This is a genomic window from Bacillus sp. FSL R5-0286, from assembly GCF_038593245.1.
Classification (GTDB): Bacteria; Bacillota; Bacilli; order Bacillales; family Bacillaceae; genus Bacillus; species Bacillus altitudinis.
In genome coordinates, this window is sequence record NZ_CP151977.1 from 2468645 (window position 1) to 2526315 (window position 57671).

At 42.4% G+C, this 57671-nt stretch carries 58 protein-coding genes, 1 riboswitch and 2 other annotated features (1 of these 61 cut by a window edge); of the genes, 7 read left to right on the top strand and 51 right to left on the bottom strand.

Annotated elements, in window-relative coordinates; all coding sequences use genetic code 11:
• Positions 1–13 precede the first annotated feature (13 nt).
• The 7 genes from yajC to NST24_RS12735 form a co-directional block, all read right to left on the bottom strand.
• Positions 14–280 carry a preprotein translocase subunit YajC gene (gene yajC, locus NST24_RS12705; RefSeq protein ID WP_003216659.1) on the bottom strand — a complete coding sequence of 89 codons (267 nt, stop codon included), beginning with the start codon at positions 278–280 and terminating at the stop codon, positions 14–16.
• A 47-nt stretch (positions 281–327) separates the two neighbouring features.
• A complete protein-coding gene (gene tgt, locus NST24_RS12710) occupies positions 328–1473 on the bottom strand; it encodes a tRNA guanosine(34) transglycosylase Tgt (RefSeq protein ID WP_008342748.1) in 1146 nt (381 codons plus the stop codon).
• Between the two features lie 31 nt (positions 1474–1504).
• Positions 1505–2533 (bottom strand): tRNA preQ1(34) S-adenosylmethionine ribosyltransferase-isomerase QueA, encoded by a 1029-nt coding sequence (queA, locus tag NST24_RS12715; RefSeq protein ID WP_342461854.1) that lies wholly within the window; start codon positions 2531–2533, stop codon positions 1505–1507.
• A 34-nt stretch (positions 2534–2567) separates the two neighbouring features.
• On the bottom strand, positions 2568–2768 hold the full coding sequence (locus tag NST24_RS12720) for a DUF2905 domain-containing protein (RefSeq protein WP_008342752.1): 201 nt from the start codon (positions 2766–2768) through the stop codon (positions 2568–2570).
• Positions 2761–3765: a Holliday junction branch migration DNA helicase RuvB gene (ruvB, locus tag NST24_RS12725; protein WP_342461855.1), complete on the bottom strand. Its 1005-nt coding sequence runs from the start codon at positions 3763–3765 to the stop codon at positions 2761–2763. Before ruvB ends, NST24_RS12720 begins: the two co-directional genes overlap by 8 nt.
• 11 nt (positions 3766–3776) lie before the next feature.
• Positions 3777–4382: a Holliday junction branch migration protein RuvA gene (gene ruvA, locus NST24_RS12730; RefSeq protein ID WP_017358123.1), complete on the bottom strand. Its 606-nt coding sequence runs from the start codon at positions 4380–4382 to the stop codon at positions 3777–3779.
• A gap of 147 nt (positions 4383–4529) precedes the next feature.
• A complete protein-coding gene (locus tag NST24_RS12735) occupies positions 4530–5042 on the bottom strand; it encodes an intercompartmental signaling factor BofC (RefSeq protein WP_008342756.1) in 513 nt (170 codons plus the stop codon).
• A 226-nt stretch (positions 5043–5268) separates the two neighbouring features.
• Here NST24_RS12735 and NST24_RS12740 point away from each other — a divergent pair, with 226 nt between their 5' ends.
• Positions 5269–5913, top strand: a complete 645-nt coding sequence (locus NST24_RS12740; protein ID WP_017367714.1) for a serine/threonine protein kinase — start codon at positions 5269–5271, stop codon at positions 5911–5913.
• A gap of 232 nt (positions 5914–6145) precedes the next feature.
• On the opposite strand, the gene NST24_RS12745 is transcribed toward NST24_RS12740, so the two are convergent.
• On the bottom strand, positions 6146–6328 hold the full coding sequence (locus NST24_RS12745) for a hypothetical protein (RefSeq protein WP_008342761.1): 183 nt from the start codon (positions 6326–6328) through the stop codon (positions 6146–6148).
• 192 nt (positions 6329–6520) lie between these two features.
• Here NST24_RS12745 and NST24_RS12750 point away from each other — a divergent pair, with 192 nt between their 5' ends.
• Positions 6521–6670, top strand: coding sequence for a hypothetical protein (locus tag NST24_RS12750; protein WP_162835670.1), 150 nt, complete (start codon positions 6521–6523; stop codon positions 6668–6670).
• A 31-nt stretch (positions 6671–6701) separates the two neighbouring features.
• Here the strand turns inward: NST24_RS12750 and thiC are convergent, their stop codons facing one another.
• On the bottom strand, positions 6702–8462 hold the full coding sequence (gene thiC / locus NST24_RS12755) for a phosphomethylpyrimidine synthase ThiC (protein ID WP_342461856.1): 1761 nt from the start codon (positions 8460–8462) through the stop codon (positions 6702–6704).
• A gap of 126 nt (positions 8463–8588) precedes the next feature.
• A riboswitch (TPP riboswitch) is annotated at positions 8589–8698 on the bottom strand.
• 238 nt (positions 8699–8936) lie between these two features.
• Between thiC and NST24_RS12760 the strand changes: the two genes are divergently transcribed.
• Positions 8937–9569 carry a LysE family transporter gene (locus tag NST24_RS12760; protein WP_024718389.1) on the top strand — a complete coding sequence of 211 codons (633 nt, stop codon included), beginning with the start codon at positions 8937–8939 and terminating at the stop codon, positions 9567–9569.
• 46 nt (positions 9570–9615) lie between these two features.
• On the opposite strand, the gene NST24_RS12765 is transcribed toward NST24_RS12760, so the two are convergent.
• The 5 genes from NST24_RS12765 to nadB all read right to left on the bottom strand — a co-directional run bounded on the left by NST24_RS12765 (position 9616) and on the right by nadB (position 15216).
• A complete protein-coding gene (locus NST24_RS12765; RefSeq protein WP_017367717.1) occupies positions 9616–10236 on the bottom strand; it encodes a YhcN/YlaJ family sporulation lipoprotein in 621 nt (206 codons plus the stop codon).
• A 133-nt stretch (positions 10237–10369) separates the two neighbouring features.
• On the bottom strand, positions 10370–11572 hold the full coding sequence (gene safA, locus NST24_RS12770) for a SafA/ExsA family spore coat assembly protein (protein WP_342461857.1): 1203 nt from the start codon (positions 11570–11572) through the stop codon (positions 10370–10372).
• Positions 11573–11703: 131 nt separating this feature from the next.
• Complete coding sequence (gene nadA, locus NST24_RS12775; RefSeq protein WP_047947110.1) at positions 11704–12813, bottom strand: quinolinate synthase NadA; 1110 nt, start codon at positions 12811–12813, stop codon at positions 11704–11706.
• A complete protein-coding gene (nadC, locus tag NST24_RS12780) occupies positions 12800–13663 on the bottom strand; it encodes a carboxylating nicotinate-nucleotide diphosphorylase (protein ID WP_024718392.1) in 864 nt (287 codons plus the stop codon). Before nadC ends, nadA begins: the two co-directional genes overlap by 14 nt.
• On the bottom strand, positions 13645–15216 hold the full coding sequence (gene nadB / locus NST24_RS12785; protein WP_342461858.1) for an L-aspartate oxidase: 1572 nt from the start codon (positions 15214–15216) through the stop codon (positions 13645–13647). Before nadB ends, nadC begins: the two co-directional genes overlap by 19 nt.
• 92 nt (positions 15217–15308) lie before the next feature.
• Between nadB and NST24_RS12790 the strand changes: the two genes are divergently transcribed.
• Positions 15309–16457, top strand: coding sequence for an IscS subfamily cysteine desulfurase (locus tag NST24_RS12790; RefSeq protein ID WP_342461859.1), 1149 nt, complete (start codon positions 15309–15311; stop codon positions 16455–16457).
• 3 nt (positions 16458–16460) lie between these two features.
• Complete coding sequence (locus tag NST24_RS12795; RefSeq protein ID WP_024718395.1) at positions 16461–17000, top strand: transcription repressor NadR; 540 nt, start codon at positions 16461–16463, stop codon at positions 16998–17000.
• A 24-nt stretch (positions 17001–17024) separates the two neighbouring features.
• Here the strand turns inward: NST24_RS12795 and pheA are convergent, their stop codons facing one another.
• The 20 genes from pheA to NST24_RS12895 all read right to left on the bottom strand — a co-directional run bounded on the left by pheA (position 17025) and on the right by NST24_RS12895 (position 35107).
• Positions 17025–17903, bottom strand: coding sequence for a prephenate dehydratase (gene pheA, locus NST24_RS12800; protein WP_039167032.1), 879 nt, complete (start codon positions 17901–17903; stop codon positions 17025–17027).
• Between the two features lie 18 nt (positions 17904–17921).
• Complete coding sequence (locus tag NST24_RS12805) at positions 17922–18365, bottom strand: ACT domain-containing protein (RefSeq protein ID WP_008342790.1); 444 nt, start codon at positions 18363–18365, stop codon at positions 17922–17924.
• A gap of 55 nt (positions 18366–18420) precedes the next feature.
• The gene (obgE, locus tag NST24_RS12810) at positions 18421–19707 is read right to left on the bottom strand and encodes a GTPase ObgE (RefSeq protein ID WP_007501521.1); all 1287 of its coding nucleotides are present in this window, start codon (positions 19705–19707) and stop codon (positions 18421–18423) included.
• 21 nt (positions 19708–19728) lie between these two features.
• Entirely contained in the window at positions 19729–20322 is a 594-nt protein-coding gene (locus tag NST24_RS12815; RefSeq protein ID WP_007501522.1) for a sporulation initiation phosphotransferase B, read from the bottom strand.
• A gap of 277 nt (positions 20323–20599) precedes the next feature.
• Positions 20600–20884: a 50S ribosomal protein L27 gene (gene rpmA / locus NST24_RS12820; RefSeq protein ID WP_003216586.1), complete on the bottom strand. Its 285-nt coding sequence runs from the start codon at positions 20882–20884 to the stop codon at positions 20600–20602.
• A gap of 12 nt (positions 20885–20896) precedes the next feature.
• The gene (locus tag NST24_RS12825; RefSeq protein WP_007501524.1) at positions 20897–21235 is read right to left on the bottom strand and encodes a ribosomal-processing cysteine protease Prp; all 339 of its coding nucleotides are present in this window, start codon (positions 21233–21235) and stop codon (positions 20897–20899) included.
• A 14-nt stretch (positions 21236–21249) separates the two neighbouring features.
• A complete protein-coding gene (gene rplU / locus NST24_RS12830) occupies positions 21250–21558 on the bottom strand; it encodes a 50S ribosomal protein L21 (protein WP_003216781.1) in 309 nt (102 codons plus the stop codon).
• Positions 21559–21570: 12 nt separating this feature from the next.
• Positions 21571–21644, bottom strand: a sequence feature (ribosomal protein L21 leader region).
• 66 nt (positions 21645–21710) lie between these two features.
• Positions 21711–22580 (bottom strand): M50 family metallopeptidase, encoded by an 870-nt coding sequence (locus tag NST24_RS12835; protein WP_024718398.1) that lies wholly within the window; start codon positions 22578–22580, stop codon positions 21711–21713.
• Positions 22573–23364 (bottom strand): M23 family metallopeptidase, encoded by a 792-nt coding sequence (locus NST24_RS12840; protein WP_342461860.1) that lies wholly within the window; start codon positions 23362–23364, stop codon positions 22573–22575. The genes NST24_RS12835 and NST24_RS12840 overlap by 8 nt, the downstream gene beginning before the upstream one ends.
• A 109-nt stretch (positions 23365–23473) precedes the next feature.
• Positions 23474–24277, bottom strand: coding sequence for a septum site-determining protein MinD (gene minD, locus NST24_RS12845; protein WP_017358134.1), 804 nt, complete (start codon positions 24275–24277; stop codon positions 23474–23476).
• Positions 24278–24279: 2 nt separating this feature from the next.
• Positions 24280–24963 carry a septum site-determining protein MinC gene (minC, locus tag NST24_RS12850; protein ID WP_007501533.1) on the bottom strand — a complete coding sequence of 228 codons (684 nt, stop codon included), beginning with the start codon at positions 24961–24963 and terminating at the stop codon, positions 24280–24282.
• 54 nt (positions 24964–25017) lie between these two features.
• Positions 25018–25536: a rod shape-determining protein MreD gene (mreD, locus tag NST24_RS12855; RefSeq protein WP_008342803.1), complete on the bottom strand. Its 519-nt coding sequence runs from the start codon at positions 25534–25536 to the stop codon at positions 25018–25020.
• Positions 25533–26432 (bottom strand): rod shape-determining protein MreC, encoded by a 900-nt coding sequence (gene mreC, locus NST24_RS12860; protein WP_007501536.1) that lies wholly within the window; start codon positions 26430–26432, stop codon positions 25533–25535. The genes mreD and mreC overlap by 4 nt, the downstream gene beginning before the upstream one ends.
• A gap of 27 nt (positions 26433–26459) precedes the next feature.
• Positions 26460–27479 (bottom strand): rod shape-determining protein, encoded by a 1020-nt coding sequence (locus NST24_RS12865; RefSeq protein ID WP_007501538.1) that lies wholly within the window; start codon positions 27477–27479, stop codon positions 26460–26462.
• A gap of 90 nt (positions 27480–27569) precedes the next feature.
• On the bottom strand, positions 27570–28244 hold the full coding sequence (radC, locus tag NST24_RS12870) for a DNA repair protein RadC (RefSeq protein WP_026050121.1): 675 nt from the start codon (positions 28242–28244) through the stop codon (positions 27570–27572).
• 48 nt (positions 28245–28292) lie between these two features.
• Entirely contained in the window at positions 28293–28862 is a 570-nt protein-coding gene (locus tag NST24_RS12875) for a Maf family protein (protein WP_007501543.1), read from the bottom strand.
• Between the two features lie 177 nt (positions 28863–29039).
• Entirely contained in the window at positions 29040–30056 is a 1017-nt protein-coding gene (locus NST24_RS12880) for an SPOR domain-containing protein (RefSeq protein WP_342461861.1), read from the bottom strand.
• A gap of 157 nt (positions 30057–30213) precedes the next feature.
• On the bottom strand, positions 30214–30945 hold the full coding sequence (locus tag NST24_RS12885) for a prepilin peptidase (RefSeq protein ID WP_342461862.1): 732 nt from the start codon (positions 30943–30945) through the stop codon (positions 30214–30216).
• Between the two features lie 149 nt (positions 30946–31094).
• Positions 31095–32399 carry a folylpolyglutamate synthase/dihydrofolate synthase family protein gene (locus NST24_RS12890; protein WP_342461863.1) on the bottom strand — a complete coding sequence of 435 codons (1305 nt, stop codon included), beginning with the start codon at positions 32397–32399 and terminating at the stop codon, positions 31095–31097.
• Between the two features lie 65 nt (positions 32400–32464).
• Positions 32465–35107, bottom strand: a complete 2643-nt coding sequence (locus NST24_RS12895) for a valine--tRNA ligase (protein ID WP_024718405.1) — start codon at positions 35105–35107, stop codon at positions 32465–32467.
• A gap of 59 nt (positions 35108–35166) precedes the next feature.
• Positions 35167–35396: a binding site (T-box leader), on the bottom strand.
• A 166-nt stretch (positions 35397–35562) separates the two neighbouring features.
• Here NST24_RS12895 and NST24_RS12900 point away from each other — a divergent pair.
• A complete protein-coding gene (locus tag NST24_RS12900) occupies positions 35563–35754 on the top strand; it encodes a hypothetical protein (protein WP_024718406.1) in 192 nt (63 codons plus the stop codon).
• Positions 35755–35833: 79 nt separating this feature from the next.
• On the opposite strand, the gene ysxE is transcribed toward NST24_RS12900, so the two are convergent.
• The 8 genes from ysxE to hemA all read right to left on the bottom strand — a co-directional run bounded on the left by ysxE (position 35834) and on the right by hemA (position 44733).
• Positions 35834–36865, bottom strand: a complete 1032-nt coding sequence (ysxE, locus tag NST24_RS12905) for a spore coat protein YsxE (RefSeq protein WP_039167006.1) — start codon at positions 36863–36865, stop codon at positions 35834–35836.
• A 37-nt stretch (positions 36866–36902) separates the two neighbouring features.
• Positions 36903–38147 (bottom strand): LysM peptidoglycan-binding domain-containing protein, encoded by a 1245-nt coding sequence (locus tag NST24_RS12910; RefSeq protein ID WP_342461864.1) that lies wholly within the window; start codon positions 38145–38147, stop codon positions 36903–36905.
• Positions 38148–38478: 331 nt separating this feature from the next.
• Entirely contained in the window at positions 38479–39771 is a 1293-nt protein-coding gene (gene hemL, locus NST24_RS12915) for a glutamate-1-semialdehyde 2,1-aminomutase (RefSeq protein WP_342461865.1), read from the bottom strand.
• 27 nt (positions 39772–39798) lie between these two features.
• Complete coding sequence (gene hemB / locus NST24_RS12920) at positions 39799–40770, bottom strand: porphobilinogen synthase (RefSeq protein WP_007501555.1); 972 nt, start codon at positions 40768–40770, stop codon at positions 39799–39801.
• Complete coding sequence (locus NST24_RS12925) at positions 40767–41558, bottom strand: uroporphyrinogen-III synthase (protein WP_178896993.1); 792 nt, start codon at positions 41556–41558, stop codon at positions 40767–40769. Before NST24_RS12925 ends, hemB begins: the two co-directional genes overlap by 4 nt.
• Positions 41555–42490: a hydroxymethylbilane synthase gene (hemC, locus tag NST24_RS12930; RefSeq protein WP_024718409.1), complete on the bottom strand. Its 936-nt coding sequence runs from the start codon at positions 42488–42490 to the stop codon at positions 41555–41557. Before hemC ends, NST24_RS12925 begins: the two co-directional genes overlap by 4 nt.
• A gap of 37 nt (positions 42491–42527) precedes the next feature.
• Entirely contained in the window at positions 42528–43358 is an 831-nt protein-coding gene (locus NST24_RS12935; RefSeq protein ID WP_008342830.1) for a cytochrome c biogenesis protein, read from the bottom strand.
• A 7-nt stretch (positions 43359–43365) separates the two neighbouring features.
• Positions 43366–44733, bottom strand: a complete 1368-nt coding sequence (gene hemA, locus NST24_RS12940; RefSeq protein ID WP_024718410.1) for a glutamyl-tRNA reductase — start codon at positions 44731–44733, stop codon at positions 43366–43368.
• Between the two features lie 240 nt (positions 44734–44973).
• On the opposite strand from hemA, the gene NST24_RS12945 reads away from it, so the two are divergent.
• On the top strand, positions 44974–45459 hold the full coding sequence (locus NST24_RS12945; RefSeq protein WP_024718411.1) for a hypothetical protein: 486 nt from the start codon (positions 44974–44976) through the stop codon (positions 45457–45459).
• 44 nt (positions 45460–45503) lie between these two features.
• On the opposite strand, the gene yihA is transcribed toward NST24_RS12945, so the two are convergent.
• The 9 genes from yihA to leuB form a co-directional block, all read right to left on the bottom strand.
• A complete protein-coding gene (gene yihA / locus NST24_RS12950) occupies positions 45504–46091 on the bottom strand; it encodes a ribosome biogenesis GTP-binding protein YihA/YsxC (protein ID WP_007501562.1) in 588 nt (195 codons plus the stop codon).
• Positions 46088–48412 carry an endopeptidase La gene (lon, locus tag NST24_RS12955; RefSeq protein ID WP_007501564.1) on the bottom strand — a complete coding sequence of 775 codons (2325 nt, stop codon included), beginning with the start codon at positions 48410–48412 and terminating at the stop codon, positions 46088–46090. Before lon ends, yihA begins: the two co-directional genes overlap by 4 nt.
• A 171-nt stretch (positions 48413–48583) precedes the next feature.
• Positions 48584–50245, bottom strand: a complete 1662-nt coding sequence (lonB, locus tag NST24_RS12960) for an ATP-dependent protease LonB (RefSeq protein ID WP_007501566.1) — start codon at positions 50243–50245, stop codon at positions 48584–48586.
• Positions 50246–50384: 139 nt separating this feature from the next.
• Entirely contained in the window at positions 50385–51650 is a 1266-nt protein-coding gene (gene clpX, locus NST24_RS12965) for an ATP-dependent protease ATP-binding subunit ClpX (protein ID WP_017358145.1), read from the bottom strand.
• A 251-nt stretch (positions 51651–51901) separates the two neighbouring features.
• Positions 51902–53176, bottom strand: a complete 1275-nt coding sequence (tig, locus tag NST24_RS12970; protein WP_017358146.1) for a trigger factor — start codon at positions 53174–53176, stop codon at positions 51902–51904.
• A gap of 240 nt (positions 53177–53416) precedes the next feature.
• Positions 53417–54424: a DNA damage checkpoint antagonist DdcA gene (gene ddcA, locus NST24_RS12975; RefSeq protein WP_008342841.1), complete on the bottom strand. Its 1008-nt coding sequence runs from the start codon at positions 54422–54424 to the stop codon at positions 53417–53419.
• Between the two features lie 123 nt (positions 54425–54547).
• A complete protein-coding gene (gene leuD, locus NST24_RS12980) occupies positions 54548–55147 on the bottom strand; it encodes a 3-isopropylmalate dehydratase small subunit (RefSeq protein ID WP_284725543.1) in 600 nt (199 codons plus the stop codon).
• A gap of 15 nt (positions 55148–55162) precedes the next feature.
• Positions 55163–56578: a 3-isopropylmalate dehydratase large subunit gene (leuC, locus tag NST24_RS12985; protein WP_007501575.1), complete on the bottom strand. Its 1416-nt coding sequence runs from the start codon at positions 56576–56578 to the stop codon at positions 55163–55165.
• A 42-nt stretch (positions 56579–56620) separates the two neighbouring features.
• On the bottom strand, positions 56621–57671 hold the 3' portion of the coding sequence (gene leuB / locus NST24_RS12990; protein WP_342461866.1) for a 3-isopropylmalate dehydrogenase. Its footprint extends 47 nt past the window's final position; 1051 of the gene's 1098 nt are visible here — the last part of the coding sequence; its start codon lies off the right edge, out of view; it ends in the stop codon at positions 56621–56623.

Here is a 57671-nt window from a genome sequence, read left to right on the forward strand (position 1 = left end):
ATGTATTGGAGGATTAACCTTTGTCAGCTAATTCTCTAATAGCACGTCGGTCGAAAGTTAAACGGTTGTTTTCGCTTGTTTTGATGACCACTTTTGATTCATCAATGTAGTCGATTTCACCGTGTAAACCACCGATTGTGACGATTTTATCGCCTTTTGATAAAGATTGCTGCATCTGACGCACAGCTTTTTGTTGCTTTTGCTGTGGACGGATTAACAAGAAGTAAAGCACAGCAAACATGACAACAATCATAATGATTGAACCCATACCACCATCCATTCTATCTCACCCCTTTCTAAAGCATTGTAAAGCTTTTCGTTTATGCGTTAAAAGTTTTTCGCATTCGGTTTGTTAAAGCCATAACGCTCAAAAAACTCTTCTCTAAAATCACCTAAACGATCCTCACGGATAGCTTCTCTCACTTGCTCCATTAATTTTAACAGAAAATGAAGATTATGATAAGTTGTTAATCGAATTCCGAACGTCTCATTTGTACGGATCAAATGTCTAATATAAGCGCGTGTGTAATTTTTACATGTGTAGCAGTCACAGTTTTCATCGATTGGTCTGAAATCACGCTCATATTTAGCATTTTTCACAACAAGGCGTCCTTCACTTGTCATGAGCGTACCATTTCTTGCAATTCGCGTTGGCAGTACACAGTCAAACATATCGACACCGCGGATCGCACCGTCAATTAATGAATCTGGTGAGCCAACACCCATTAAGTACCTTGGCTTGTCATCCGGTAAAAATGGCGTTGTGAACTCCAGCACACGGTTCATCACATCTTTTGGTTCACCAACAGATAAACCTCCAATGGCATAGCCTGGGAAATCAAGTGAAACAAGATCTTTTGCACTTTGTTTACGAAGCTCTTCGTACTCTCCACCCTGCACAATGCCAAACAGCCCTTGATCCTCTGGACGCTGGTGCGCTGTTAAGCAGCGCTCTGCCCATCTGCTTGTCCGCTCTACAGAACGTTTCATATAATCGTACTCTGCTGGGTACGGAGGACATTCGTCAAATGCCATCATAATATCTGAGCCGAGTGCATTTTGAATCTCCATCGCTTTTTCAGGAGAAAGGAACAACTTATCTCCATTTAAGTGATTACGGAAGTGAACGCCTTCCTCTTCAATTTTTCTAAATTCACTTAAAGAAAACACCTGGAATCCGCCTGAATCAGTGAGAATCGCTCGATCCCAGTTCATAAATTTGTGCAGGCCGCCTGCTTCTTTGACAATGTCATGCCCCGGGCGCAGCCATAGATGATACGTATTGCTTAAAATGATGCCTGCTTCCATTGCTTTTAACTCTTCAGGCGCCATTGTTTTCACTGTAGCCAGTGTACCAACTGGCATAAATACAGGTGTTTCAAAGGAGCCGTGCGGTGTATGAACGCGTCCAAGACGTGCACCTGTTTGTTTGCATGATTTAATGAACTCATAACGTATCGGTAATTGCGACAAAAATGAGCCCTCCTGTCTTTGTTGTATGATGTTATTGAATCAGCATGGCATCGCCAAAACTGAAGAATCGATATTCCTCTTTTACAGCCTCATTGTACGCTTTTAGGACGTGTTCTCGTCCAGCTAATGCACTGACAAGCATAATTAAAGACGATTTTGGCAAGTGGAAATTCGTGATCATGCCATCAATTGCCTTAAATGTATAGCCTGGATAAATAAAAATCGACGTCCAGCCGCTTGACTCTTTGAATTCACCATCATAAGCACTTGCAATGGTTTCAAGCGTTCTTGTCGAAGTTGTTCCGACTGAAATAATCCGCCCGCCTTCTTTGCGCACGCGATTAAGCTCTTCTGCCGTTTCTTCATTCATTTCGTAAAACTCTGCGTGCATTTCATGTTCTTCAATGCGTTCAGCACTGACCGGTCGAAATGTGCCAAGTCCTACATGGAGCGTAATAAACGCAATATGCACTCCTTTTGCTTTCAGTGCATCCAGCAGTTCATTTGTAAAGTGAAGACCGGCAGTAGGCGCAGCAGCCGAACCAACCTCTTTGGAATAAACGGTTTGATAACGCTCACGATCATCAAGCTGCTCTTTAATGTACGGAGGCAGCGGCATTTCACCTAAGGATTCAAGTACTTCATAAAAAATGCCTGTATACTGAAACTCAACTTTTCTTCCGCCATGTTCCAGTTCTTCTGTACATACCGCTTTTAATCGTCCATCACCAAATGTAATGACTGTTCCGTTTTTCACACGTTTTGCTGGTTTTACGAGCGTTTCCCATTTGTCTCCTTCTTCTTGTTTCAAAAGAAGCAGCTCCACTTTAGCACCCGTATCCTCTTTCGTTCCAAACAGACGTGCAGGCAATACACGTGTATTGTTTAAAACGAGACAATCATCCTTTTGAAAGTAATCTGTGATTTGCGAGAATGTATCATGTATGATGTCACCTGTTTGTTTATGTAACACCATCAGTCTTGATGCATCTCGTTTTTCAAGCGGCACTTGTGCAATCAATCTTTCTGGTAAATCAAAATCAAATAGTTCTAACTTCATTTCCTTCACCTATTCTGTAGTTAACTAGTTAACGTTATTTCATCCGTCCGAAGACATTGAGTAAAATGGTTAGGACGATGCTAATGACAATGCATGTAATCACAGGAAAAAAGAACGTTACGTTCCCTTTTTTCACGAAAATATCGCCTGGAAGTTTCCCAACCAATTGAAACACTAAACCTGCGGCAAAAAGGACACCACCTAAAATCATCAACATTTTAGGGAATTCAGTCACGAATCGGAACCTCCATATGAAAATGTTCATACGCTTCTCTTGTGACGACCCGCCCTCTTGGTGTTCTTTGCAGAAAACCAATTTGCAGTAAATACGGTTCGTACACATCTTCAATCGTATGTGATTCTTCTCCAATTGTCGCTGAGATCGTATCAAGTCCAACAGGACCGCCTCTAAATTTTTCAATCATACTTAAAAGCAGCTTATGATCGATATGATCAAGTCCGAGTCTGTCAACTTGCAGACGCTCAAGAGCATCTTCTGCAATGTCTTGTGTGATCGCATGATTTCCAAGCACCTGCGCAAAATCTCTTACTCTTCTGAGCAGACGATTGGCGACCCTCGGTGTGCCTCTAGATCTTCTTGCAATCTCTTCAGCTGAACGAATGTCGATCCCAATCTCAAACAGCTCGGCTGTTCTTGCTACAATGTGAGCCAAATCTCTTTGCTCATAGTATTCCAATCTTGCATGAACTCCAAACCTATCACGAAGCGGCGCTGTTAAAAGCCCAACACGGGTTGTAGCACCTACAAGCGTAAATGGCGGTAAATCAAGCCGCACAGAACGTGCTGTATCTCCTTTTCCAATCACGATATCTAGACAAAAGTCCTCCATCGCTGGATATAGCACTTCCTCTATTGAACGCTGCAAGCGATGAATTTCATCAATAAACAGAACATCGCCAGGTTCAAGAGATGTTAAGATCGCCGCCAAATCGCCAGGGCGTTCAATCGCTGGTCCAGACGTTGTACGCAGCTGAACATTCATTTCATTGGCAATGATCGACGCAAGCGTTGTTTTCCCAAGTCCCGGCGGTCCATATAAAAGGACGTGATCCAGTGTTTCCTGCCTCATTCGGGCAGCTTCAATAAATACGCTGAGATTATCCTTTACTTTCTGCTGGCCAATATATTGACTAAGCGTCTGTGGACGCAGACTTTGCTCAATGGCTGATTCATGGTTGTCTGCTTCAGTTGAGACGAGCCGTTCCTCCATGAGACATCACCCTATTTCAACATTTTTTGTAAAGCTTTTTTCACATATTGATCGGTTGTAAGATTCTTCTCTTCTTTTAATAAAGGAAGAACCTTTTTGATTTCACGATCACCATACCCAAGGACACTTAAGGCTTCAACCGCTTCATCTAAAGCGCTTTGCTGCGTTTCAATCTGGATATGATCCTCGTGGTTAAATAAGTTTCCTATCATTTCAGGCACCACATCTGCGAGCTTCCCTTTCAGATCTAGAATGATCTGACGTGCTGTTTTTTTGCCAACACCCGGGAATTTAATGAGGAAAGCTTCATCCTCTCGTTCGATCGCTGAAATGACAGCGCCAGGATCACCGGAAGCAAGAATCGCAAGCGCACCCTTCGGTCCAATGCCTGTGACATTTAACAGTTTTGTGAACAACGCTTTTTCTTCTCGTGTTTGGAATCCATATAACGAAAAAGCGTCTTCCTTTATGTAATGATACGTATAAATCGTTTCTTGTTTTGTTACTCGATAGATAAACGGATTTGGGGTATAGACTTGATATCCCACTCCGCCGTTTTCAATGACAACATATTGCGGGCACACATAATCAATGGTCCCTTTTACAAACTCTATCACCGTTTTCACCTCTTTGACTGTTCTCCATTGTAACATAAATCGAAGAGAAAACCGTAATAAAAGTTAACATACGTTCGCTCAGCCTTTTTTCATAGTCAACCCATGAAAAAGAGCTTGCGGTCTTCACACCAGCAAGCTGTCATACGATTAAAACGATTGTTCATTTCGGTAAGGTTTCATGACTTCAAGCACATGCTCAAATTCATCTTTTGTTCGAAACGGAATGCCTTGTGCAAGCTGCTGCTCTACATGACTTTCCAAGCGGGACGTATCAATTTGAAAAAAGAGATGAATAGGCTCCGCCCACCCGTCAGGCCTTCCATGAAACGTAGAAATCACGCCGTCTTCTGATAATCCGATATATCCATTTGCTTTACTCAAAGGCGATATATCGTCAATTTGCTTTCTAAAAAGGGCAAAATCCTCTCGCTGTTCTACCAATGTCCAGCCCTTATACTGGGCCCAAAATGTGTCTTTGTCTTCTAATGATGCCCGCTGTCTTTCAATACTTACATCGCCGTCTAGATAGACCTTTTCAAGCTGAACGTTGATGGTTTTTGACTCTTTTTGCAAGTGTTCTGCTGCTTCCATATCAACAGCGAAAAAGAGTACACTTGTCATGATAAGTCCTGTAACGAAATACTTTATTTTCACTTTCACTATTTACACCTCTTTAGAACATAAGATCGATGCATGACATATGTAGTTTGACCCATTTTGCTACACATTAACCAAATCGATGTCTTGACACATATTGAGAGTCTTTCGTTGTATCCTTCGTGCGTAAATGTTATGTTTTATACAATCCATTGCTCTACCGAATTACATGGTTTTTTCATCATTCGTTTTTCAGCCGCATAAACTGAAACCAAAGAAGGTGAAGTCAATGTCAGATGTCAAAAGATTAGCCGAATCGATTCAGTATCAAGAAGAAAAGCGTTTTAATAAGCTCGTCTTTAAACCGGCTGAGCTTGAGCTGTGCGGCAAAGGAAGAAGTGCCTATGTATTTTCATACAAAAAAGACGGCAAGAAAATGGCGTTAAAAGTCTTTTTTCCTTCTTATCGAAACATCGCCCGCAAAGAGGCTGCAATTTATGAAAAACTTTCCGGCTCCTCCTATTATCCTGAGATTTACGAGTCTGGGGATCAGTATATTTTAATGGAATATATTAAAGGTTATACTTTCTATGAATGCCTGACAAAAGGAATTCCGATCAAAAAACAAATGATTGAACAAGTAGATGATGCATTGGAAGAAGCACGCGCGAAAGGTTTAAATCCTTCTGATATTCATCTACGAAATTTAATTTTAACAAAGGATGGCCGCGTCAGGGTCATTGACGTCGCCCGCTTCACGCAAACGAAAACATGTCATCAATGGGATGATTTAAAAGCTGCATACGCCTATTATCAAAAACCTTTTTTCCCTAAAAAAGCGCCGCGTCTGTGGCTTGAAGTGATTGCCTATTTGTATAAGAAAAACTGGCTGTCTCGAGGTCAGCTGAACAACCGAAATGATTTTACTGCATAATGAAAGCCGCTCGAAAAGAGCGGCTTTCAGATTGTTGACAAAGGGCTAAAATGAACTTAATTTTAGCCCTTTGTCTTCTTTTCAGCGTGATAGAAAACCTTTGAATTCTAGGAAGGACGAGTACCGGCGCGGAGCGAATTTGACATTCGTGAGCACCGGCACGCAGGACTGACACCGAATGCGAGGGTTTGTCTACACGCTGAAAGCCGCTCTATTTGAGCGGCTTTCTGTTTCATTCTGTTTCTACATGGATACTATTCACATTTAATAGGTTAATGATTTCATTATTCAGCTTAAACCAATGATTGGCTTCCTCAATTTTTTTATACACATCATAGGTAGCTGGACGTTTCAGCTCGAAATCGAGCACTTCCCCATTGTTCATATGAAATGTTACCTTAAATACTTTCATCATAAGATCACCTTCCACTCTGTCTTGTTCACTAACCAAATCGGTCAGCTCTTTTCATTCATTCTCTATTCAATCCGTTTCCCCTGCTTCTTTCCTTCTAAACACAAGAAGTTTAAATTTTGTTTAAATTCGCACAACATATCTATCTATATACTGTTCAAAAGATGTATATTGAATGAAAAGGAGGCTGCCTTTATGAAACAAAAGAAAAAACGAACATCTCCAGAGAGACAAACAGTCCTGTTTCATTTAACAGATGCCCTCATCCCAAGTATTGAAACGATGGCGATTGCAGTAAGAGCATTTTTCCACCTCGTGAGAAAAGCCATTTCAGCCGTTTTATAAAACCCCGCACTAGAGGAGTGCGAGGTTTTTTTTAGGATTGATAGATTTGGCTACCTTGATTGATAAACTCTTTTGCCTTCTTCTCCATCTCTCTTTTCACTTCTTCTGATTGGTTGCGGATGTCATGGGAAATTTTCATACTGCAAAACTTTGGTCCACACATGGAACAGAAATGAGCGGTTTTAGCACCTTCAGCAGGCAATGTTTCATCATGGAATGCCAGCGCTCGTTCTGGGTCAAGTGACAGGTGAAATTGATCCCGCCATCTGAATTCAAATCTCGCTTTCGATAAGGCATCATCACGCTTTTGAGCAGCAGGATGTCCTTTTGCTACATCAGCTGCATGTGCGGCAATTTTATAGGCGATGACGCCTTCTCTTACATCTTCTTTGTTCGGCAGACCTAAATGCTCTTTTGGTGTCACATAGCACAGCATGGCGGTTCCGTACCAGCCGATCATCGCCGCACCGATCGCGGATGTAATATGATCATATCCCGGTGCAATATCTGTTGTTAGAGGACCTAACGTATAAAAAGGTGCCTCTTTGCATATCTCCATCTGCTTATCGACATTCTCTTTGATTTTATCCATTGGAACATGACCAGGTCCTTCAATCATGACCTGTACATCATGTTTCCAAGCGATCTCTGTCAATTCCCCTAACGTTTCCAGCTCTGCAAACTGCGCTTCGTCATTTGCGTCCGCAATGGATCCCGGTCTGAGCCCGTCCCCAAGCGAAAAGGCAATGTCATACGTTTTCATGATTTCACAAATTTCTTCAAAATTGGTATACAGAAAGTTCTCTTGATGATGAGCGAGACACCATCTTGCCATAATGGCTCCGCCTCTTGAAACAATTCCTGTGACCCGGTCGACTGTGAGCGGAATATACCTTAACAGGACGCCCGCATGAATGGTGAAGTAGTCAACCCCTTGCTCTGCCTGTTCAATTAATGTGTCTCGGTATACTTCCCACGTCAAATTTTCTGCGATTCCATTCACTTTTTCAAGTGCCTGATAAATCGGGACAGTTCCTACTGGGACTGGGCAATTGCGGATAATCCATTCTCTCGTTGTATGAATATCCTTTCCTGTAGACAGGTCCATCATCGTATCTGCCCCCCATCTAATTGCCCATGTCATCTTCTCCACCTCTTCTTCAATGGACGACGTCACAGCTGAATTGCCAATATTCGCATTAATTTTCACGTGAAAATTCTTCCCGATGATCATCGGCTCACTTTCAGGATGGTTGATATTCGCTGGAATGACCGCTCTTCCACTAGCCACTTCCTCTCTAACAAACTCAGGACTTAGCTGTTCTCTCAAAGCGATAAACTCCATTTCAGGCGTAATGATCCCCTTTTTTGCATAATGCATTTGCGTCACACAAGCACCTTGTTTCCCGCGGAGCGGCACATGATGAAAATCTGTATGGGCAGCTTGAAAGGATTCTTTCCCATTCAAGCGATATCCATTATCTTCTGGCTTTACTTGACGCCCTTCATAGCTTTCAGTATCTTCTCTTTCTTTAATCCATGCTGATCTCAGGCGCTTTAATCCCTTTGTGACATCAATATGAGCCTCCTCATCTGTATACGGCCCACTTGTATCGTACACACGAATCGGTTCATTTTGGATATCTCCTGTTTGTGTCACTGTATTTGTGAGCACAATTTCTCTTTTTGGCACCAAAATGTCAGGTCTTGAGCCTTGTTCATATACCTTTCGACTGCCTTCAAAATTTGATAATAAAGATTGCGTTGATGGAACATTTGTCTTTTCATTCATTTGCTGTTCTCTCCTTCTTTTCGTGTGACCGGTCAGGATGGAATCAGCACCAGCAAAAAACCAGATTCTATGTAGAGAACCTGGTTTCGTCGTCAGAAAAAAACATGTATGCCATTCATATGGCACATGTATCATCTTCAACTTCCCCACGCTGGTACGAGCCAGATCAGGTCCAAAGGGTTAAGAAGCTTGTCTTCTCTCTCAGCCCTCATTTCCGGGCACCCCTAGTCACTTATATTGATTTCCACAACAGTGTAGCATAGCTGAGAAATGAAAAAAAGAAGTTTCAGGAAAATAGTTCCTTTCCCCTACAATGAATACACGATCTTCACGATATACATCTTTCTATACACGATTTATCTCTCTCATTTCGATTAAATCAGAAATAATCATTGATCCTTTTCTCCTAATATGTATAATTAATCTAAACGGAGAATTTTTATACAAACATGATTCAAAGGAAGTTCTAGTCGATTGCAAACATTTCTTACATTTATCGTCGTTGGATTCTCAATTGCTCTACCTGTTGGAGCGATCACGGTTGAAATGACAAAGCAGGGATTAAAAAACGGATTCTTTCATGGATTAACTGTAGGCGCTGGTGGTATGACCATCGATATATTGCTCATCTTGGCTTTATATGCTGGATTTGCTCAATTTTTATCTTTGCCCTTTATCCAAATTCCGCTCTGGCTGATCGGTGCCATCTTTTTAATGATTCTTGCCTACGATTCGATTAAAAATGCGGATCAAGACATCCATTTAGCAGGAGAAAAAGTGAATAAATCATTCGCTAAAACATACCGAAATGGGCTGCTCGTCGCGGTATCCCCTGGAAACCTTGTGTTCTGGGTATCTGTGTTTGGTGCTGTACTGGCAGATGCTTATAAAAATACAAATTCATCTGAATTTATATTGGCTGCTGCGGGTATTTTGGCAGGGATTCTTCTTCATGACATCGGTCTTCTCACGATTGTTTCCCTAACAAGAAAAGTGATGAACCGAACCATGATTAAGTGGACATCCATTATTGCCGGTATTTTATTACTTGGATTTGGCTGTTATTTCTTTTATGAATTTTATATCGGGATCAAAGTTTATTTTTAAAGAAAGGCTAAAGTTCGTCATGAACTTTAGCCTTTTTTATTCCAGCTTATCGGGTCATGCCTGTCTGACCTGTTTCAAATTGCGTTTTTCTCATATCTCTGAAGCGTGTAAATGCGCCTTCGTCTTTAATGACTTGGACAGCTCTACCATCTGCATAACGAGTCGCTGCTTCTTCTACTTGTGATACACCCTCTGATGTCAAGCGCCCATCTGTTTTAAGAGCAATATACACATTTTCATCCGTCACCATGACTTGTGAGTCTGTCACATGGTTCATTTTGTTCACTCGGTTGGCGATTTTTCTTGAACGCTGGATGTTCTCTTGTTTATCGTAGCCAGAGAACGACATTTGGTTATGATAGTTCATATCTCCATGACTGTAGCGTCCATCTCCACCAGTAAGCGGCATTCTCACTTGATCCTGTGTAGGGCGTGAACGATAATCAACATTCGTTGTATTTCTTCCGTTCATTCCCTCCATAAGCTCAGAAACCGGTCCTTGATGATCTTGGTTGTTGTCTGTTGCCTGTTGATTGGAGTGGTATCCAACTGGCTGACCTGATTGATTATGACGTGTATCTACACCCGCATTGTTATTTGTACCACATGCCGTTAATCCAATAGGTAGAAGCACTAAGGCGATTGTTTTTTGCCATTTTTGTCTCAAACGAAAAACCCCCTGTACAAATTGAATCTCATGAGCGCAAAACAGGCTCTGTTTTAGCATGTACAGTTGAGGACAAAAACAAGCTGTCAGTTATAAACAAAAAAAGGAACGATTGAGATCGTCCCTTGTGTCATTAATCTTCTTCGTCTTCTTCTGGTCTTGCAAAGACAGATGGGTTTTGATAAGGCTGCTGCATATAAGGCTGTGCTGGATAAGCACCCATTTGACCATATGGAACAGGGTTTGGATAATGTCCAGGCCATGGTTGATGATGCTTCATGCCATCATCGCATCCGCAGTCTTCCTTGCCATATGCTTCATTTGGAGCGTTTGGATAAAAGCCTTGATTGGCATTGGCATTTGCATTTGCGCCTGCATTTGGATGCATATGGTGGTGCCAGTGATGCCCATCGTTTGCATGATGCTCATGATGTTCACCGTAATAAGCCGGTGCTTGATACGCAGGATAATAAGGCTGAGCCGCCGGGTAAGGATACGGCATCATGTGATGGTGATAATACGGCTGTACCGGATAACAAAGGCCTGATCCCGGTAAAATAGGAGAAGCGGGTACCATTTGCTGCGGATATGGATACATTGCTGGCATGTAATGACCATGACCATAACCATAATAAGGATCATATGACTCTTGATGATGGTGGTGATGCTCTTTATTTTCAGCCATGCCCCCTACTGCTGCCCCTCCAACATTCGGCATTTGCGGGAAATTAGGAAGGTTTGGGTAATTACTATGTTCCATATCTTTTCCCTCCTCTTTTTGATGTGGGATATGAATGAATGGATCATATCCCTTTGCCACTTCATCTTTGAAATGATCCTTATTTTCATGATGAAAATGGTCCTTGTGATCTTTATGATCCTTTTTCTCATGAACATGATCTTTCTTTTCATGAACGTGATCTTTTTTCTCATGATGTTCTTTTTTGGGAGGAGGCGTGAATGGCTGGTAGAGATTCGTCTGATAATAGTTTACATCAACTTGTGGAAAAACTGGCTGTTCAATCTTTGGTACTGGTGGCACATAAGGTACCGGTTCATTCGGCTTTTCCTTCGGCTTCGTATCTTGAACTTGCACGACATCCTTTGGCTTTTCTTTTACATACGGGTGTTCTTTTGCTTTTGGCATTTCTTTTGCTTTGTGATGATCGGTTTTCACAGGAACACCACTAGATGGAATTTTGATTTTCATTCCTGGCATGATCAAATCTGGATTACTGAGCTGCGAATTTAATTTTTTCAATTCTTGAAAGTCGACTCCGTACTTCTTTGAAATTTTCCAAAGGGAGTCTCCTTTTTGCACAATATGAATTTTCAACGTTTTCCCCTCCTATGCAAAACGTGAACGTAGCGGTTATGTCAGAAGTACAATATGTTTCAACATAAATTTATGCCTATTTACAAGCCGATATGATAAAAACTTGTTTTCTGATAGGAGGGGACACTTCATTATTTAATGGTGAGCATCTTATTTAAAGCGAGCAATGCCTCTTTTGTCGTCTCTTCATTCACTTGAATCAAACCGACCGGCTCCCCTTTTTCAATGCTTTCAAGTGACCATAGTAGATGAGGCAGATCAATACGGTTCATTGTCAAACATGGACACATATCTGGATTAAGGGATTCGATTTGTTTGTCAGGGTGCTGGTCAATGATGCGTTTCACTAAATTCATTTCTGTTCCAATGGCCCACTTGCTTCCTGCTGGTGCCTGCTTGATCGTATCAATAATAAATTTCGTTGAACCAGCTAGATCAGAAGCCTTTACAACTTCATGTGTACACTCTGGATGAACAAGAATCTGTATGTCACGGTCTCGTTTTCTCGTTTGTTCAATATTCTCAATGGTAAATTTCTCATGAACAGAGCAATGACCTTTCCATAAAATCATTTTGATTCGATGAAGCGGTTGGTCGGTGATGAGCTTTTCTTCTATTTGATCCCAGACAGCCATTTCCTCTAGCGGAATCCCTAAATCATAGGCCGTATTACGCCCTAAATGCTGATCAGGAAGAAAAAGAATCCGCTCTTTTTGGGTCAGCGCCCACTCCAATACTTTTTTAGCGTTTGAAGATGTGACAGTCGATCCGCCATGTTTGCCGACAAATGCTTTAATATCAGCCGTTGAGTTTACATACGTCAGTGGAAGGATCGTATCTCCAAACAGCTCAGTGAGCTTATCCCACGCCCTGTCTGTTTGTTTCATATTCGCCATATCTGCCATTGAACAACCTGCTCTCATATCTGGCAAAAAGACGTGCTGATTCTTTTTTGATAGCATATCGGCCGTTTCTGCCATAAAATGAACCCCGCAAAATACAATGTATTCTGCTTCGTGATTGTCAGCAGCAATTTGTGCAAGCTGCAATGAATCACCTGTCACATCAGCAAATTGGATGACTTCATCTTTTTGATAATGATGACCCGGTATAAAAAGCTTTGATCCAAAGGCGCGTTTAATCTCTAATACTCTCTCTTTCATTTCATCATAAGAGCGCTGTTTATATTCATCTGGCATCATGGCTGTATGCTGCGCTGCTAACACATCAAGCATGGACATGAGTCGTTCCCCCTTTATGGCTGAATTCCATATTCATACTAAAATCGAATGATGGAGCAGAATGTGTGAGAAATCCAAGTGAAATAAGGTCTACACCTGTCCCCCGGTAGTTAGCCACATTCTCCAACGTGATACCGCCAGATGCCTCTGTCAATATGGTTTCAGGGGTCATTTGTTTAAAGCGCTTCACTTCGTCTGGAGAGCAGTTGTCAAACATGATGACATCTGCTTTGGCATCAATGGCTTCCATCAGCTGTGCTTCTGATTCAATTTCCACTTCAATTTTCACCATATGACCGGCGTATGCTCTTGCTTTCTCCACAGCTTCCCTGATAGAACCACAAGCCGCAATATGATTATCTTTAATCATCACCCCATCGGATAAGCCGAAACGATGATTCTTTCCGCCTCCGACTTTTACTGCGTACTTCTCCAGCATGCGCAAACCGGGTGTCGTCTTTCTCGTATCACAAATCGTAATAGATGGATCAGCTAATCGCTCTACTGCTTCATGCGTTAGTGTAGCAATCCCTGTCATTCTTTGCAGGATATTCAACACCACCCGCTCCCCTTTCAGCAAGTCGTTGACGGGGCCTGTTATTTGTGCCAGTACAGCCCCTTCCTGAATCCAATCACCTTCCTGGAAAAACAGCTCAGTTTGAACTTGTTCATTCAGCAGTTTGTATCCCATATCAATGACTTGCGTCCCGGCCAATACGCCTGATTGTTTCGCCATGATGTAAGCTGTTCCTTTCTTGTCTCCAAAGATGGCATCAGCGGATACATCTCCAAACCCAATATCTTCTTTTAAAAAATGAGTGAGCATTTGCTTTAACTGTAAACGTTCCATTTGGCACCAATCCTTTCATTTTTTACGATATAAATATGGCCCTGTTCATGTACAATCTGTTTTGCTCGCCACGAAGCATCGTGCCGATTTGGATAATCGGTGCGATAATGACCGCCCCTGCTTTCTGTTCGGAGTAATGCAGATTTGACAAGGCATATGGCTAAAGCCCATTGATTAGTTATTTCGATCTGTTCATTTGTGATATTCTTCACATTGATTTGCTGAAAAGAGACTTGTTCTAAATGATCGAGCAAAGTCTGTAAGCCTTTCTCATCTCTCACAATTGCGGCATATGCCGTCATCCATTTTCTGAGCTGAGCCAGTGACACCGTTGGGACAGACCATACTTCTTGAATGGAAGGAGCAAGGTTTTTATCTTGCCAGGCTTGCAACCGCTCAATATACCGTGCTGCGTTGTTTCCTAAAACGAGACCTTCTAAGAGCGAATTACTTGCCAGTCGATTGGCGCCGTGTAAACCTGTACAAGCTGCTTCACCAATGGCGAAAAGTGATGGAACTGTTGTTTCTCCATGTTCATTCACCTTAATTCCACCCATTAAAAAGTGCATACCGGGTGAAACTGGCAGCCTTCCGCTTGCCATATCAACTCCCGCACGCTGACACATCGAAGCAATCGCAGGAAAACGTGCAGAAAAATGCGGAATATCACGGATGTTCAGATAAATGGAATGACCGAGTTGCTGCTCATGGAAAATGGTCCTTGCCACCACATCTCTAGGCGCTAAATCGCTCTGCGGGTGGATTCCTTTCATGATCCGCCTGCCTGATTCATCTTCTAAATAGGCGCCCTCTCCCCTGACTGCCTCTGATACGAGCCCGATCGCTTTACCTGAAGTGGTCAAAAGGGTCGGATGGAATTGCACAAATTCGAGATCTACTAGCTGTGCCCCTGCGCGATAGGCCATCATCAGACCGTCTCCTGTCACAGACGGATCATTTGTGTTTGTCTCATATAAGGATCCACAGCCGCCAGTGGATAATACAACTGCATCTGCGGTCATTGTATGTACATGACCTTTTTCGTCTTTCCACACAACACCGGTACATATCCCTTCATGAACCAATAGATCCATGACATGATGGTTTTCGTATACATGAATGTGTGAGCCGAGCTTCCCTTTCAAAAACTGCACGAGGGTTTTTCCCGTTTGATCTCCCCCTGCATGCAGAATACGATGGGTCGTATGGGCTCCCTCTTTACCTAACTGCGGGATTCCCGTTTCATCTCGATCAAATGGGCAGCCCTCTTCTACGAGCTTCTTTACAAGATCTTTTCCATGACGGACGATCTCCTGTACAGTTTTGTCATCATTGTGACCACACCCCGCAGCTAAAGTGTCTTGCACATGCTGATCGACAGAATCATGTGCGGAAAAGGCTGCAGCGATTCCCCCTTGTGCAAGCATGGAATTACTAGAGGAAAATTGTTTTTTTGTCATCATGATGACTTGGCAGTTCTCTGAGATCGTATTCACAAAGGAAAGAGCCGCAATGCCCGACCCCACCACAATGACTTTTTTGATAGATGACACAATTGCCCCTCCTGTCATTTACACCTGTCTTGACACATATCATTACACAACACTACAATAAATACAAGAAAAAATTTTCACACAGGAGATGGATGGATTTGATTTATTTAGATTATGCAGCTTCTACACCTGTTTCTGAGGAATCACTGCATGTATTTCAGCAGTTGAGCAAAGAATGTTACGGAAATGCGAGCAGCCTGCATGATGCAGGAGGAAGAGCAAATGAAATCTTGGCTTACAGCAGACAATCACTTGCAGCGATTCTAGGGGGCGAACCTGATGGCATTTACTTTACAAGTGGCGGAACTGAATCCAATATCCTTGCGATTCAATCGATCATAAATGGGCTACCTCCACATAAACAGCATGTCATTACCACATCAGTAGAGCACCCTTCCGTTCATCATGCGGTCAATGCCTTGGAGCGTCTCGGTGTGAAGGTGACGGTCATAGACCCGAATCAAGAAGGAATTATCACAAAGGAGATTCTCAAACAGGCTCTATTGCCTGAAACCGGACTAGTATCCATCCAGCATGCCAACTCAGAAACTGGGATTATTCAGCCATTAGCTGAATTAGCGACGCTCTTAAAAGAAAGAGATATTCTTTTTCATACAGATGCAGTGCAGACATTCGGAAAAATGCATGTGTCGATTAAAGAACTTGGGGTTGATGCCCTCTCCATTTCGAGTCATAAAGTGTATGCACCTAAGGGCGCCGGTGCTGTCTATATGGGAGCACATGTCCCTTGGAAGCCTATATATCAACATACTGTACAGGAAAATGGTCTACGCCCAGGGACAGTGAACGTTCCATGCATTGGTGCTTTTGTGGCCGCGAGCGAGCAAATCATTCTGAAAATAGAGCATCAGCAGCAGCTGGATATTCAGCTTCGTGATTATTTTCTTCAGCAGCTAAAAAAAAGGCAGCTGCCTGTCCGCATGCTGCAAGAAAGTGACCAGCGCCGCACGCTCCCTCATATTATTGGTTGTTTTTTTGAAGGGTTTGAAGGACAATATGTAATGTTAGCTTGTAATCGGCAGGGAATTTGTATATCTACTGGAAGTGCATGCGCTTCTGGTTATCATCACCCTTCCCCTGCTGTGAAGGCATTACATGTATCAGATCGTGATGCCCTTCAATTCATTCGACTATCATTTGGACGAGGATCATCAAAGGATGACATCGATCAGCTTTTGCATACATTTGAGCGCTTGCAAAAGGAGAAGAAAGGAGCATAAAACGTGGAACAAGAGAGAAAACTCATTGGCGAAGAAAGAAGAAACGCCATTTTAAAGTGGCTGAAAGAGACAGATACACCACTCACTGGAAGTTTTTTAGCCAAAAAAGCCGCTGTCTCACGACAAGTCATTGTACAAGATATTTCATTACTCAAAGCAAAAAACGAACCCATTATTGCCACAAGCCAAGGCTATGTGTATATGGCGCAGCATACACCGGAAACTGAAATTGAACAGATTATCGCTTGCAAGCACGATCCTCATCGTACAGAAGAGGAGCTCACACTGATTGTAGACTACGGTGTAACGGTGAAAGACGTGATGATTGAGCACCCTGTCTACGGGGAGCTAACGGCCTCTATTCGAGTGAGTACGCGCAAACAAGTGGCTGACTTCGTTCATCATATTTCTAATACAGGCGCCTCCTACTTATCAGAGCTGACAGACGGCGTACACTTACATACCCTTACTTCCTACAGCCAAAAGCAGCTTGACCAAGCCATTCAAGCGCTTGATGACGCTGGATTTCTCATTAAAGACTAAAAAAATAGTGTCCCCTGCAGGACACTATTTTTCATTCGTTAATTCATATGTTTGATAGCTGCCGAGTAGTTTCACTTCACAGCCAATCGCTTCTAATTCTTGAATGGCGCCAGGGACAAGTACATCATCCATCTCTTTTTCGATATCAATGATAAATAAATAGTGTCCAAGGCCTGTTTTTGTCGGACGCGATTCAATTTTGGACAAATTGAGATTCCGCCATGAAAAAGCTGATAACACGCGGTGCAATGCACCAGACTGATCATCCTTTGGCAGGCTGACAACAATGGTCGTTTTTGGCTTTGAAGAAAAACCAGAATTCATTGGGAACGATGCCTTCGCCTCTTTATGTAAAATAACAAAGCGTGTATGATTGTGCGGATAATCATGAATGTCTTTTTTCGCAATCGTCAATCCGTACGTTTTTGCGGCGATTTCATTCGCAATCGCACCAACAGCTTCATCTGGATGCTCACTGATGTATTTTGCTGCATAGCCTGTTGATTCCACTGGCCGATGCGGAATATCAGGGAACTGCCTCTTCAAAAATTGATGACACTGCGCAATGGCGTGCGGATGTGACTGAATCACATCTAATGTCTCCCAGCTCTCCGCTCTCGATGGATGGACAAGCAGGTGCTGACGAATCGGTGCTGTCATTTCGCCCACAATGGACAAAGCGTCCTCATGAATTAAATAATCAATCGTTAAGTTCACAGATCCTTCGAGTGCATTTTCAAGTGGAACGACCGCCAAATCTACTTCTCCCTTTGACACGGCATCCATACATTGTGGAATGGTTGCATAAGCCCGTTGCTCTGCTTCTTTTGGAAAACAAGAACAGACAGCCAAATGAGTAAATGTGGCCTCTGGTCCAAAGTAACCTACCGTTAATTGCTTCATCTGCTATGATCTCTCCTTTTACGCCCCAGAACCTAGAATTTCAACTTTTTCGACAAATTCAAGTTTTCTTAATTGATTCATGACTGTATTGATATCATCTGCCATGCCGGCCGTACTGATCGACAGGGTAACATTCGCTCTTCCTTGCAGCGGAATCGTTTGGTGAATGGATAACACATTACAGCCAGAGTCAGCCACAATTTGCAGCAGCCTAGACAGAGCCCCAGACCGATCCTCCAGGTGGAAAAACAATGTGATGATCTGCTCTTTGACCATCGTATAAAATGGAAAAACAGCATCTCGATATTTATAAAAAGCACTGCGGCTTAAATCCGCTTTTTGAACAGCATCAGCAACTGAATCCGCTTTTTTGCGATCGAGAAGCTTTTTGACTTCAAGCGTTTTTCGCATCGCATCCGGAAGTACATCCTCTCTTACTAAATAGAACGTTTCTTCTTTCACCTGTTTTCTCCCCTTTTAAAAACGGGAGAGCCCATGAACTGGACCCTCCTTTTGATCAATCGATAAATTCAAATTCAAATTCAAGCAGACGAATGATGTCTCCATCTTTTGCACCACGTTCACGCAGGGCATCATCAACGCCCATTCCGCGCAGCTGTCTAGAGAATCGTTTCACTGACTCGTCTCTTGAGAAATCTGTCATCTTAAACAGTCGCTCAAGTGCTTTACCAGTTAAGACAAACGTACCATCAGGATCTCTTGAGATCTCAAATGCTGCTTCTCCTTCATCAAACTTGTACATCACACGGTTATCAGAGAGCTCTTCTTCATTGTAGAGCGGGAATTCCGGTGTTGTTTCAAGCTGATTGGCGATTTCAAATAAGAGCTCACGAAGCCCTTCTCTTGTGATCGCACTAATTGGGAATACTTTATAGTCATCTGTTAATTTTTCTTTAAATGCCGCTAGATTGTCAGCTGCATCCGGCATGTCCATTTTGTTCGCTACAATGATTTGCGGACGCTCTGTCAATCTCATATTGTATTGCTCAAGCTCTTCATTGATCGTCACGTAATCTTCGTATGGGTCACGCCCTTCAAGTCCAGACATATCAATGACATGGACAATGACACGTGTACGTTCAATGTGGCGTAAAAATTGATGACCTAAGCCAACACCTTCGTGCGCTCCTTCGATCAGTCCTGGCAGATCCGCCATGACAAAGCTTCGGTTATCGTCTGTTTCAACAACTCCGAGGTTTGGCACAAGCGTTGTAAAATGATAATCCGCAATTTTTGGTTTCGCAGAAGAGACAATCGAAAGCAGCGTTGACTTCCCGACACTTGGGAAACCAACAAGTCCAACATCTGCAAGTACTTTTAATTCTAAGATGACGTCACGTTCTTTACCTGGCTCACCGTTTTCAGACAGCTGTGGTGCAGGGTTTGCTGGTGTTGCGAAGCGTGAATTTCCACGTCCGCCACGTCCACCTTTGGCAATCACAGCCCGCTGTCCATGCTCTGTCAAGTCAGCTAGTACTTGTTCCGTCTCAGCATCTGTCACTACTGTACCCGGCGGAACTTTAACAATCATTTCTTCCGCATTTCGGCCATGCTGGTTTTTACTCATTCCATGCTCACCGCGGTCCGCCTTGAAATGACGCTTATAACGAAAGTCCATTAACGTTCTAAGTCCTTCGTCTACTTCAAATACTACATCTGCACCATTTCCGCCGTCGCCGCCTGCTGGCCCGCCTTTTGGCACATATTTTTCACGACGGAACGCCACCATACCGTTTCCGCCGTCACCGCCTTTAACATACACTTTAACCTGATCTACAAACATAACTTCCTCCGTTTCTCTGCATCACATATCTCGTTCTTGCCTCAAACAAAGCTCAATCATGGACTCGTGATTCGTCACATGAAATTGCGTTATACTCATACATGGATAGTTTGCGTCATGAAACGCATTTAACGCATCCAAACTTGTTAATTTTCCTTTGAAATCAAAATATAAGATCACATCATTCTCTTCATGATCCGTTTGGAAAGTGACCGTTAAATGATTTTCAGTTTTTTGGCAAACTGATTGATCGAATATCGAAAACAACTCCCGTGATACCGTTAGCAGCTGCGATTCATATGCTGATAAGTCTCGGGTTTCACCAAGCACTTCATATTCTAGGGTGATAAAATGCGACTCCCAATTAAAGGTTAGAAAGTAATAGGCCAATTGGGGAATTTTTAAATTTGAGAGTTTGGATTCATGCTGTGCTTCAATGACCATTTCTTCTATTATTTCGAACACTCGGTCATATTTTTCTAATGTCAAGTTGCCTTTGATTAACTGCAATTTATTCATCCAGTCGTGTCTTGAACGACTAAGCAGATGGATCAATTCATTCGTTAATGCAACGTGAGTTAATTTTTCGTTTTGTTTACTTGGTATCTCTTCCATTATCGCACTCCCAATCGTTTGGTCTCTCTTTTAGGAGTCTTATCATCAATATGTCTCCCTGAATTATAACAGAGAAGACAGCTTAGAAAAACACTAGTTATGTGAGGAAAGGTTGTTTTTTCTGATCGTATAGGAGAAAATGAGGCAAAGTCAGCAAACATTCTTTGATATTTATGGAGTGCATCTTCTTTTATCATCTTCGGTACTACTTGTAAAAAGCGTAAAAGCTCCCTGAATAGTGAAAAAAACTCCAGTCAATGACCGGAGTTTTTAGCAATTATTGTGCCGCAGGATATACGCTCACTTTTTTACGGTCACGACCGAAACGTTCGAATTTAACAGTTCCGTCGATTTTAGCGAAAAGAGTGTCGTCGCCTCCGCGTCCAACGTTTTCACCTGGATAGATTTTCGTTCCACGTTGACGATAAAGGATAGAACCACCAGTTACGAATTGACCATCAGCACGTTTAGCGCCTAAACGTTTAGACTCAGAGTCACGTCCGTTCTTTGTAGAACCTACCCCTTTTTTAGATGCGAAAAATTGAAGATCTAATCTAAGCATGAAGTTCACCTCCTATTTTTTTGTAGATATTCTCACATAATCGTGATAATCTCGTTCAATTGTTTCTAAGGAAACGACCATGCCTTCTAAAAGCAACTGGGCTTTTTCAAAGGTGACTGGATCTGTATCAGCTGGCAGTTCAAAAGAGAAATACCCGCCTTCATCTCCAATATCAAGCAGTGGATCCATTCCTGTCAGTGCAATAATTGAATTGACTGATCCGAAAACAACAGCAGATACACCTGCACAAACGAGATCCTGACCTTTTTCAGCAAACTCGGCATGTCCAGTCATCTGAAAAGACGTAATGCTTTCATCTGCTGGCGACCGAGTAATGGTTGCTTTGATCATATCACTCACACGCCTTAAGCGTTGATTTTTTCGATAACAACTTTAGTGTAAGGTTGACGATGACCTTGTTTTTTGTGGTTGTTTTTCTTCGGTTTGTACTTGAACACAGTAATTTTCTTACCACGACCTTGTTTTTCAACTTTAGCCGTTACTGTTGCTCCAGCAACTGAAGGGTTACCCACTTTGACAGTGTCTCCGCCGACAAACAATACGTTTTCGAAAGTAACTGTTTCACCTGCTTCAGCAGCTAGTTTTTCAACATAAACAGTTTGACCTTCTTCAACTTTTACTTGTTTACCACCAGTTTCGATAATTGCGTACATCTCTGCACCTCCTAATAAACTCAGACTCGCCGAATACAGGGGGCCAATAGGCTCTTTACACCTGCTCCGCGCGGTTGTAGCACGGGTGCTACATATCCATAACATTAAAAAATATATCAAATTAGACGCTGAATGTCAATGTATTTTCACCATTAGTACGGCAAAAGAAGATCTTCCATGGAAGAGGTGGTTCTTCGATCTGAAAAATAAGCATGGAGCAATTCATTTTCATCGAGCTGGCTCATTTTCACACCATTCCGTTCGATAATAATGGGATGCTTACAGCCCCTTTGGAATCGCGCCATCACTTCATATATTTTCTCCTCAGCACTGGCTCTGAGCGGAATGAGTTTCTCTACCTTTTGCTCTTTTTTACCGTAATAACGTTCTAGTAAAAAACGCACCCTGATATAATGCCGCTGCCGGTGCTCCATCACAAGCGAGTAGGCTAAAAAAGTGAGCAGGATCCAGCCGTTGAATTGCAGCGGAGCAAAACAGAGCAACCCTGCTGTCAAAAGACCGAAAAAAATGAGAGAGCCTTTTATTGCAAGGGCATGTGCCTGTTGGAAAGGGTAAAAAACAGATAAGAGCAAAAAGAATAATTTCCCGCCATCAAGTGGCCAAATGGGCAAAAGGTTCACTAAAAAAATCGCTACATTATAAAAAGTAAACATCGTAAAGACGTCATATGAGATAAGTGAGGCTTCCATGAGAAGCCAGGCGACGAGCTGGAGCGGGACATGCTGAAGCGGTCCGCATAAAATGACCGCCAACTCTTCTTTTAGCGGACGGTTCCCATGCTCTTCTACTTCTACCGCCCCGCCAAATGGCAGTAAAAAAATCCGCCGAATCCGCCAGTGATAATAACAAGCAGCCGCTGCATGTCCAAGCTCATGGACACAGACGATGATGAGCAGACAAAGCAGCGGCTTAATTTGACCTGATAGCATGGCAAATGCCATGACTATCCAAAGGAGCGGGTGAACATGGACCTTTGTCAGCATGAGCAGCCATCTATTCAAAGGTCATCACCTGAATGGGATCAATAAACTGTTCATTTTGCTTAATGGCGAAGTAATATGTCCCCTTGCCTTGTTTATCAAGCGCAATTTGACCAATTTTTTCCCCTTTATCGACAAAATCGTATAAAGCCACATCAGCTTCTTTTAGTTGGCCGTACCAGCTGTAGCTATTATCTGCATGCTGCACCACGACTGTGAGCCCCGTATCACTTTTCTTTTTCACTTCTACGACATAGCCTTCTTTCATACTATCGATGGCTTCAGCAGATGTTTCAACTTTCACTCCGGCACCATTTTGCGTAAAGGATTCCTGCACTTTTCCAGAGGCAGGGACAGCCAGCTCTTGATTGGCTTGTACGTCCTTTTGTCCTTCTTTTTTATCGGTTAAAAAGGCAAGTGGGTTTCCGACAGTTTTCTCAAACCACCGGTTGGCGGCGGCAAATTGAAAATCTTGTTCAAAGGTTTGACTGATCATCGGCTTTAGCTGCTGAAAAGGCCCCGCCTGCCCTTTAAATGAAATAGCGGCAATCAGTACAAGAGAGGCAGAAAGTAAACATTTAAGCACAAATGTATTTGAATGAAATAACGGATGGCGAAATTTTTTCGGCTGATGAGACGTTGACTCGTAGGAAGCCGAGCCAGAATGCTTTTCTTCTTCTGTTAACATGACCCATTGCGGAATATCATCTTTCTTCTTGAAAGCTGCCTTCTTAGGGGCAGCAGCTGGCTGCTTCATTTTGCGGCGCTGCGCTATTTTCTTTCGATACTCGTCCACTCTTTTCATAAGATCACCCTTTACATACAAACAGTTTGTACATTTTATGTGGCGACCTCATATGATATGCAACAAAAAGACCGATTCTCATCGAATCGGTCTCATCTCACGTGAATCATTATGCTCTTACACCGAAAAATGCTTTCAGCTTTGCAAACATCCCTTTGTTTTCTTCTTCAAAGGATTGAAGAGGAACAGATTCACCTAGTACGCGGCGAGCAATATTGCGATACGCAATGGAAACTTTATTTTTAGCATCCATGACAATCGGTTCACCATTGTTTGAAGCCTTAATGACATCATCATCATCGGCTACAATGCCGAGAAGATCAATGGATAAATGATGGACAACTTCATCCACATCCATCGAATCGCCATTTTTCGCCATGTGTGTACGAATGCGGTTCACAATCAAACGAGGCGGTTCAATATCCTCTTGTTCCAGCAAGCCGATAATTCGGTCTGCATCTCTCACAGCTGAGATTTCAGGTGTCGTGACCACAATCGCTTTGTCAGCACCTGATACAGCATTTTTAAAGCCTTGCTCAATTCCAGCAGGGCAATCAATGACAACATAATCAAAGTCTTGTTTCAATGATTGAATTAATTCTTTGATCTGCTCCGGCTCTACCGCCGTTTTATCGCTTGTTTGAGCAGCAGGTAAAAGATACAACAGATCCTCGAACCGCTTATCCTTCACAAGCGCTTGGTGAATCTTGCATCTTCCTTCTACTACATCGACTAGATCATAAATAATGCGGTTTTCAAGCCCCATCACGACATCTAAATTCCGAAGGCCGATGTCGGTATCAACTAGACACACTTTTTTTCCTTGAATTGCTAGTGCTGTGCCTAAGTTTGCAGATGTTGTTGTTTTGCCAACGCCGCCTTTTCCTGAGGTAATCACAATAGCCTCGCCCAATTTCACATTCCTCCCTCAAGCCTTGTCAGATTAGGTCTTATATGAGCCAATTGCTGCAGGCGTTCAATGATCATATTGCCATCTATATCTAAATAAGCACATTCCATTTCATTTCCATCTTCTTTTTGATCCGGTGCACGGTTAAACACCTGTGCGATGCGAAGCTGGGTTGGAATCATATGAGATGCCGCAATCACAGCTTGTTTGTTTCCATTACATCCAGCATGCGCTACACCTTTTAATGCACCGAGCACAAAAATATTCCCCCCTGCACGAATGGTTCCGCCAGGGTTGACATCTCCTATTAATAAAAGATCCCCTTCGACATAAAGCACCTGTCCAGAGCGTACAATTTTTGCTACAGAAGTAATCTCAGCCTCTGCTTTTAAACGTCTCGCCTCTTCAGTTGACATGACGTCACTTTCAATAGAGTGAATGACGAGATGTTCATTTTCAGACACCGCTTCAGTTAAACGCGCCTCTTGATCCTCTGTTAAATATCGAAAACCAAGTTTAATATGCACATTGACTTTATGTCCTTCTCTTCCATCTGTATATTGCTCAAGTAAAAGAACCTCTCGCAAGCCAGAAAGAAGGTCTTCAAACGAACAGTCATCATTTAACTGTAATGTTAATCCGTTTTTTGTACCTTTTATTGTCACATACTGCTGTTTTTGAGTTTTCAAGATGCTCACCTCAACAACATACTCATTTCGCCGTAATTGGACAAACTCCTGCTTTTATTCGTCGATCAGTCCTTGTTTCACATTGATGAAAAAGAGCCTAAGCGGCACAACAAGTATGAGAGACGCAGCAGTATTTAAAAGAATCGTTGGAATAAAGCGTTCGATGACATACGTATTAAAAGGCATAATACCTGGTTGAATCGTCGCTTGAACGCCGTACACATAAAACTCCATCACTGCAACAGCAATCATCGATAGAAAGACAACGACTAACATATTCGTTTGGAGGACTTTGAAGGCTTTTGCTAACAAATAGCAGAGCGCACCAAAGCCAAACATATGAACACCAAGAATACCTGTATACGAAATATCATATAAAAGTCCAAAGATAAATCCATAAATCACACCATATTTTTGATTCACAAAAGCTGTCATAAATACAAGTGCGAGTAAGATGAAATGAGGTGCTAAAATTTGATTATCTGAAACAAATGGGAGCTTCACTAAATCGACAAAAATACTGTCAAATACGAAAATAAACAACATGACGAAAGCAAGAAGGACACGTTTCACGAGCCTTCCTCCTTCGTTAATTGAGATGCATCTGCCGTACTTGTGCTGCGATTCACAACAATCACGCGGTCTAAATTATTGAGTTCAGCAGCTGGTTCTACATAAATAATTTTTGTCAGTCCGTAATGGTCCGGCTCAATTTCGCTTACCTTTCCAATCGTCAAGCCCTGCGGGAATACGCCCCCTGCTCCAGATGTTTCAACAAGATCTCCTTTTTTGACATCCCCATCAGCATCGGATTTTAAAATGTTCATTGTCAGCATTTTTTTCTTGCTGTCATAACCGTTAATAATTCCATTGAGTTCTTCTTTGCCCTTTTTCGCAAAAATTTTCGTTGAAATTCTATTATTTTGATCTGTAGAGCTTAGCAACCTTACAGTCGACGTAAAATTGTTGAGCTTATCACTTTCAATTTTCCCAATTAACGCACCACTCTCATTGGTGACCGCCATATCTTTTTCAACGCCTTGTTTTTTCCCTTTATCAATCATGACAAAACTATCCCAAAGGGACGGGTTTCTCGCAATGACTGTTGAAAGAATGGGCGTGTAGTCACGAATAGAGTTCACATATCCGAGCTGCTTGCGAAGCTTTTTGTTCTCATCTTCTAGTTCTTGAAGTTTCGCCTCATATTGGGTTTGTCCATCAAGTTTTTTTCGAAGACGCTCGTTTTCATCATATGTGTTCTTTAAATCTTGTACGTTCCCATAAATACCGGCAATAAATTGTGATGGTTTATGAAAGACACCTTGAAAAAAGCCTGTCGTATCCCCCACTAATTTTTCCGGCCATGAAGCACCTCTGCCGCTTTTCACTGAAAAACCAATCATGGCCACCAGTACGATGACACAGACAAGGAGCAACATTAATCTTTTATTCATAAAAAACTGCGGCATGTCTTACACCTCTTTATTTACGCCCAATTATCGATTATCTTTAGATTTTCCTTTGAACAAGTGAATATGTTCTAGTGCTTTCCCTGTTCCGATCGCCACACAGTCAAGCGGATCTTCAGCAATAATGACCGGCATTTTTGTTTCATCACTAATGACTTTGTCAAGATTACGTAGCAATGCACCACCGCCTGTTAAAACGATTCCACGGTCCATAATATCTGCTGCCAGCTCAGGTGGCGTTTTTTCAAGTGTCATTTTGACCGCATCGACAATTGTTTCCACCGTATCGCGAAGCGCTTTTGCAATTTCTTCTGCCGTAATAGAGATCGTTTTTGGCAGACCTGTTAAAAGGTCACGGCCGCGAATGTCCATCTCATCATGTACGTCAGGCTGCGCAGAACCGATTTCCATTTTAATCGCTTCTGAGGTGCGATCACCAATCATAAGATTATACGTTTTACGAATGTAGCTGCTGATCGCATCATCCATTTCGTCTCCTGCAACACGGATCGATTGAGATGTCACAATACCGCCAAGTGAAATAATGGCTACTTCTGTTGTACCGCCGCCAATATCTACAACCATGCTTCCAGTTGGCTCCCATACAGGAAGGTTAGCACCGATTGCCGCAGCAAATGGCTCTTCAATAGGGTATGCGTCACGAGCACCAGCTTGTCTTGTTGCATCAATGACTGCACGCTCTTCTACTGCTGTAATACCAGATGGTACACACACCATCACGTACGGTTTACGAGCAAAAAGCCCTTTACCTTTTAATGCTTGATTAATGTAATATTTCATCATTGTTGCTGTCGTCTCGTAGTCTGCAATGACTCCGTCTTTCATTGGGCGCAGTGCCACAACATTACCAGGTGTACGACCTATCATGTTTCTAGCGTCATTTCCAACCGCCACTATAGACTTCGTATCAGTTTCCAAAGCTACGACCGAAGGTTCTCTCACAACAATGCCTTTTCCTTTAATAAAAACAAGCGTATTCGCTGTTCCAAGATCTATTCCAAGGTCTTTTGTACCAATTCCAAACATATGTATGTATCTTCCTTTCTTAAACCAAAATTCCCTTTAGGGAAAAACTCATAAACTCTATTATATCGTAAAACATTGAAAAAAAAAGTGTTACAAATACCCTTTTTCCTTCAAACTCACAAATTTTTGATCACCGATCACTAGATGATCAAGCAGCTGTATTCCAATCAGCTTCCCACATTCAAAAAGTCGCTGTGTGACTTCAATATCTTCCCTGCTGGGCGTCGGATCTCCAGATGGATGGTTGTGCACACATATAAATGAAGCGGCCGAACGTTTAAAGGCCTCTTTAAAAATTTCGCGCGGGTGAACAATCGACGAATTTAGACTTCCGATAAACACAGTATGTTTATGAAGAACTTGATTTTTGGTATTGAGATAAAGACAAACGAAATTCTCCTGCGTCAAAAATCTCATATCTTCCATCACAAAATTCGCACCATCCTCCGGCGTGCGGATCACATAACGATTGTCCGTCGTTTGATGGTGTAATCTAGTGCCGAGTTCTAAAGCAGCTAAAAGAGAGATCGCCTTCGCTTTTCCAACTCCTCGAATCTTTGACAATTCTTCAATAGAAGCTTCCTTCACAGAACGAAGACCACCAAATGTTTGCAAAAGTCTTGCGGACACTTGAAGAACTGATTCCTTTTTTGTGCCTGTTCTCAAAAGAATCGCGACAAGTTCATGGTTTGATAAGCTGCTTGGGCCATATTTGACAAATCGTTCGCGCGGCTTTTCATCATGAGGAAAATGCTTCAGCAGCATAGGGAAATGATTCAAGATCTACACTCCTTTTTTGATTCCTTCCCGTCATCAAAAAGGGGTGATACCAAATGTTTCAAGCACTCTGACTGTTTTAGCAATAGGGAGTCCTACAACGGAAAAATAATCACCGTCTATTTTTTGTACAAACAGGGCACCTTTTCCTTGAATGCCGTAGCTTCCAGCTTTATCAAGAGGCTCACCGGTTTCAATATAGCGGTCTATTTCATCTTGTGTAAGCGGCCAAAATGTCACGTCTGTCTGTTCATAAAATGTTTCTTTTCTATTCTCTGATTGAATCGTGACACCAGTCAAGACTTGATGTGTCTTACCTGACAATAATTGAAGCATTGAGGCTGCATCTTCCTTGTCTTTTGGCTTTCCAAGACATTTGCCATCAATTGCAACAATTGTATCTGCACCAATGATCACAGCTTTGGGATGTATTTTTTGAATATCATTTGCTTTTTGTTCTGCCAACCATTGGACGTTCTCAGCAGGAGAAAGGTTTCGATTTATTTCTTCTTTTAAATCACTTGCTTGAATGTCATAAGAAAACCCTGCTAAATCAAGCAATTCTTTTCTTCTAGGTGATTGAGATGCGAGTATTAACTGGTTCATGTTTGTTCATCCTTTCAGGGGTTAGCCTAAGAAGTAAGATACCCATTCATCCTATCAAATGAACATCTTACCGACAATTAACGAAAATGCCATTTTCATGTTCCTACATCATTATGTTGGAAGCAAAAGAAAAAAACTAGTCATTTTTTGACTAGTTTGGCTGTTAAAAACATGATTTTACGTATTTAGTTGATCTAATAGCGCTTGCTGAGATTTCCAGCCATTTTCAGCAGATGGGTCATTTAAAAGCTGTACAGCTTTCAGCAAACTGCTTTTGGCTGGTGCGTCGGTTGTTTTGGCATTTTCAAGCTCAGAAATCAACTGAGTGACTTCTTTTTGATCCACATCTTCTCCTGCAATCACCTTAGAGGATAAGACAGATGCCTTCTCTATTAAACCTGTCAGCTCATCCGGCACTTGAAATGAGAGTTCTTTTCCTCCCCATGCTTCAAAATGCTGATCGATCAATTTTTTCCCAACGGCACTTGTCATGCCTTGTTCTGTGGCAAGTCCGGCAATAACATAATAGCCATCATCCATTGATACCTTTTTACCTGCATATCCTGCCTCTTTTAAACTGTCAACTAAGTCATCTGCTCCTTTTTCAGAAGAAAACTTTCCAGCCTGCACCACAAAGGTTGAAAAATGACCTGATGCACTTTTTTCACCTTCATTGTCCTTTGACGTATCTGCAAGATCAGCCGGTGGTGCATCTCCCCCAGCTTTCGCCGAAGGCTCGCTTCCAGATGCTGAGACGCTGATATGATCGCCTCCTGATGGATTGGCAGATTCATCTTTACTTAAACTTAGTGCAAATACACCGAGGCCTGTCCCTAGAACGACTGCAAACACAATCGTTGTCATCACTCGTTTGAAGGGACCGCGGTTTTTACTGAACTTCTGTTCAAAAGAACCTTTTTTCTTTTGATAAGGTGTGACGACCTTTGGATCCGAATGGTAAATGTGATCAGCCGCATCGTCCCATTGAAAATCTTCTTCTTTCGGTTTAGACGGTTCTTCCCCGGAAGCGGCTGTCTCCTGTTCCGACTGCCTCTTTTCCTCCCAGTTCGAAAACGTCACTTGATCCTCTTGCTGTTTTTGAGGCTGATGCTCTTCTCCATGCAGCATTTCTTCCTTGCCATTAATATTGACCTTTAACCCTTGTTTTTTTGCCTGCCTTTTTTTCACTGTCATTCCCCGCTTTCTGACATTGTTTGTAAGAAAGACCTTTCTGTCCAATGAAATAGCGCGAATGTAACCCGTCCTTCTTTCTGTTTCACACTTTAACATAGCCAATAAAAAAAAGAACAAGACTTTTGTCGGCAGGTTCAAAAAGTGTTCGCCAATTTTCTCATCCGAAAAAATCGCGAATTGGGTTTAACAGATCACCACAAAAAAGATAAAACCAGAAAGAACAAGCGATGGCAGGAACAAAAGGAAAGGGTTCATTTGCCTTGTAAGAAAACACCTTTGCGTAAACCATTCCCGTGACAGACGAAAGAAAAAGAATGATCAGAAACGGCTTAAATCCGAAGCAAAATGCAAACACACCAAATAGTTTGACATCCGCTCCCCCCATACTATTTGGCTTGAAATGTTCTAAACTATAAAACAAAAGAAGACAAATAAGAAGAGATGCCGCTCCTTCCCACCAAATAAAAAGCGGTTCTAGCGTGCGGTATATGACGAAAAGAGGAAAAAAGAAGAGAAAGAGCTCGTTTGGCACCCTCATATAAAGAAGGTCGCTCACGACAGCAATCACGAATAAACTACAAAGAATCACAAGAAAAAGACCTTCAAAAGAGAAACCAGCATGTCTATAAACGAGGAAAAAAAGGCCGCCTGTCAACAGCTCAACCATTGGATAAAGCAAAGAGAGCCGGGTTCCGCAATGCTTACATGACCCTTTCAATACAATATAAGAAATAAGCGGGAGCATGTCGCGAAAAGAAAGCGGCTCTTTACAAGCTCCGCAGTGTGAACGAGGAAAAAGAATAGACCGCTTCATTGGAAGCCTCTCACCAACTAGATGAAAAAATGACCCCATGACCATGCCTGTGAAAAACATAAAAAAATCAATCAAATTAGGTGACTCCTTCCGGAAATAGAATAGACCGGATTGTACCATAGCGATTCACCTTTGATCACCTTGCGAAAAAGTGATTTTCCCCCTCTCCTACATATCAAAAGAAAAAAGACGCACATTGCATAGAAGCAATTTGCGTCTTTTCCTTACTGTAAAATACGACTTCGTACATCTGAGATAAAATAAAGGGAACCTGTCACCAGAATCATTGCTGAAGGGTCATCTCTTTTCTTCTGAATGAAGTCAAGCACTGCACGAGGGTCTTCATCAAACGATTTTGCTTCTAAATGACTGCAATCATAAAGCTTTTCCGCTGATTCAGCTCTTGGAAAGTCAAAGGAAACAAAATGAATCGATGAACTAATCCTTTCAAGCTTTTCGATCATTTGTTTGTAAGGTTTATCTTTTAACGCACTAAAACATACATGAACCTGTTTACTAGAAAAATGAGCTTGTACAGTTTCGATTAAACGGTCCATTCCTTCTTCGTTATGAGCACCATCTAAATAAACAAGAGGCTGATCTTGGATCTTTTCAAATCTTCCAGCCCACACCGCCTGCCGAATTCCTTCATACACTTGCTCATTTAGCACATGGATATATCCTTCTTGCTCCAGCCATTCGATCAGTAGAATGGCAAGGGAAGCGTTCTGCATTTGATGCGTTCCGATTAACCCTGTCTCTAGCTGCGAGTACTCCCTTTTTGGGGTAGTGAATGTGAAGCGTTCACCTGTTTCCGTCGGCTGCTGGTCCTTAAAGGTACAAGTATCATGTAACGAGATAAACGGCGCATTCTTTTCTTCGGCTTTGTGTTGAATCACAGTAAGAGCTTCCGCTTGATGAACGGCCGTGATCATCGGAATCCCAGCTTTAATAATGCCAGCTTTTTCTGCTGCAATCTGATCAAGTGTGTCGCCTAAAATGGCCATATGATCGTGACCAATCGACGTAATTGCTGTTAAGATGGGTGCTGCCACATTTGTAGAATCAAGTCTTCCGCCAAGTCCTGTTTCCAAGAGGACAAAGTCTACTTGGTGCACATAGGCAAAATAAGCAAACGCACATGCTGTAATAATCTCAAACTCTGTTGCTGCACCAAGCTCAGTGTCATCTAATTCATCAACTAAAGGCTTGATTTCGTTCACCAAACTCAGCCACTCTTCGTCCAAAATCGGCTCCCCATTAACACTAATTCGTTCATTGAACGTTAAAATAAATGGCGAAGTGAAGGTTCCAACTGAATAGCCCGCTGACTGTAAAATGGATCGAGTAAATGCAATCGTTGATCCTTTTCCATTTGTTCCAGCCACATGCACCGCTTTTATTTTTTGTTCAGGATGGTCTAGTCTGTCCATCAGCCATTTCATTCGTTCAAGTCCCGGTTTGACACCGAAAGCGAGTCTGCTATGAATCCATTCAATGGCTTCATGATAGGTTGTAAACAATGTCATCTCTCATTTCATACGAAATTTTCAAAAAAGACGACTCCAATTCATTAGGAGCCGTCTTTTCACTCTTATGCTTTCAGCTCTTCAATACGCTTTTGAACAGCTTCGCGTTTTGCGACATAATCACGTTCTTTCGCACGCTCTTCTTCTACGACACTTTCAGGCGCTTTTTTCATAAAGCCTTCATTGCCAAGCTTTTTCTGAACTCGTTCCACTTCTTTTGTCAGTTTATCAAGCTCTTTTTGCAGACGGGCAATTTCTTCATCTAAGTTGATTAAGCCTTCAAGCGGCAGAATGAGTTCTGCTCCAGAAATAACAGCCGTCATCGCTTTATCACTAGCTGGGACATCTGTGCCAATTTCAAGAACACTTGGGTTCGTGAAGCGCTCAATATATGAACGATTTTTCTCTAAACGTTCCTGAACATCAGACGTAGATGCTTTAATGTAAAGCTCAACTTGTTTGCTCATTGGCGTGTTGACTTCACTGCGAATGTTACGAACAGAACGAATCAGTTCAACAAGCAGTTTCATATCAGCAGAAGCTTGTTCGTTGGAAAGCTCCGGCTTCACTTCAGGCCATGCCGCTACAGTAATGGACTCACCTTCATGAGGTAGATGCTGCCAGATTTCTTCTGTTAAGAACGGCATAAACGGATGTAGAAGTCTCATCGTTTGATCTAATACATACGCAAGGATCGAACGAGTCGTTTTCTTCGCTGCTTCATCTTCTCCATAAAGCGGAAGTTTCGCCATTTCAATGTACCAATCACAGAAATCATCCCAAATGAAGTTGTATAAATGTCTACCCACTTCACCGAATTCATACTTGTCAGCAAGCTGTGTGACACTTTCAATTGTTTCATTTAAGCGTGTTAAAATCCATTGATCAGCAACTGATTTTTCTCCTGTCAAATCAAGCTCATCGTACGTTAAACCATCCATATTCATGAGAGCAAAACGGGATGCGTTCCAAATTTTGTTCGCAAAGTTCCAAGTGGATTCAACCTTTTCAAAGCTAAAACGTAAATCTTGACCTGGAGAGCTTCCAGTCGCTAAGAAATATCTCAATGAATCCGCACCGTACTTGTCGATGACCTCCATTGGATCAATTCCGTTGCCAAGTGACTTACTCATTTTACGCCCTTGTTCATCGCGAATAAGACCGTGAATGAGGACATCTTTAAATGGTTTTTCTCCTGTGAATTCAAGACCTTGGAAGATCATACGAGATACCCAGAAGAAGATGATGTCATAGCCTGTTACAAGCAGATTGGTTGGGTAGTAGCGCTTGAAGTCTTCACTGTCTGCATCCGGCCAGCCCATTGTAGAGAAAGGCCAAAGCGCTGAACTAAACCATGTATCAAGTACATCGTTATCTTGCTCCCAGTTTTCAATATCTTCTGGCGCATCAAGTCCCACGTATACTTCCTTCGTTTCTTTATGATACCAAGCCGGGATGCGGTGTCCCCACCATAGTTGACGAGAAATACACCAGTCACGAATGTTTTCCATCCAGTGTAAATACGTCTTTTCGAATCGGTCTGGAACAAATTGAACTTGCTCATCACCTTTTTGCAGATTGATGGCTTCATCTGCGAGCGGCTGCATTTTCACAAACCATTGTGTTGATAAATATGGCTCCACTACAGCGCCACTGCGCTCACTGTGACCAACTGAATGCATGTGGTCCTCAATTTTGAACAAAATGCCTTCTTCTTGAAGATCTTTCACAAGCTGTTTACGACATTCGAAGCGGTCCATTCCTTTGTATTGAAGTGCGTTTCCATTCATTGTGCCATCTTCATTCATCACAAGAATGCGCTCTAGGTTATGACGGTTTCCAAGCTCGAAGTCATTCGGGTCATGAGCCGGCGTTATTTTTACAGCTCCTGATCCAAATTCCATATCGACATAGTCATCCCCAACGATTGGAATCTCTCGGCCTGTAATTGGTAAAACAACTGTTTTCCCAATCAAATGCTGATAGCGTTCATCTTCAGGATGTACAGCGACTGCCGTATCTCCCAGCATCGTTTCAGGTCTTGTTGTCGCAATTTCAATCGAACCTGATCCATCTGCAAGCGGATATCTCAAGTGATAAAACGCACCTTGCACATCCTTGTAGATGACTTCAATATCAGAAAGGGCCGTTTTTGTTGCTGGGTCCCAGTTAATGATGTATTCTCCGCGATAGATCAATCCTTTTTCATACAATTGAACAAACACTTGGCGGACTGCTTTATTCAAGCCTTCATCTAATGTAAAACGCTCACGCGAATAGTCTAGACCTAGACCCATTTTCGCCCACTGGCTACGAATAAAATCGGCATACTCTTCTTTCCACTTCCACGTTTCTTCTACAAATTTTTCACGTCCGAGATCATAGCGGCTCACACCTTCTTCGCGAAGCTTCGCCTCGACCTTTGCTTGTGTTGCAATACCCGCATGGTCCATTCCTGGCAGCCATAAAACATCATAGCCCTGCATCCGTTTCATACGAGTCACGATGTCTTGAAGAGTTGAATCCCAAGCATGCCCTAAGTGTAATTTTCCTGTCACGTTTGGTGGAGGAATGACGACTGTATATGGATCTTTCGTTTTGTCATTTTGTGCTTCGAAGAATTTCCCTTCAAGCCAGTACGTATAGCGGTCTTTCTCAATCGCATTTGGATCGTACTTTGTTGGCATTTCTTGATTATTTGTTCCCATTTGTGTTACCTCCACATTTTTTCGGCTGATGAAACATAAAAAAAGCCTTTTCATCCTTATAAAAGGACGAAAAAGCTTTTTCGCGGTACCACCTTTTTTCACGAAACACTTAGACGTGTCCCGTACTCTCTAAAGGATAACGGGGATCTCCCGAATTTCTCTACTACATGTTTCAAGAAATTAAGCTCACAGGCGACCTTCCAAACAAGTGCATCCTAGAAAACCTTTCAGCTATTGGTTTCCCTCTCTTTAGGGTCTTGCTCGTACTCTTCCTGATCCACGCTTACGATATATCACGTTCATCAGCTTATACTCATCTTTTATTAATATTACTAAATGCCTTTTGTTTTCGTCAATCATCTTTTCCGCTTTTCTTCTTCTTTATACAAATTGGGCAGGCACCCTTTGCCTCTTTGCCCATATGATAATAACAAAATAAAGAAGGAGGGCGTTTTATTTTGAAAAAGATCAATCCTTACACACTCCCCCCATGGCTTAGACAAATTCGGGCAGTTGCCTCCCAAGTCGTTCTCCCGATTGCCATATTTCAAGGCTTTCGCACGATCATTTTTCCCACAACATTTGACGTCCTCATCTTAGGAATTCTTATATTTCTCGCCTGTGCCTTTCACCTTGATTGGTTTTAAGAGAGCTGAAAGCTGCAGGCTCACTCTTATGTATAGGTCCCTCGTTAGACATTTCATAGCGCAACAGCAAACAACCTCGTCACTCTTCTGATGACGAGGCATTTTGTTCTTCTTCAAGGCGTCTAGCCTGCTCAATTTCGTGTATTTTCATGACGGTCGGCTCAGAATTTTTCATTTGCCAATACGCCCTTAACAGCTCTTGACAACTTTCCATCTCATCCTGTCCGCCTGCTTCATAGGCTTTCACCGTATCAAACAAACCTTGCGGATAAGCGAGGTAGCTCAAGAACAAATGAATCTCTTCCTCACGAAGTTTATTTCCCTTTTGATACGTATAAAACAAAGATGTGCATTCAGGACAAGGAGTAGGGTAGGTTTTGAATGTGCGATAGTAAAAAGTCAAAAGGTCATAAATGGGGGCAGCCTTTTTGGACCGCTCAAAATTGGTGAAATGTCCTGTACCTACATCATTGTACAAAAAGTGATGGATTGACAATTGCCCATGGTTTAACACAATACGTGTCGTCTCTTGGTCTTTCATTTCCTCATGCCAATCCTCTAAACGTTCAAGTGCAAATTCACTTGCAGACATCGCTTCTGAAAAATACATAGCAGCAGCCAGCTCAAATGGCGACATATACCATGTTTGTTCTGCCCGCTCGATAAATCGTTCATACATGTCTTTCTCTGTTTCCCATTTGCTTTTCATTTGGGTGTAGTGAGCCTCTATTTCCTGCTCATTAATGTCCATCATAACTTCTGTTCGTTTATGAAGTCTTGCAATCTCTTGAAATAAATATTCATGTTTATCGTCCTGCTCTTCTCTCTTTTCATTGGTCAGCCATGGCATGAGATAATACGTGTACTGGCTTTCTCGATGATTAGAGAAAAAGGAACCGCTCTTCGTGCGATAAATCGGCACAAACGAGCGATAGCCTTTTGATTCTAGTTCAAGCATTTGCTCTGTAAACTGCATGTGTCGATGGGGCTTTACCCGCTTTAGTGCAAATACGCCCTGCTTTGTATACACTCTAACGACAGCTGGACTGACAGGTTCGATATATTCAGCCTCAAGCCCGTATTCGTATAGGACAGATTGGATTTCATCCACGTTCTCTCACCACATTTTCTCGGTCCATCATCTCATACTATGCATTGCTTTTTTGATATTCAGGAATATAAAGAATCTGCCCTTCTTCAAGCTCTGCATCCACCGACAATGAATTCGTTCGAAGGAGCTGCTGCACATTCAACTGATATCGCTCACAAATACGATCGACCGTATCTTCTTGCTGAACTATACATATTTTCATGCGAGAAAAATCTTCCTCCTCCTGCTTAGCGAACAGCTTCGTTAAATAAAGAGAATTCTCACTGCCAGACGCTTCTCTCTGGTCATGTTCAAACTCCTCAGCTTCTTGAGCTGATTCATACACCTTTGGTGCTTCACGTTCATATAATCGTTCGAACTGATAGCTGTCATCCCGCTCTTCCTGCGTCTGTTCCATCTGATAAGCAGGTGATTCAAAGGCTGGATAAGCTGGCTCTTCTTCTTCTTCCTTGCTCTCTGCTTCAGGGTCTTTCCTCACTTCCACCTCAAAGAACGTATCATCCCGCTCCTCTTCTTCTAGCAGCTTAGGCGGGTCAAAGAATGGCGGCTCTTGTACTTGAGCTTCTGGGAAGGAACGATACCCAAGCGCCACGGCTTCTTCTTCCTCGTATTCCTCCTCTTCTTCTGCTTCTTCCACCATCACCGTCTCGATGTCTATTTCATCCTCTTCTTGTTCAGTTCGCGCTTCATGTTGCAAAGCGGCCTGCTGTTCCGCATTTTCTTCATGCTCTTCACGTGGTAGCATTTCTTGCTCTTCATATTCAGGCTGCGCCTGATATTCATAGGTGACATCGCCATATTCCTCTTCAGCACGATGGACAAATTCATATGGCCCTTCTACAAGCGGTTCAGGCGTTCCTTCATCTAACAGACCTTCAATGGCCAAATCAGCCTGAATCGTGAGCAAACGGCTTTCTGTCAGCTGGTAATCAAATGCATCAATAAACACAAATACATCATTTAAATGACTAATTTTGTTCTTGGGGATCGTGATATCCACCGGAAATTGATGCAGCAGCTCCGCCGTTCCGTCCTCCCTTACCTTCACCTCATCAGCCTGCCTGTATGATGCATAGGAACTGGATTCACCCATTAGCTCCTCTTGATTTATGTTGTATTCTCCTGTTAGCTCGAGTGAACCTCTAATGGAAACATAATCATTCACTTCTTGAACGAGAATGTCAGGATCGAGAGAAATTGACAGTAGCTCACTGACTTCCTGTCCGTTTTTGAAATAAATGGACTCTTCTACCGAAAACTGTAATCGATTGTTTTGAGACAAGTCGGTGTCCTCCTTTCATCTAATCCTTCAAAATAAAATTAGATGTCAATACAGGTGTATGAAGGAGGCGGTGAAAATATGATTGGTTTTATGCAAAGCAAAAAGCCGATATGTCTCCATATCGGCTCAGCGTGTAGACAAACCCTCGCATTCGGTGTCAGTCCTGTGCGCTGGTGCTCACGAATGTCAAATTCGCTCCGCTCCAGTACTCGTCCTTCCTAGATTGCAAAGGTTTTCTTTCACGCTGAAAAGAAGACAAAGGGCTAAAATAAAGTTCATTTTAACCCTTTGTCAACGATCTAAGCCGATATGTCTCCATATCGGCTTTTGGTTACTGAGCTAATTTTTGAAATACCTTTTCAATTGTCTCAATTGTATACTCGATGTCTTCATCCGTATGAGCAGTTGAGAGGAACAGCCCTTCGAATTGTGAAGGTGGAAGGAAGATGCCGTGATCAGCCATTTCCTTGTAGAATTCAGCGAATAAAGCGAGGTCAGCTGTTTTCGCTGTATCGTAATTGACGACTTGTTCGTTTGTAAAGAAGAATCCGATCATGGAACCGGCACGGTTAAATGTTAATGGAATCCCATGTGCTTTCGCCGCTTTTGAAATGCCTTCTTCCAAACGATCTCCTTTGCGTCTAAACTCTTCATAAGACTCAGGTGTCAGCTGTTTTAATGTTTCAAGACCTGCTGTCATCGCAAGCGGGTTACCGGATAACGTTCCTGCTTGATAAATCGGGCCGCTTGGCGCAATTTGTCTCATAATGTCCGCTCTACCGCCATAAGCGCCCACTGGCAGGCCGCCTCCGATGACTTTACCAAGACATGTCAGATCAGGCGTAATGCCAAAATAGCCTTGTGCACAATGATAATCCACACGGAAGCCTGTCATGACCTCATCAAAAATGAGTAAAGAGCCATATTCCTCTGTGATGTCTCTCAATCCTTGCAAGAAGCCTTCTTGCGGAGGGACAACCCCCATATTTCCTGCAACTGGTTCTACAATGACACCTGCAATGTCGTCTCCAAATTCTTTAAAAGCGACTTTGATGCTTTCTAAATCATTGTATGGAACGGTGATCGTATTGCTTGCTGTACCTTCAGGGACACCAGGGCTATCCGGAAGTCCAAGCGTTGCCACACCCGAACCAGCTTTAATGAGCAAAGAATCACCGTGGCCATGATAACAGCCTTCAAATTTCACAATTTTGTTTCTGCCTGTAAAACCACGTGCTAGACGAAGCGCACTCATCGTCGCCTCTGTTCCAGAGCTGACCATACGAATGACCTCAATAGAAGGAACTCGTTCTGATACAAGCTTAGCTAATTCATTTTCAACTAAAGTAGAAGCACCGAAGCTTGTACCATGTTCAGCTACTCGCTGAATACTTTCAACCACACGGTCATTCGTATGACCTAAAATAAGCGGTCCCCACGATAAGACGTAATCAATATATTCATTTCCGTCAATATCGTATATTTTTGCGCCTTTTCCTCGTTCCATAAAAATCGGGTCTGTATTGACTGATTTAAATGCGCGCACAGGGCTGTTCACACCACCCGGCATTAACTGCTGCGCTTCTTTAAATGCTTGCTTTGACTTTTCATAGCTACGTCCCATTTCAATGTCCTCCTGTCTATCCGTTCTTTATTCTGAGAGCCATTTCGCTGCATCTTTTGCATGATACGTAATGATTAATTCTGCGCCTGCACGTTTCATGCTAGTCAGCATTTCAAGAACAAGCTCTTTTTCAGAAATCCAGCCATTTTGAGCTGCTGCTTTCACCATTGCATACTCTCCGCTCACATTGTACGCAACAACAGGAAGTGTAAATTCATTTTTCACATCACGCATGATATCTAAGTATGAAAGTGACGGCTTCACGATCAGGAAGTCAGCGCCTTCTTCTACATCAGACTGCGCTTCTCTCAGTGCTTCTAAGCGGTTTGCAGGGTCCATTTGATACGTTTTACGATCTCCAAACTGCGGTGTGCTATGCGCCGCATCACGAAACGGACCGTAAAAAGCACTTGCATATTTCACAGCATATGACATGACAGGCACATGAACAAAGCCGGCCTCATCAAGCGCCTCACGAATTGCGATAACAAAGCCATCCATCATGTTTGATGGAGCAATGATATCTGCACCTGCACGAGCCTGACTGACAGCGGTTTTCGCTAAGAGCTGAAGAGATTCATCATTTAAAATTTCTCCATCTTCAACGATTCCGCAATGTCCGTGATCTGTATATTGGCATAAGCAAGTATCTGCAATGACCACTAGCTCAGGGAAATGCTTTTTGATTTCAAGCGTTGCTCTTTGAACAATCCCATGATCGTGATAAGCTTCACTGCCTACATGGTCTTTATGGTCTGGTACCCCAAAAACAATGATAGATTTAATCCCAAGGTCAACAAGCTCTTGGACTTCTTCTTTCACAAGATCAACTGAAATGTGATAGACACCCGGCATTGAAGGGACTTCTTTCCGGACATTCTCTCCCTCTACAAAAAAGATGGGATAAATGAAATCAGAGGGTCTTAAAAATGTTTCTCTCACCAATTCTCTCATTCCTGCGCTTGTACGCAATCTGCGGTGTCTGTTAAATTTCATCATTGGTTCAACTTCCTTTCAGATAAACGGCACATCAAATCAAGCATCCCGTCTATCGTATAAGTATCTGGGGTTTCAGAAGAAATCCCGTATTGAAGCAGTGCCTCTTGTGTAAGAGGACCGATGCTCACAAAACATGTGTCTGATGCAGCTAATCTATCGATATCAGCCTCCATAGCGTGCATAAAAGAATGAACAGTGGAGGAGCTTGTAAATGTAATAAAATCAAATGATTGCTCCATCATTGCCGACTTGAGTGCGATAATTCCGTCCTCATCCTTCACTGTTTCATATATAATCCACTCTTTTACGTCAATGCCAAGCGGAACGAGGGTATTCTTCACCACATCTCGTGACAGGTGACCTTTTGCTACAAAGACACATTCTTCTGGGTGTACATGTTCAATTAAAGCATCTGCCAGTTCTTCTGCTATAAAACGTTCTGGAACCACATCCACTTTTAAGCCGCGCTGCATCAGATAGGCAGATGTTTTTTCACCTACGGCCGCCACTTTCAAGTGGGATAAGCTTTGATGTAATTGATGCTTCTCTATATAACTGAGAAAAAAAGACGCACCATTTACACTCGTAAACACAAGCCAATGGCTTGCTTCTAAATCTTCTAAAAATGCCTTCGCTTTTTCTTTTGTCAGCGTTGGCTCAAACCTGATAAGAGAGGTTAAAACAGCATGGCCGTTCAGCGCTTCAATTTTCTGCTGAAACGCACCCGCTTGACGTTCATTTCGAGTGACAAGCACCGTCTGTCCGTAAAGCGATTTGGCTATCGTCATTGGGAAGACAGATCCTTTTTCACCTTGTCAATCAAATCCTTTGCTCCCTTATCAGCCATCTGCTTCGCACATGCTGTTCCAATTGCCTCAGGGTCAGTACCTGTTACGGTTTCTCGAATAATCGTATGCCCATCCGCAGATGCCACAAGACCTGTCAATTCAATTTCATCACGCTCATTCATCGTTGCGTAACCAGCGATCGGCACTTGACAGCTTCCATCCATTTGTTGAAGGAAAGCTCTTTCAGCAAGGACCGTTTTCTTTGTATACTCATTTGTGAATTGAGCTAACAGCTGCAATAGCTCTTCGTCATCTCCCCGGCATTCTATCGACAATGCGCCCTGCCCTACAGCAGGAAGGCAAGTATCAGGAGATAAAAATTCCGACACGACTTCTTGACTCCAGCCCATTCTAGACAATCCGGCAGCCGCTAGAATAATCGCATCATATTCTTCATTTTTCAGTTTTTCAAGTCTCGTATCAATGTTTCCACGGATCCATTTAATCTCAAGATCTGGTCTCTCCTGAAGAAGCTGGGCACTGCGCCGTAAGCTGCTCGTTCCCACAACCGCTCCCTTTGGCAGTTCATGAAGACGGAGATGATCCTTTGAAATCAATGCATCCCGCACATCTTCACGCTCAGGAATACAGCCGATGACTAAACCTTCCGGAAGAGAGGCCGGCATATCTTTCATGCTGTGTACCGCCATGTCAATGTCATGGTTCAGCATTGCCTGTTCAATCTCTTTAACAAACAGACCTTTTCCGCCAACCTTTGATAAGGTCACATCTAAAATTTGATCACCCTTTGTCACAATCTCTTTAATTTCAAAAGAATAAGAAGGGTTTAGTTCAGACAACTTTTGAATGACCCATTTTGTTTGTGTAATCGCAAGTTTGCTTCGTCTAGAACCTACTTTAATTGTACGCATTACGTCTTCCTCCCGACAATGCCCTTAAGACTCATCATTATTGAAACCAATGAAAGGTTGATAAGCTACCAAGCAGAAAATAATTGATCATCAGCACAAGAAATGAAGCGACATTCCATCGCGCCACGATTTTGCCCTGCATATTTCTCACCAGTCTAATGTATAAGTAAAAGCCGTATAAAAACAGCATAATAAACGAACCGAGCACCTTTGCATCTGTCCAGTACAACGTATCATACGAAATATATGCCCATATAATGCCAAGAATTAAACTAAGCAAGAGCATCGGCACGCCAATAATATTTAAGACATACGCCATGTGATCAAGCTTTGATAAGTCTTCAATTCTCAAAAGCCATTTTCCCCATTTTTTCTTTTTCAGCAAACGATATTGAAATAGGTAGAGTAGTGAAAAAGCAAATGAAAGTGAAAAAGCGCCGTATGATAAAATGGCCATCGTAATATGAATGACGAGCAGCTCACTCGTCAGCTTTCCCGTCAGTTCGGCAGAATGAAGATCAGATGGTGTAAAGGTGTGAATCGCCATCATGGAAAAACCAATCACATTTGTAAAAAAGACAATAAATTCAACACGTAATACTTTTGTCAAAACAAGTGACAATGTCACAAGCACCCACGTATAAAAATATAACCCCTCTGCTACATTCAACACAGGGAATCGGTCTGTTTCCATCATAATATAAAACATGTAGACTGTTTGCAGCAGCCAGACAATAGAAAGCAACCAGAAAGCCATTTTTCCAGCCTTCCGGTTGTGTTGAAGAAAATCTATGAAATAGAACAAGACGCTGAGTGCATAGATCAAGATCGTCGCTTCACCTAGTCTCGCTACAATGGATTCCATCATCGCCTAATCACTCACTGGCAACTGTAGCAAGGCCTTGTGCCATATTTGTTTTAAACAGCTGAAATGCCCCTTGCTCCACCTGCATCGGCTCTGCCTTTTGCTCTTCATCTTCAACCTGTAAATCAAAGATTTCTTTAAAGAGTAAAAGTTTTTCCTCTGCATTCGGCTCCCCGGCAATTTCTTTGGCCTTTAAGATAGGATCTTTCAGCATTTGATTGATGATGCTTTTCGTATGTTTATTTAACAGCTTCATTTCACGATTTGTGAGGTTTGGAAGCTTTCGTTCGATGCTTTGCATCGTATCCGCTTGAATCGAGAGTGCTTTTTCTCTTAAAGCAGAAATCACAGGAACCACTCCGAGCGTATTAAGCCATTGCTTAAATTCCACAATTTCAGCTTCGATGAGAAGCTCCACCTCTTCAGCTACTGCACGGCGCTCTTTCAGGTTAGCTGCCACAATGCCCTCAAGGTCATCAATGTCATACAAAAAAGCACCTTCTACTTCAGAAATAGCTGGATCTAAATCACGTGGTACTGCAATATCCACCATGAATAGAGGTCTGCCTTTTCTCTGTTTGTTCGCTTTTTCGACCATTTCTTTTGTAATCACAAATTGTTTAGCCCCAGTAGAGCTAATTAAAATATCCGCTTCAGATAAAGTTTTTTCTAATTGATTCAAGCTCTTAGGCTCTCCTGAAAAGCGGCCGGCCAGTTCTTTGGCCTTTTCAAACGTTCGATTGATGACTGTTACCTGGCCAATCCCTTGACCTTGAAGGTTTTGAGCCGCCAGCTCGCCCATTTTACCCGCACCAAGAATAAGGACATGTTTATCAGAAAGACGTCCAAAGATTTTTTTGGCAAGTTCCACTGCCGCATAGCTGACAGATACAGCATTAGACGCAATATCTGTTTCCGCATGAGAGCGCTTCGCAACTGTTACCGCCTGCTTAAACAAATAATTGAAAACGGTACCAATGGTCTTCTCCTCTTGAGCGACTTTAAAGCTTGAGCGCACTTGACCGAGTATTTGTGTTTCACCAATGACCATAGAATCAAGTCCACAGGCAACCCGGAATAAATGCTCAACCGCTCCATCATTTTCATAAAACTTCAAATATGGAGAGACATCTTCTTTTTCTAAACCGAACCAATCTGCTAAAAATCTTTTTATATAAAACCGACCAGTATGAAGCTGATCTACAACTGCGTAGATCTCTGTTCGATTACATGTTGAGATGACGATATTCTCTAGAATGCTTTTTTCTTCTTTAAGCTTGGACATCGCTGTTCCGAGCTCGCTCGGTTCAAAGCTCAGCTGTTCCCGTATCTCAACAGGGGCTGTTTTATAATCTAAACCCACAACAAGAATATGCATAACTTCAGCTTGCACCCCCAACGCCCTGTCTAATTTATAATAATTACAATATAGAATTTATTATTTATAATGATTATAACATATATTCATTTTTAACTGGATAAAAATTGTGAACAGATTTCAAAAATGTTGTGATATAGTAGAAAAATGTTCGACATCGAATGCCATATCATCACTTCAAGCAATTTACCAGATTTGGCGCGTGCGGACAAATGATCTGCTTATAAGAAGGTGACATCTTTGAAGAAGAAATCTATTTTGCTGCCGCTCACTTTGCTGGCTGTAGCACTATATGCCATTCTCTCAGGAGATCAATTTGACATTTGGAAAGATCAGGAGAAATGGTATACACTTGTACTGCTTTTTGGCCTTGCTTTCTTATATCAAGGAAAGAAGGAACAGGAAACCTCTCATGTGTTTATCGGTATGCTCATGACAGGCCTTGCGCTACACTTTATCCTTCAGCCGAAATTAGAACACTGGCCAGATACATTTACGATGATTGTGTTCATCGTCGGCCTCGCGCTTTTGATGAAATCATCACAGAAAAAGGAATATCGAATAGAAAGTGTTGTTCTCATTGCACTCGGTCTATTCCTTTATTTCTTTCAACAAATTACAAAGCAACTTAGCACACTTTCGATCCCTACTTCCGGTTTTGAATTGTACTGGCCATATGTATTGATTGCCGTCAGTCTCCTCTTATTATTTTTAAAAAGGAAATAACTTATACAATAAAAAGGCATCTGCTATGTGCAGATGCCTTTCTTTTAACTGTTAATCTTCGCAAGAATCGCATTCCATGCTTCATCTTTTCCCTTTTTTGTTTCAGAAGAGAAAAGGATTAATTCATCTGATGGGTCGATGTCGAGTGTCTGTTTGACGACTTTCGCATGCTTTTCCCATTTGCCTTTTGGAATTTTATCGGCCTTTGTCGCAATAATGATCACAGGAACTCCATAGTATTTAAGGAATTCATACATGTTCACATCATCTGCGGATGGCTTATGACGCAGATCCACAATTTGGACGACTGCTTTTAACTCTTCACGCATTGTAATATACGTTTCGATCATTCTCCCCCATGCTTCGCGCTCTGTTTTTGATACTTTCGCAAAGCCATAACCTGGGACGTCCACAAAATGGAGCATATCATTAATAATGTAAAAATTAAGCGTCTGGGTCTTTCCTGGTTTAGAAGACGTACGCGCTAAATTTTTCCGATTAATCAATGAGTTAATGAACGAGGACTTTCCAACATTTGATCGTCCAGCAAGTGCGATCTCAGGCAGTCCCCCGCTCGGGTACTGCTCTGGTTTCACCGCACTAATGACGATATCTGATTTTGTTACTTTCATCTTCCCTCTCCTACTAACGCTTTCTCAAGCACCTCATCTAAATGTGAAACCGGAATAAAAGTTAATCCTTCTCTCACACTTTCAGGAATATCATCAATATCCTTCTCATTGTCCTTTGGAAGAATAATCGTTTTCAGTCCTGCACGATGTGCGCCTAATGCTTTTTCTTTTAATCCGCCAATCGGAAGCACTCTTCCTCTTAACGTAATTTCTCCTGTCATGCCAACCTCTTTTGAAACAGGACGTCCTGTGAGTGCTGATACAAGAGCCGTCGCAATGGTAATACCAGCTGATGGCCCGTCCTTTGGAACCGCCCCCTCTGGAACATGGATATGAATATCGTGCTTTTCATTAAATTGAGGATCAATGTTCAGTTCATCTGCTTTTGAACGAATATAACTGAATGCCGCCTGCGCAGATTCTCTCATGACATCACCGAGCTTACCTGTTAGCAAAAGCTTGCCTTTACCCGGTGAGAGTGAGACCTCGATGGACAAGGTGTCTCCGCCAACTGTGGTATATGCAAGGCCTGTGACAACGCCGACCTGATCTGTCGTTTCCGCCTGACCATAACGGTAAAGTCTTTTTCCGAGGAATTCAGATAAGTTCTTTTCCGTCACTGTGATGCGTTTGCGGTCTTCAGCCACAATTGCTCTTGCCGCTTTTCGGCAAATCGCAGCAAGCTGACGCTCTAACCCGCGGACTCCTGCTTCTCTCGTGTAATAGCGAATCATATCGTAAATCGCTGCTTCACGAAGCTGCAAGTTCCCTTTCTTTAATCCGTGCTCCTTTAGCTGCTTCGGCAGAAGGTGATCTTTCACAATTTCTGCTTTTTCAACTTCCGTATACCCTGCAATCGTGATAATCTCCATTCTATCACGAAGTGGACCTGGAATGGTTGCTAAATTGTTGGCAGTTGCGATAAATAAGACTTGAGACAAATCAAATGTCTCTTCAATATAATGATCGCTAAAATTATGATTTTGCTCTGGATCTAACACTTCAAGCATCGCAGAAGACGGATCTCCCCTAAAGTCAGAAGACATTTTATCAATTTCATCTAAAAGAAAGACCGGATTCATTGTGCCCGCCTTGCTCATCCCGCGAATGATACGGCCAGGCATCGCACCTACATAAGTTCTTCGATGACCACGGATCTCAGATTCATCACGTACACCGCCAAGAGAGATACGGATAAACTTTCGATCGAGTGATTTGGCAATGGATTTAGCAAGTGACGTCTTCCCTACCCCAGGAGGTCCTGCCAAGCAAAGAATCGGTCCCTTTAATGAATTTGTCAGTTTCTGAACAGCAAGATATTCGAGTACCCGCTCTTTTACTTTTTCAAGCCCGTGGTGCTCGTCATCTAAAATTTCGCTTGCAAGCTTTAAATCTAGACGATCTTCTGTATAAGTGCCCCACGGCAGATTGATCAGCCAATCAATATAATTGCGAATGACAGAACTCTCAGCAGAGCTTGAAGGGATTTTTTCATAACGGTTCAGTTCTTTTAAAGCCGTTTCACGAACAGAATCTGGCATACCGGACTCTTCAATTTTAGCCATAAGCGTACTTACTTCGCCTGTTTTCCCCTCTTTGTCTCCAAGCTCTTTTTGAATAGCTTTCATTTGTTCGCGTAAATAATATTCTTTTTGCGTTCGCTCCATTGAACGTTTGACACGCTGGCCAATTTTCTTTTCAATCTCTAGCACTTCTTTTTCATTGTGAATGAGACTGATGACCCGATTCAACCGTTTTTTGACATCGACTGTTTCCAGCACTTCTTGCTTGTCTTTTAATTTCAAAGGAAGGTGGGAAGCGACGATATCCGCCATTCTTCCAGGTTCTTCAATATCCGTCACCGTTGCATATGTTTCAGCTGAGATTTTTTTTGAAATTTTTATGTACTGATCAAAATGATCTAACAAAGTGCGCATGAGTGCTTCTGCTTCTGCGTCCTTTAATTCTTCTTCTGTCAACTCTTTAATATCGACTGACGTATAGTCTTCTAGCTCCATGTAGGATTCGATCTGCGCTCGATTTAAGCCTTCGACGAGCACACGAATCGTTCCATTTGGCAGCTTCAGCATTTGTTTAATTTTTGTGTAGGTGCCGACTTTGAAAATTTCCTCTTCACCTGGTTCATCTATTGAAATTTCCCGCTGTGTTGCTAGAAAAATCATATGATCGTTCATCATGGCCTGTTCTAATGCTTGAACAGACTTTTCGCGCCCAACGTCCAAATGCAAGACCATTGTTGGATAAACAAGCAAGCCTCGCAGCGGAAGGAGCGGAACATTCTTTTTGATTTCATCTGCCATGTTGATAGACACCTCCGTCACTAGTATGAATCATTATAATATACCTGTTTCAGTCTTGTACAATGTAAAAGACTTGAGAAATGATGATCTTACCGTAGTATACCCTTTCTTTTTATCTTGAAAAAGAAAAAAAGATCTATTTCACTAAAAAATCCCCATATGAGATGGGGATTAAACAGATTTCCTTTTCATTTCTTCTTCTAGTCCATCTTTCTTCTCATCTGGCGGATTGACCAAACACTGATCCAGCACTTCTTGGAAATGCTTCACAGGCACAATCGTAACCCCTTCAATCTCTTTTAAGATCGACTGCTGATTGTCATAAGGGATGATCACTGTTTTGACACCCGCTTGTTTGGCTGCCTTGATTTTTGGTATGACACCGCCGATCGGCTTCACCTGACCTTGTAATCCAATCTCACCGGTCATCGCCGTTAAATGATCAATCGGGATTTGATGAATGGCTGAGAAAATGGCTGTGGCCATCGCAATTCCAGCAGACGGCCCATCAATCGGGGCACCAGCCGGAAAATTAATGTGGATATCATATTCATTTGTTCGTATGCCTAAGTTTCGAAGCACGGTTAAGACATTTTCAACTGAGCCCTTCGCCATACTTTTCCGTCTGATTGATTTCGACTGATTGCCGATGCTTTCTTCTTCCGCAATACCAGTAATATTGATACTGCCTTTTTCAAGCGCTTTACAAATGTTCACTTCAATTTCAAGCAGAGCCCCGCTATTCGGTCCATACACGGCAAGACCATTTACTACTCCTACCTTTGGCTTTTCCGGTACTTTTTGTTCATATCTTGGTGTCAGCTGGCTTGAATGAATGACCCATTCTACATCGGCGATCGTAATATCTTTTCGGTTTTCAGTAACAGCCATACCTGCGGCGATCTGTACCATGTTGACCGCTTCACGTCCATTTTTCACATAGGATGTTAACAGGTTCAGTCCTTCGTCACTTAATTCCTTCTGTATTTTCTCGACTGCTTTAGCTGCAACAATTTTCAGCTCATGCTGATCCAAATCCTTGAAGAAAATCTCCAAACATCTTGATCGAATAGCTGGCGGAATTTCGTCCGGTGTTCTTGTCGTGGCGCCAATCAGTCGAAAATCAGCGGGCAACCCATTTTGAAAAATATCATGGATGTGATTCGGGATCTGCGTATTTTCTTCACTGTAATAAGCACTATCTAAAAACACTTTTCGATCTTCTAGCACTTTGAGCATTTTGTTCATTTGAATCGGATGCAGTTCTCCAATTTCATCGATAAAGAGAACGCCCCCATGAGCATGTGTGACGGCTCCTTGTTTCGGCTGCGGAATGCCTGCCTGTCCCATGGCCCCTGCTCCTTGATAAATGGGATCATGTACGGAACCAATCAAGGGGTCTGCGATGCCTCGTTCATCAAATCTTGCCGTTGTGGCATCAAGCTCAACAAATACTGCATCTTTTTTAAATGGTGAATCAGCGTGACGCTTCGCCTCTTCCATCACTAGACGGGCAGCAGCTGTTTTTCCAACACCAGGCGGCCCGTAGACGATGACATGTTGCGGGTTCGGTCCACACAGGGCAGCTTTAAGTGCACGTATACCGTCTTCCTGCCCTACAATATCTTGAAACCCCTTTGGCCGGACTCTCTCTGATAAAGGTTCACTCAGTTTAATGGATCGCATCTTTCTGAGTGCTTCCATTTCTTTCTTCGATTCTTTATCGATCGTCACCTTTTGTGTGCGCTGATTTTTCAGTAAGTTCCAAAAGTACAACCCGATGACGATACCAAAGAACAGTTGTATGAATAATACGATTCCTGTCCAGCTCAATCGGTGCTCCCTCCTTCATCTATCGTTATGTATTGGTTTCTGTCTGCTAGTATTTCCTAGAGCTGGACGGAATAAACACAACTTCCACGATAAATAAAAAACTCCTGAATCAAAAGATTCAGGAGTCATTCAAATGGGCTTATGCTGATGTTTTTGTATCTTTATTCACGACTGTACCGTCTTTTAAGACAAGACGTGGCGGCTCACCATCAGCAACCGTTTCACCAGTAATGACACATTTCTCAATATCATCACGAGATGGAAGATCAAACATCACATCAAGCATGATGCCTTCAATGATGGAGCGAAGACCACGAGCTCCTGTTTTACGCTCAATTGCTTTTTTCGCAATTTCGCTAAGAGCATCTTCTTCAAACTCAAGCTCAACATCATCAAGCTCAAGCATTTTTGTATATTGCTTCACGAGCGCATTTTTAGGCTTCGTCAAGATTTCTACAAGTGCTTTTTCATCTAACGGCTCTAGGCTTGCAATAACCGGAAGACGACCGATGAATTCTGGGATTAAACCGAAGCGAAGTAAGTCTTCTGGCAGAACTTTTGATAGAAGGACTTCTTTTTCAAGATCTTCAATTTTATTTTCCGCACCGAATCCAATCACTTTTTGACCTAGGCGGCGTTTGATGATTTGCTCAATGCCGTCAAAGGCTCCACCACAAATGAAGAGGATATTTGTTGTATCAATTTGAATGAATTCTTGATGAGGATGCTTACGTCCACCTTGAGGCGGTACACTAGCGACTGTTCCTTCAAGAATTTTCAAAAGGGCTTGCTGTACACCTTCCCCAGATACATCACGAGTGATAGAAGGGTTTTCTGATTTTCTTGCTACTTTATCGATCTCATCGATGTAGATAATGCCTTTTTCAGCTTTTTCTACATCATAATCTGCTGCTTGGATCAGCTTTAGTAAAATATTCTCTACGTCTTCCCCAACGTAACCTGCTTCTGTTAAAGACGTCGCATCTGCAATCGCAAATGGAACATTTAAGATACGTGCAAGCGTTTGAGCAAGTAATGTTTTACCGCTTCCTGTAGGTCCAATCATAGAAATGTTACTTTTCGAAAGCTCAACATCATCAATCTTACTGTTGGAATTAATCCGCTTGTAATGGTTATAAACCGCTACAGCTAAGGATTTCTTCGCATTCTCTTGTCCGATGACATATTCATCAAGAATCTCCCGGATTTCATGAGGTTTCGGAACATCCTTGAATTCAACTTCTTCCTCAGTACCGAGCTCTTCTTCAACTATTTCCGTGCAAAGCTCGATACATTCATCACATATATATACGCCAGGTCCTGCGACCAGTTTACGCACTTGATCTTGCGTTTTTCCGCAAAACGAGCATTTTAATTGACCTTTTTCCTCGTTGAATTTAAACATTCTTTCACCCCTTATTCTTCTTCACTTGCCTGTAGCTAACAGTCAGCTACCCTTCTGGGTCCAGTATGTATGCATTTTACCATACTTTCCTAAAAGACGGTAATGATGTGTTTGTAACACTGCACATTGAGATATGTATGACAGAAAGATGCGACTTACACTATCGTTTCCAAAAGAAGCGATGATAAGTCAAAAATTGTACAAAACAAGGCACGAGTCACTCGCGCCCTGTTTTATTATTATGCACCATATTAACGGTTTTCTACAAGAAAATCAATTGCTTTACGAACTTTTAAATCTTCTTTCATTGCTTCAGTAGAACCGATCGCTTGTTTGATATTTTCAACTGGCATGTTGTATGCTTCAGCCATTTTTGAAAGTTCTTCTTCCACTTCTTCATCAGACACTTGTAGGTCTTCTGCAGCAGCAATTGCTTCAAGAGTAAGATTAGATTTTACGCGTTTAGCAGCATCTTCTTTCATTTGCTCTTTTAGCGCATCTTCATCTTGTCCAGAGAACTGGAAGTAAAGCTCAAGGTTCATCCCTTGCATTTGAAGACGTTGTTCGAATTCTTTCATCATGCGGTCTAGTTCAGTGTCAACCATCGCTTGAGGAACGTCAACTTCCGCATTTTCAGAAGCTTTTGCTACTAGCTCTTCACGAAGTTTGCCTTCTGCTTCGTTTTCTTTTGCTTCTTCAAGACGTTTCTTCGTTTTTTCAGTTAATTCAGCAATCGTTTCAACTTCTTCATCAACATCTTTAGCGAACTCATCGTCAAGTGCTGGAAGTTCTTTTGCTTTAATTTCATGAATTTTTACTTTGAATACAGCTGGTTTACCTGCAAGGTCTTCAGCATGATATTCTTCTGGGAATGTCACTTCAACGTCTTTTTCTGCACCTGCTTCAAGACCAACCAATTGCTCTTCGAAACCAGGGATGAATGAACCAGAACCTACTTCAAGAGAGTAGTTCTCAGCTTTTCCGCCTTCGAATGCTTCTCCATCAACGAATCCTTCGAAATCTAGAACAACTGTATCGCCGTTTTCGATTGCGCCTTCTTCTTTGACAACAAGCTCAGCTTGACGGTTTTGCATAGCTTTTAACTCTTCTTGGACATCTTCATCAGATACAGATGTGTCGTCTTTTTCTACGTTAAGACCTTTGTAGTCACCAAGTTTTACTTCTGGCTTCACTGTTACTTTTGCAGTGAAGATTAAGCTTTCGCCTTTTTCGATTTTCTCAACATCGATTTCAGGGCGGTCAACCGGCTCGATACCAGCTTCGTCGATTGCTTTCGGATATTCAACTGGAAGAAGAATATCTAGTGCATCTTGATAAAGAGATTCTACTCCAAAACGCTGCTCGAAAAGACCACGTGGTACTTTCCCTTTACGGAATCCAGGGATTGATACTTGCTTAACTACTTTCTTAAATGCATCATCAAGTGCTTTGTTAAATGTTTCAGCGTCAACTTCTACTGTTAAGACACCTTCGTTACCTTCTTGTTTTTCCCATTTTACTGACATGTGTGTTTCCCTCCAAAAATCTATTCAGATTGTGCGTTGTTACATTCTAAAGCATCATAAAGACTTCGTCCAATCAAAAACCACGCACTCCGCTAAAGAAGCGGTCTTATGTATACAACATTTGACTTGATTATACATAACGTCTTTCAACCGTTGGAATCTTACAACCGCACGATATATGCACAAATACAACCATTATATTATAACATAACAAGTCCGTCTTTCAACTAAATCGACAAATTACAAATAAGAAATTTCTTCAATATCTTTCAGCATTGTACAAGCTTCTCTCAGCTCTCGTTCGTTAAAATCATACAATAAATGCAATTCTTCGAGGTCAATCTCGATTCCATGCATTTCATAGCCGACTTTATGAAGTGCCGCAGCCCAAAGATTCGGATCCGTATATTTAGGAAGAAATGGATATAGCACAAATAAGTGCCGGCGCCATAACTCTTCAACTCCTTGGTAAAGGGTTGGGTTCTCATTGCCGAGTGTGTCATCGAGCTTTCGAAGGACTTGCTGAAGCAGTGGCATTTGCTCTGGCTTGACAGCCTCAGAAGGAACAAGCGTTAAAGAATCACCGAACTTCGTCACATGAACCGGCTTTGCCACATCATGATCTGACAGAAGTTGCAAGATCAATGATTTGACCAAAGGGTTGCCATCAGGCTTTTGTAGGATCGTATTTAATAGACCCATATGCGGCGTGATGTTTCGGTCTTTCAGCGAATGGATGAACTGCACCTGCTCTTCTGGCCGCTCAAGCATTTCATCTATATTGATTTCTCCGCTGCCTTCCTCGTCTTCGTCTAAAATCTCTTCTGGTGATTCAATCATCTTTCTGCTAAATTCAAGCAGCTTATAAAAATGCTCCGCGCTTTCTGCTGGAAGGTGATTTTCTTCAAGGACTGCCTCAATTGTTTGTTTGACTTCCTCGTACTCTTTCAGCTGAATTAAGATGGTCATATATACTTGAAGCACAGTGAAATAGTGGCCATATCCTTCATGTAGCATTTTTTCACAGACTCGCTTTGCATCCTGCAGCTCACCAAGCTCTAGAAAACAAATCGCCATACCGAGATGAATATCGGATTCTTCATCGTCATCATACGATTTCGCTTCTGAAAATAAGTGAAGCGCCTCTTGATACTGTTTATCTTTTAATGCTGCCATTCCTTTTTCAATCAGTCTTTCTTTCAGACCAGGAAACAAAATGACATTATCTTTCTTCTTGTCATGTTTCATGCTTACGTTCCTTTCGGGCGCATATTTTTTATCAGTTTACCAACGAAGGTTAGTAAACACAAGTAACGAGAGGTTTTCATGCAAAAAAGAAGCCGTCACACCACGGGGACGGCTTCTCGTTGTTTATGCACGTAGCCAGCTGCTACGTTTTTCTTCAAATGCTTGAATCTCATCTTCTAGTAACAATGTTAATGAAATCTCATCATAGCCATTCAGGAGCATTTCTCTCCAGTGTGGATCTACATCGAAAGGAGTAACATTCCCTTCATGGTCTTGAATCTGTTGTTTTTCCAGATCAACTGTCATTTCATATCCTTTGTTTTCATATGATGCAGCAAACATTTTCCACACATCATAATCAAGGCGGATTGGAAGCATCCCGTTTTTAAAACAGTTTTGATGGAAAATATCGGCGAAAGATGGGGCAATGACAATTTTGAAACCATAATCATCAAGCGCCCAAGGCGCATGTTCCCTTGATGACCCGCAGCCAAAGTTTTCGCCTGCGATCAAAATAGAGGCTCCTTCATAAATCGGCTGATTGAGCTCAAAATCTGGATTCGGACTGCCATCTGCTAAATATCGCCAGTCAAAAAAGGCAAATCGGCCATATCCTGTTCGTTCGATTCTTTTCAAAAACTGTTTCGGAATGATTTGATCTGTATCTACATTTATACGGTTAAGCACAGCGGCTTTTCCTTTATGAGTGACTAAAGGCTCCATCTATGACACAACTCCTTACACGACTGTTTTCTCTTGATTAAACTTCCTGACATCGACAAATCGGCCATGTATGGCAGCCATTGCAGCCATTGCCGGGCTGACAAGATGCGTTCTTGCACCCTTCCCTTGACGTCCCTCAAAGTTACGGTTTGATGTAGATGCACAGCGTTCACCTTCTGGCACCACATCGTTATTCATGCTGAGGCACATACTACAGCCAGATTCTCTCCATTCAAATCCTGCTTCTAGGAAAATTTCATGAAGACCTTCTTCTTCTGCTTGCAGTTTGACACTTTGTGAGCCAGGAACCACAATCGCTCTGACATGATCAGCTACTTTTTGTCCTTCAATCATAGAAGCGGCTTGGCGTAAATCAGTCATTCTTGAGTTCGTACATGAGCCAATAAACACATGCTCAATCGTAATATCTTCAATACGCTGATGCGGGTGAACCCCCATGTATTCATAAGCACGTTTTGCTTCTTTTTGGTCATCTTCTTGTGCAAAATCTTCAGGTCCTGGAATTGCTGCATCCACAGGGAGCACCATTCCTGGGTTAATTCCCCACGTGACCATTGGTGAAATATGATTTCCATCTAAAACAATGGTTTTATCATAGGTCGCACCCGGATCTGTTCTTAATTCTTTCCATTCTTTGATCGCTGCTTCGAAATCTTCACCCTGCGGTGCGTATTTGCGTCCGCGGCAATATTCAAAGGTCACTTCATCAGGTGCGATCAATCCTGCTCTTGCGCCTGCTTCAATTGACATATTACAAACGGTCATCCGCTCATCCATTGACATGTTTCTGAATACTTCCCCAGTGTATTCAATGACATAACCTGAACCGAACTTCACGCCATGTGCGCCAATGACTGCTAAAATGACATCTTTGGCTGTTACCCCTTTTTGAAGCGTTCCGTCTACTCTAATTTCTAGTGTCTTCGGACGCTGCTGCCAAAGTGTTTGTGTGGAAAGCACATGCTCAACCTCACTTGTGCCAATCCCAAATGCAAGTGCACCAAATGCGCCATGAGTAGATGTATGACTATCTCCACACACGATTGTTTTCCCCGGAAGTGTTAAACCAAGCTCTGGTCCAACGACATGAACGATTCCTTGGTCTACACTGTGAAGGTCAGCTAGACGGACCCCGAATTCAGCACAGTTGCGCTCTAGAGCACTGACTTGCTTCTTCGCAATCTCATCTTTGATCACAAATCGATTCACAGTCGGAATGTTATGATCCATCGTCGCAAATGTGTTTTGTGGTCTTCGCACCTTGCGCCCTTTTTGTCTTAATCCTTCAAATGCTTGAGGTGACGTCACCTCATGCACCAAGTGCAGATCAATATATAAAAGGTCTGGTTTTCCCTCGCCATTTTTGACAACATGCTGATCCCATATTTTTTCGATGATTGTTCGAGGCATAACCCTTTTTCCTCCCTCTACCTAATTCAACAAGATTTCTATTTATACAATGGTTTTCGCCCGTTGTTTGAGTGCATCTACAACGGCTTTCGTGATATCATCAGTCGTTTCATACGTTCCCTCTTTTGATGCTAGGTCCTTTGTTCGTTTGCCAGAGGCAAGAACGGCTTCCACAGCTGCTTCAATTGCAGCCGCTTCTTCTTCTAGAGCAAAGGATGTTCTAAGCAAGCTGGCTGCTGACAATATAGTAGCCAGAGGGTTTGCGACATTTTGCCCCGCAATATCGGGTGCTGAACCATGAATAGGCTCATATAAATGAAGGCCGGTGCTTGATAAACTAGCAGATGGCAGCATGCCGAGTGAGCCAGTAATCATAGATGCTTCGTCACTTAAAATGTCACCAAACATATTCTCTGTCACGATGACATCAAATTGAGCGGGCTTATAAATCAGCTGCATCGCGGCATTATCGACGAGCATGTGCTCATATGCGACATCTGGATACTGGGATGCAACTTCTTCTACCGCATCCCGCCATAGTTTACTCGAAGCGAGAACATTCGCTTTATCCACAGACGTTACTTTTTTCCGTCTCGTTAACGCCATGTCGAACGCTTCTTTTAATACACGAACAATCTCTTCCTTTGTATAAAGAAGTGTATCAACCGCAGCTTCTTTTCCTTCATCATCCGTGTAGCGCTCACTTGGTTCGCCAAAGTAGAGGCCTCCAGTTAATTCACGAACGATGACGAAATCTACTCCGTTAATGTGATCTTGTTTTAACGGTGAAGCCTCACTCAAGCTATCAAATACTTTGACAGGGCGGATGTTCGCAAATAAGTCCAGCTGCTTGCGAATGGAGAGCAAGCCTTTTTCTGGGCGAAGTTCTGGCGGGTTTTGATCCCACTTTGGTCCGCCAACGGCTCCTAATAAAATCGCATCTGCGCTTTTGCACACTTCTACTGTTTCTTTAGGGAGCGGATTGTTTTTTTCATCTATCGCTATACCGCCAATGAGAGCTGTTTCAAATTCAAATTCGTGTTGAAATTGAGCCGCTGTCTCTTTCAGGACAGCGACGGCTGATGTGACGACT

Excerpts from the sequence above, each read along its gene's own strand:
- NST24_RS12935 (WP_008342830.1), bottom strand. The coding sequence starts at position 43,358 with ATGATGGAATCCATTGTAGCGAGACTAGGTGAAGCGACGATCTTGATC.
- radC (WP_026050121.1), bottom strand. The coding sequence starts at position 28,244 with ATGCTGCTGAAGCATTTTCCTCATGATGAAAAGCCGCGCGAACGATTT.
- NST24_RS12880 (WP_342461861.1), bottom strand. The coding sequence starts at position 30,056 with ATGACAGTGAAAAAAAGGCAGGCAAAAAAACAAGGGTTAAAGGTCAAT.
- leuD (WP_284725543.1), bottom strand. The coding sequence starts at position 55,147 with ATGGAGCCTTTAGTCACTCATAAAGGAAAAGCCGCTGTGCTTAACCGT.
- NST24_RS12875 (WP_007501543.1), bottom strand. The coding sequence starts at position 28,862 with ATGAACCAGTTAATACTCGCATCTCAATCACCTAGAAGAAAAGAATTG.
- yihA (WP_007501562.1), bottom strand. The coding sequence starts at position 46,091 with ATGAAAGTAACAAAATCAGATATCGTCATTAGTGCGGTGAAACCAGAG.
- NST24_RS12750 (WP_162835670.1), top strand. The coding sequence starts at position 6,521 with ATGAAACAAAAGAAAAAACGAACATCTCCAGAGAGACAAACAGTCCTG.
- yajC (WP_003216659.1), bottom strand. The coding sequence starts at position 280 with ATGGATGGTGGTATGGGTTCAATCATTATGATTGTTGTCATGTTTGCT.
- nadA (WP_047947110.1), bottom strand. The coding sequence starts at position 12,813 with ATGTCCATGCTTGATGTGTTAGCAGCGCAGCATACAGCCATGATGCCA.
- hemL (WP_342461865.1), bottom strand. The coding sequence starts at position 39,771 with ATGGGACGTAGCTATGAAAAGTCAAAGCAAGCATTTAAAGAAGCGCAG.
- lon (WP_007501564.1), bottom strand. The coding sequence starts at position 48,412 with ATGGCAGATGAAATCAAAAAGAATGTTCCGCTCCTTCCGCTGCGAGGC.
- NST24_RS12740 (WP_017367714.1), top strand. The coding sequence starts at position 5,269 with ATGTCAGATGTCAAAAGATTAGCCGAATCGATTCAGTATCAAGAAGAA.
- pheA (WP_039167032.1), bottom strand. The coding sequence starts at position 17,903 with ATGAAGCAATTAACGGTAGGTTACTTTGGACCAGAGGCCACATTTACT.
- NST24_RS12890 (WP_342461863.1), bottom strand. The coding sequence starts at position 32,399 with ATGACATTGTTTACAACCTATCATGAAGCCATTGAATGGATTCATAGC.
- NST24_RS12840 (WP_342461860.1), bottom strand. The coding sequence starts at position 23,364 with ATGAAAAGAGTGGACGAGTATCGAAAGAAAATAGCGCAGCGCCGCAAA.
- queA (WP_342461854.1), bottom strand. The coding sequence starts at position 2,533 with ATGAAGTTAGAACTATTTGATTTTGATTTACCAGAAAGATTGATTGCA.
- hemC (WP_024718409.1), bottom strand. The coding sequence starts at position 42,490 with ATGCGTACAATTAAAGTAGGTTCTAGACGAAGCAAACTTGCGATTACA.
- mreC (WP_007501536.1), bottom strand. The coding sequence starts at position 26,432 with ATGCCGCAGTTTTTTATGAATAAAAGATTAATGTTGCTCCTTGTCTGT.
- ruvB (WP_342461855.1), bottom strand. The coding sequence starts at position 3,765 with ATGGAGGAACGGCTCGTCTCAACTGAAGCAGACAACCATGAATCAGCC.
- leuC (WP_007501575.1), bottom strand. The coding sequence starts at position 56,578 with ATGCCTCGAACAATCATCGAAAAAATATGGGATCAGCATGTTGTCAAA.
- ddcA (WP_008342841.1), bottom strand. The coding sequence starts at position 54,424 with ATGAAACATGACAAGAAGAAAGATAATGTCATTTTGTTTCCTGGTCTG.
- obgE (WP_007501521.1), bottom strand. The coding sequence starts at position 19,707 with ATGTTTGTAGATCAGGTTAAAGTGTATGTTAAAGGCGGTGACGGCGGA.
- rpmA (WP_003216586.1), bottom strand. The coding sequence starts at position 20,884 with ATGCTTAGATTAGATCTTCAATTTTTCGCATCTAAAAAAGGGGTAGGT.
- tig (WP_017358146.1), bottom strand. The coding sequence starts at position 53,176 with ATGTCAGTAAAATGGGAAAAACAAGAAGGTAACGAAGGTGTCTTAACA.
- clpX (WP_017358145.1), bottom strand. The coding sequence starts at position 51,650 with ATGTTTAAATTCAACGAGGAAAAAGGTCAATTAAAATGCTCGTTTTGC.
- NST24_RS12745 (WP_008342761.1), bottom strand. The coding sequence starts at position 6,328 with ATGATGAAAGTATTTAAGGTAACATTTCATATGAACAATGGGGAAGTG.
- hemB (WP_007501555.1), bottom strand. The coding sequence starts at position 40,770 with ATGATGAAATTTAACAGACACCGCAGATTGCGTACAAGCGCAGGAATG.
- hemA (WP_024718410.1), bottom strand. The coding sequence starts at position 44,733 with ATGCATATTCTTGTTGTGGGTTTAGATTATAAAACAGCCCCTGTTGAG.
- thiC (WP_342461856.1), bottom strand. The coding sequence starts at position 8,462 with ATGAATGAAAAGACAAATGTTCCATCAACGCAATCTTTATTATCAAAT.
- NST24_RS12790 (WP_342461859.1), top strand. The coding sequence starts at position 15,309 with ATGGATTTGATTTATTTAGATTATGCAGCTTCTACACCTGTTTCTGAG.
- NST24_RS12865 (WP_007501538.1), bottom strand. The coding sequence starts at position 27,479 with ATGTTTGGAATTGGTACAAAAGACCTTGGAATAGATCTTGGAACAGCG.
- NST24_RS12925 (WP_178896993.1), bottom strand. The coding sequence starts at position 41,558 with ATGACGATAGCCAAATCGCTTTACGGACAGACGGTGCTTGTCACTCGA.
- NST24_RS12825 (WP_007501524.1), bottom strand. The coding sequence starts at position 21,235 with ATGATCAAAGCAACCATTACTCGGTCGCCAGCAGATGAAAGCATTACG.
- NST24_RS12815 (WP_007501522.1), bottom strand. The coding sequence starts at position 20,322 with ATGGAAGAGATACCAAGTAAACAAAACGAAAAATTAACTCACGTTGCA.
- nadC (WP_024718392.1), bottom strand. The coding sequence starts at position 13,663 with ATGGAACGTTTACAGTTAAAGCAAATGCTCACTCATTTTTTAAAAGAA.
- NST24_RS12895 (WP_024718405.1), bottom strand. The coding sequence starts at position 35,107 with ATGGGAACAAATAATCAAGAAATGCCAACAAAGTACGATCCAAATGCG.
- rplU (WP_003216781.1), bottom strand. The coding sequence starts at position 21,558 with ATGTACGCAATTATCGAAACTGGTGGTAAACAAGTAAAAGTTGAAGAA.